This is a genomic window from uncultured Erythrobacter sp. (assembly GCF_947499705.1).
In the GTDB taxonomy this organism is placed as follows: Bacteria; Pseudomonadota; Alphaproteobacteria; order Sphingomonadales; family Sphingomonadaceae; genus Erythrobacter.
The window spans coordinates 448,636-503,328 of the sequence record NZ_CANMPJ010000002.1 but is presented as its reverse complement, the minus strand read 5'-3'; the positions used below and the strand labels follow the sequence as shown (position 1 = coordinate 503,328).

The window sequence follows — 54,693 nt, the reverse complement described above, 5'->3', positions numbered from 1 at the left end:
ACCGCTCCTGCGGCCGCAACCCAAACCCGCTTTCTTGACAGCGAAGGCGAGCGGCTGCCCCGTGACAAGCGTATAACGTCGGGCCTTAGCGTCGGCGTCCCTGGTAACATCGCGCTCGCAGCTGAAGCGCATGCTCGCTACGGCAAGCTGCCTTGGTCGCAGCTGTTCCAGCCCGCAATCAAGCTCGCCGAAGACGGCTTCGTGATGAACCGCCGGCTGAACGAGTCGCTGACCAGCCGTAAAGAACGCGCCGGCAAAACCGAGCAAGCTCGCCGCGTCTTCTTTGGCCCTGGTGGAGAAGCCAAACCAGTCGGAACGCTGATACGCAATCCTGATCTCGCCGAGGTTCTGGAGGACATCGCCGTCACCGGTCCGGAAGCGATGTATCAGAACAACGCAGCAGACATCGCCGAGTATATCGCGACGGAGACCCCGCAAGACGGCACGATGACCACTGCGGACATCAATGCCTACAAAGCGAAAGAGCGCGATCCAGTCTGCGCGAAGTATCGCACTTACAAAGTGTGCGGTATGGGCCCGCCTTCCTCTGGCGGAGTTGCGGTGGCGCAGATGCTGGGCCAGCTTGAGCGGTTCGACCTCGCCGCGCTCGGCCCGGACAGCGCGGAATTCTGGCACCTTTTTCTGGAATCGCAGCGCGTCGCCTATGCCGACCGCGAGCTGTACATTGGCGACGCGGACTTCGTGTCGGTGCCTGTTTCCGGTCTGGTTGACCCCGATTACATAGCCAGCCGCAGCGCGTTGATCGATCCAGCCAAGGCGCTGGCAGAAGCGAAGCCCGGCACACCTCCGGGCGCACCGCTCGCCCGCGCCGATGGCGACGAACCGATGGAAAACGGCACCACCCATTTCTCGGTGGTCGATGGTGACGGCAATGCAATCAGCTACACGTCCACGATCGAAGGCGCGTTTGGGTCGGGCCTGTTCTTCGGTGGGTTCTACCTCAACAACGAACTGACCGACTTCAGCCTTTCGCCAGAGCGCGATGGCAAGCCGGTCGCCAACCGGGTTGAAGGCGGCAAGCGGCCACGCTCGTCGATGGCTCCAACCATCGTCTTCGATGCAAACGGTGACGTCGTACTGGTGATCGGCGCGGCTGGCGGACCGACGATCCCCGTGCAGGTCACTCGCTCGATCATCGGCGTGGTTGATTTCGGCATGACCGCGCAGGAAGCGCTCGGCCTTCCGCTTATCATGGCCTTTGGCCCATCAGTCGTGATCGAAAAGGGCACGGTGCTTGAGGGCATGGAAGATGATTTCAAGGCGCGAGGCCACCAACAGATCCGCGCCTTCGGGCCGCCGCTCAAAGCGAACGCGCTGCGCCGCAAGGATGATGGCAACTGGGAAGTCGCCACCGACCCGCGGATCGCGCCGAAACTTGTCTACGAGTAAGGCTCTGAAATTCCTGTCTTCAATCCTAATTGGTGCCGGATTGCTGTGGTAGCAGAACTTGCCGCTACGGCAATCAGTCCCTAATTCGGACGCATAGAGGAAACATATCCCGGTCGAGCCGCGCCGCAATGCAGGTGCCGGTTTGAGGGAGGAGGAGCCCGCCCAGGGCGCAGGAGTATGTCAGTGCATTCCCCAACCGTACCGCCCAGTGCGGCACCCGTCGTGAACCCGGCCGATGATCAGCATTTGCAGGATATCGACGCAGCCACCAATCTGGTCGAGCTTTTCCTCAAGCGTGCCGATGAAAAGGGTGACGCGCCGTTCCTTGGCCGCAAGCGTGATGGCGAATGGGTCACGCAAAGCTGGGCCGAAGTGGCGGATGACGTCTGCCTGCTCGCGGAAAGCCTGCGCAATATCGGCCTGAACGATGGCGACCGCGTCGCGCTGGTTTCCGAAAACCGCCCGGAATGGTGCATCGCCGACCTTGCCGTTATGGCTGCGGGCTGCATTTCGGTGCCGACCTACACGACCAACACCGAGCGCGATCACTGTCATATTTTGGACAATTCGGGCGCGCGCGCAGTTATCGTATCAAACGAGAAGCTACTCGGACCGCTCCACGGCGCGATCCAGTCGACCGGCATTGCCGAGCACGTGATCGGAATCGAAGACCTGCACCGCAAGCAGGCCAGCAGCTTCGAGTATCACGATTGGGGCAAGCTGATCGAAGGCGACGCTGCATCGGCGCGCAAGGCGGTCGACGAACGCATTGCCACGATCTCCCGCGAAGATACCGCTTGTCTGATCTACACCAGCGGTACCGGCGGCGCGCCGCGCGGCGTGAAGCAACACCACGGATCGATCCTCTGCAATGTCGCTGGCGCTGCTGAGATCCTGATCACCGACTTTGGCATTCAGGACGAACGCTTCCTGTCCTTCCTCCCTCTCAGCCATGCTTACGAACACACCGGCGGGCAATATCTGCCAATCGCGGTGGGCGCCGAAATCTTCTATTCAGAAGGTCTCGAGAAGCTCGCTTCGAATATCGAAGAAGTGCGCCCGACCATCATGGTGGTGGTTCCGCGCCTGTTCGAGGTGCTGCGCACGCGGATCATCAAGCAGATCGAGAAGCAAGGCAAAGTTGCCAACTTCATGCTCGATAAGGCGATCAAGATCGCCGACAATTCGACCGAGGGCAGAACCCGAAAACGCGACAAGCCGCTGGATTTCCTGGTCGAGAAGACGCTCCGCCCGAAAATCCGTCAGAAATTTGGCGGGCGGATCAAGGCGATGGTTTCTGGCGGCGCCCCGCTCAACCCCGATGTCGGCAATTTCTTCGAAGCGATGGGTCTCACCATGCTTCAGGGTTACGGCCAGACCGAGGCTGGTCCGGTGATGAGCTGTAACCGGCCCCAGGTCGGCCTAAAGATGGACACGGTCGGCCCGCCCATGCGCGGGGTCGAGATCAAGATCGCCGAGGATGGCGAGATCCTGTGCCGCGGCGAGCTGGTGATGCACGGATACTGGCAGAACGACGCCGAAACCGCGCGTACGATCCAGGATGGCTGGCTGCACACTGGCGATATCGGCCACTTGGACGACAAGGGCCGGATCGTGATCACCGACCGCAAGAAAGACATGATCGTCAACGACAAGGGCGACAATGTCGCGCCGCAAAAGATCGAAGGCATGCTGACATTGCAGCCGGAAATCGCGCAGGCGATGGTGAGCGGCGACAAGCGGCCTTACGTCGTGGGCCTGATTGTTCCAGACGCCGAATGGGCGCTAGAATGGGCGCGCGCGAACGACGAGAAATTCGACATGAAAGCGCTGCAAGACCTGCCGGCTTTCAAAAAAGCAGTACGTGCAGCCGTCGACCGGACGAACAAGGACCTATCGGTGGTCGAAAAAGTCCGCAAGTTCGAATTTGCGGATGAGGCCTTCGCGATTGACAATGAAGAGATGACGCCGAGCATGAAAATCAGGCGTCACAAGATCCGTGATCGGTATCAGGAGCGGATCGACGGGTTGTATTGAGGCGTGAGCAGTGCAGCGCTCACGGCGTTCACGAAGGCGTGGGGCGGAAGTTACCACGAGGCCAAACCCGTGACTGAGGCCGCCTTGGTAATGGCTGAACAAGAATTGGGCTCCGAGCTCCCGCGGTCATACAAGAGTGCAATCTTACGTGCCGGCCTCCCGAGTCCGACCATCGAGCTGCTCGATTTCATATGTGATCATGAGATCGATCTACCCGATCTAAGTGATTTTCATTCCCCTGAGGATATTGCCTCGTCCACGATCGACTGGCGAGAAATGGGCATGCCCGAACACTTGATCGCTTTCGCCAGCGACTGCTCTGGCAACCTATTTGCATTCCCGACATCGACGACTGGAAACCGCGACGAGGTCTGGTTCTTCGATCACGATTTTGGAACTTCAGACAAGCTCGCCGATAGCTTCGAGGACTGGTTGAACCTCTACAACAGCCTCAAGAACTGAGACTTAAGCCGCCTCAACATCCTCGACAAATTCCGGATAAAAGCTCGGCGCTCGCTCCGACCATCCCGGGGCGGTCGCTGCCGCTTCACTAAGCGATTGCAGCAGAACCTTGCGCTGCTGCGGGCGGATTTGCGGCAGGGCGGCGGCGGCGCAGAAGGCTGCGGGCAGGTATGGGCGCGCTTCGGCACCCAGCAGGCGCTCATAGAGAAAGCGGAAGGCCGAAAAGCTCTCGATCCGCTCCTGTTCAAGGTCGAATGTCACCATCCGCACCAGCTTGCCGATAAAGCGCTCGATCTCGCCGATTGTGCCCTCTTGCGGCACGATATCGCGCAGCGACTTCAGGTCCTGGTAGACGACATACTGCCGGCGGATCGCGGTGTTTTCGTGCTCGGTCCGACCCCACAGCTTGAACGCATCACAGCGCGCCAGCCCGATGTCGAGACTGCGCTTGATATAGCGCTGCTCGCACGGGGCGAACCCCGCAAATTCACGCATCTCGCTGATGGCCATCGTGGCTGTATTGGCAAGTGTCACGGTCGTCTCCCTGTTGGAAGACATTTGTCGGCTAACTTGGTTAATACGCGGTAAGCGTGGTTGGCTTTTTTGCGCTGCCACCCCGATCACGAAGCGACCGATCGTGACCTAGATTAAACCAGCAAGCGGGCTTGAGGGATCCGCATACTTCCGGCGACCCATGCGCCCTGCGAGATAGGCTTCACGGCCGCCTTCGACTGCGAGTTTCATGGCGCGGGCCATGCGGATGGGGTGCTTTGCCTCTGCTATGGCGGTGTTCATCAGGATACCGTCGCAGCCCAGCTCCATTCCGACTGCTGCGTCAGACGCTGTACCCACCCCAGCATCGACCAACACCGGGACATTGGCGCCTTCGACGATCAGCCGGATCGTGACCTGATTCTGGATACCCAGTCCGGAGCCGATCGGTGCGCCAAGCGGCATGATCGCGACGGCACCGGCATCTTCGAGCTGCTTCGCCGCAATGGGATCGTCGACGCAATATACCATCGGCAGAAATCCCTCTTTCGCGAGAGTCTCCGTTGCTTTCAATGTTTCGCGCATATCCGGATAAAGCGTGCGTGCTTCACCGAGCACTTCGAGCTTTACGAGGTCCCAGCCGCCCGCCTCGCGCGCCAATCTCAGGGTCCTCACGGCATCTTCACCTGTAAAGCATCCGGCGGTGTTGGGCAGATAGGTGGTTTTCTTGGGGTCGATGAAGTCGGTCAGCATCGGTGCTTTGGGATCACTGACATTGACCCTGCGTACAGCCACTGTGACGATTTCTGCGCCGCTCGCCTCAACCGCAGCAGCGTTCTCCTCGAAATCCTTGTATTTGCCGGTTCCGACTATCAGCCTCGACGTGAAGGTGCGACCAGCGACGGTCCATGTGTCTGGCGCGGCACCTTGATGGTCGCCGCCACCGACAAAATGGACGATTTCCAGCGTGTCGCCGGCGCCGAGTGCCGCTTGCTCCAGCGTCGAGCGCGGCACAATCTCGCCATTGCGTTCGACTGCGACTTTCTCGGGCGTGAGTTCAAGTTCGCGCACGAGATCGGCAATTGTTGCTGCCGGTGTCTGGCGCGATTCGCCGTTCAGGGTGATGGTCTTGGTATCGCTCATGGGGCTGGAAATAGGGCCATGGCGCGCGCGCGCAACCATGAGTTTCGAGGGGCCTGCTAGCGCGAAGCCTTCAGATTGAGCAGGTGGCCGAGAGAAACCAGTCCAACGCCGATCAGCGTAAGGACGAATTCAAACGTTCCGTGTGGGGCAGCCAAAGCCCCGCCCATAAAGGTCAGACCCATCATCGCAGTGACAAATGGAGCTCGGCGGCGGTGCTTGAGCGCCCCCCAGCCTATCGCAACCGCAGCGACGATCAGCGCAAGTGCCAGACCGAAACGGTGAATCTCCGGCGAAGCGAGGAAGTGTCCGCCCAGCCCAAGGGCCGAGACAATGAGGATCGTGACCAGGCAATGGAGCGCGCACAGACCAGCCAGCCCGATCCCGATGTGATCCAGGCGCCGCCGTACCGTTGAAGAATCATGTGTGTCTGCCATGGCGAGAATGCACATATGTAATGTTGTTACATTTCGCAAGTGTTGAGAGTATCAGGGCCCAACAAACTTGCGGTCGGCGCATCGCCGCTTGCGGCAATCGGACTTGCAACTCAGCTTCGTGCGGCACAATTAGGCGCAATAATGGCAACCACAGCCCCTACACCTTTATCGGATAGCACCCTGCTCCCGGCCAGTGCGACACCACTCGCACTCGCTCGGTGGCTCGAAGTGGTGGCATTCATGATCGTAATCATCGTGATGGTCGGTGGGATCACGCGGCTGACCGAAAGCGGTCTGTCGATCACTCAGTGGCAGCCTGTGACCGGCACTCTGCCACCTTTATCAGAGGCAGCTTGGGAAGCGGAGTTCGCCGAGTACCGCGCGACTCCTGAATATCGTTACGAGGCAAGCGTCGGCGGAATGACGCTGTCCGAGTTCAAGTTCATCTATTTCTGGGAGTGGTTTCACCGCTTTCTGGGACGAATAATCGGTCTCGCCTACGGGCTTCCCTTGCTTTGGTTCTGGATAAAGGGCGCAATTCCCATCGGCTACAAGCCGCGCCTGATTGCTTTGTTGGGGCTCGGCGCTCTGCAAGGGACGTTTGGCTGGTTGATGGTGCGCAGCGGATTGTCGGGACAGATGACCGATGTCAGCCATTTCTGGCTCTCGGTCCACTTGCTAACGGCGCTTTTCACGCTCGGCGGGTTGATCTGGACTGCATTGGACCTGAGGCGATTGGCGCGGGACCCAGCCTCGGGCGCCGCACCGCTTACGCTTGTTTCTGGCATCGTCGCTGGCGTCCTGTTCATTCAATTGCTGCTTGGAGCATGGGTTGCCGGTCTCAATGCGGGACACGCGGCCTATGACTGGCCTCTGATGAATGGAAGACTGGTTCCCGAAGTCGATTGGTCCGGTGGATTCTGGTGGACGCTGACTCATGATCCGTTCCTGCTGCATTTCCTGCACCGCTGGTGGGCATGGGTCGCGGTAGCGGCGCTGGTGTGGATATCGCGGCGGGTCCGCCAATTCGAGCGGCGCGCTTCAGTCGCCGTGCACAGCGCGTTTGGCCTCATGATCATTCTCGGGATTGCAACAGTGCTGAGCGGCGTTTCCCTATGGATCGCTGTCGCGCATCAACTCACCGGAGCACTGCTGGTTGCAAGTGTCGCGTGGGCCATGCACGCCGATGGCGTGAGGCAGGCTGCCGGACGCATTGCAAGGTAGGTGAACCATGAAAAAGGTCATCGCGGCGCTCGCCTGGTGCCCCTTCCCTGATCGCCCAACGGCCCGCGATGTGTCCGGGCTGCTCCTCGATGAACGCTTGATCGGGTGCGCCAATGTTATCGGCGACATCGAATCCATTTTCGAATGGGGCGGCGAACGCGGTAGCGGCACAGAAGTCGCAGTACTCTTCAAAACCAACGCTGGTATCGTTGACCGAATGGTCGAGCGTTTGGGCCAGCTTCACCCTTATGATACACCGGCAATTGTAGCTTGGCGCTGTGATGCTGCCCATCCAGCAACGCTCGCCTGGCTCGGCGTCATTGGGGCAAGGGAGCCATCATGAGGGGGATCACGCGTCGAGGCGCGTTGCGCGGCTGTGCGGCCGGAATGCTTGCAGGCTATTTTTCCGCCCCAGCGTTGCTGTCCGCAGCGCACGGTCTGGATATTCCATTGCGTCCGATGCGGCTGGTCCGCAGACTCGAACGCGGGATGCGGGATGGAGCGATCCTGGCAGTTGAGCGGGCTTGGCAGATTGAGTTCAAGCCTCAGGGCAGCGGTTTTGCAGTTCTTGGCCAGCAAGTGTCTGTTACTGTGGACGCGCCTCGGCAGCTCGCATCCATCGCAGAGATCGAGCGATCAAGATCGACTGCAGATATGTTTCCTATCTTACTGAGTGCGAACGGTGTCATCGCCGCCGCCGGACAATACACCAAACACCAGGACCTTGCCGCAGCAGTGCGGGAGGCCGAGACCATGATCGCAGACAGGCCGATCCCGGCGGCTGCGAAGTCTCAGCAAATGCTGTATCTTTCGCAGCTTCAACGCACTGGCACCACGTTTCTTAAGCAATTGCCGCGCGACCTGTTCTTCCCAGCGGGTGAAGGCATGCGTGCGGTTCGCTCGGTCGAACTGCCAGGCGGTATGTCGGGCGAGTTCGAGATCACTTACGATGCGCGCTCGAAACCCGGTCGAGGCTGGTTGGAATACGCTGTTCGCCGTGTCGTCACCCGGATCGGGCAGAGCCAGCGCCTCTCGCGCGAAGTCTGGTCAATGTCTTCGATCTGACCCTCAGGACGGCTGATTTATCAGCGCGGTATCATTTTACCTCCCCTGAAAGTCCCGCTTTTGCTTGACTTTCACGCCTTCGCCGCACAGATGCGCCGCACTTTCGTGTCTCGGTTACCCTTTTTCCGACTCGCGAGTTCAATCATCCAATTTGGGTCAAGGAAACAGCCATGAAGGCTCTGAGCAAACAGACCCGGTCGATTAAACCGGCCGAGGTCGAAAAGAACTGGCACCTGATCGATGCCGACGGCCTTGTGGTCGGTCGGCTCGCTTCAATCATCGCCAACATCCTGCGCGGCAAGCATAAGCCGAGCTACACGCCGCATGTCGATTGCGGCGATCACGTGATCGTGATCAACGCCGACAAGGTGAAATTCACCAGCAACAAGGCGAGCAAGAAGATCTATTACAAGCACACCGGCCACCCCGGTGGCATCAAGGAAACCACGCCAGAGAAGATCCTCGAAGGCCGTTTCCCTGAGCGCGTGCTTGAAAAAGCGGTTGAGCGCATGATCCCGCGCGGTCCGCTGGGCCGCGATCAGATGCGCGCTTTGCACCTCTATAATGGCACCGAGCATCCGCATGACGGGCAGAACCCGCAAGTGCTCGACGTCGCTTCCATGAATCGCAAGAACAAGGTCACCGGATAATGGCTGACGAAAAGAACAACGCAGAAACTGGGGTTGAAACTGGGGCCGAAACTGCAGCGGAAACCCCTGCAGCTACCGAAACAGCTGCGACCACCGAAACCGCGGCGGAAGCGGAAGCCAAACCTGCTGAGACCGTATCTGATCTCGCCGATCTGAAAGACATTGCCGGTGACGCACCAGCTGCGGATGCAGCCGAGATCGCCCAGAACCCAGCTGCTCCGCTACGTGAGCAAGAGCTCGACGGACAGGGCCGCGCTTACGCGACCGGTCGCCGTAAGGACGCCGTTGCTCGCGTCTGGCTCACACCAGGCACTGGCAAGATCACGATCAATGGCAAGGATCAGGAAGCGTATTTCGCACGTCCGACCCTGCGTCTGATCATCAACCAGCCGTTCGCGATCACCGATCGTGCCGGTCAGTATGATATCGTTGCAACTGTGCGCGGCGGCGGACTCTCCGGTCAGGCCGGCGCAGTCAAGCACGGCATCAGCCAGGCTCTGACCAAGTACGAGCCGGAACTGCGCGCGACCGTGAAGTCGGCTGGCTTCCTCACCCGCGACAGCCGCGTGGTTGAGCGTAAGAAGTATGGCCGCGCGAAAGCACGTCGTAGCTTCCAGTTCTCGAAGCGTTAATTCGCTGCGATCGCTTTGCGGTCACAACAAAAGGGCGACTTCCCATTGGGAGCCGCCCTTTTTGCGTTCAGTGGTCCGGTCGCCTCATTGGGCAGACCGGGACCTTGTCTACTTCTGAAGAAGCAATAGGCCCCACGATAGGCCCGTTCCCGCCAGGAACATCGGCCAGGACCAGTACATCTTATAGTCGATGACATCCATTGCATGGACCGCGAGCGCTCCACCATTGGACCCCTGCGAGCCTACGACCAGTGCAACACACCAGGTCAGGATCGCTCCAAAAAGAATTGCTTTAACCATGTCCACTCGCGCCTTCACCGGAAGGTTGCACACCCAAAAAAGCTAATTTTGCGACCGCTCACGTTGTTATGCAGGAGATCGCCTAAACGGATGTGCACAACAAATCGTTACCGACGATGCGATAAAAAAGGTTAAGCGCCCGGAGGGGACAATCACGGATGCCCGTCAGCGAAGCGGCGCAGCTCGACTTCGACCGCTCCGCCCGGCTCAATAGTGAGGGTCTGATACGAAGCGGGTTCCCCGTGCCGCAGCCTTGTCGACAAGGTGCCAGCGCCGATCATCCGAGCCGAATGATCGCCTCGAATGCGAACTTCGTCGAAGGGTCGGTGGACATGACCAGAGATCACGGCGTCTGCTCCGGCGGCGGCAATCGCGGCAAAAGCGCGGTCGCCGCCTATGGTCGGATTGCCTCGCTCATCATGCGGGCCCAGCAATGGGTGGTGCGCAGTGACAATCACAGTGCGCGGATCGTCCTTTAGCTTGGCCAATTGCTCAAGAGTTCTTCCAAGCGCGCTGCGCATCACCACCCCGTCAGACCAAGGAAAGCGCCGCTGCGCTCGGACCGTTGTCTTGAGCGGGACCAATACAACGTCTTCAGACGAGTAATCGCTCGCCACACGGTCTTTCAGGCGCCGGTAACGGCGATACGGATCGGTGAAGCGCTCGATTGGACTGTAATAGGGCATGTCATGATTACCAGGATCGAGCCAGATGGGGACACCCAGCGAGGCAAACCACTCAGCAGCCGCGGCATATTCGCTGTGCTTCGCGCGCTGCGTCAGATCTCCGGTGCAAACAACCGCATCAGGCCGTTCGCGCACAACCGCTTCTGCTACCGACGCCAGTGCAGCGCTGTCTTCGACACCGAAATGCACATCGCTGATATGGAATAGTCTGGTTGTCATTGTTTCCGTTCAAGAGCGGGAATAGCGGCGCACTGCAACGAATAAGTACGCTCTTGATGGCGCGGCACCCGCGATCCGCTCAAATCCGTCCAGTCAGTATCAGCCATGCAGCGAGAGCGTTCAGCCCGCTGTAGCCCGCGTAGGCCCATGCTAGCATCGGCCAGCCATTTGCAGCCAAGAGCGCAGCGGCGAGCAGCACAAGAAACTCTGCCACAAGCGACAGCCGGCCACCCAGTGAATGCACGAAGCCGGGCATCTGCCCGATCATGGGATGATCGCTGTCCAGAACCGCGCGATGCAGGGCGAAATTGCCCACGCCTAGGATCAGGATCACTGCAACTGCCAAATTCATGAATGACAGTATGGCGTAAACCCCGGTCGGGTGGAAACACCCTTTTGTCGGCGAAACTCCAACATCGGTCCCGATCCTGCCACGCCAATCGACGCCGATCCCCCCGCAATCGACCAGCGCGTGATCGACTCTCTTGGCGAACGTATAACCGATCTTGTCAGGACGGTTCTTCAGTCCCCCTTGGTTCGATCCCCCTTCGAACAGAAGCGTACTGGCAGGAGGAGAACACCCCATGAAAACTATCGTATTGGCCGCAGCAGCCCTCGGCCTCGTCGCCACCCCCGCTTTCGCTGGCCCAGCAAAAGGTGAAAGCACTTCGGTAAGCTTCGCCGGTCTCGATCTCGAAACGGCAGAGGGCCAGAAAATCCTTCAGGCCCGGATCGACTCCGCTGCTCGTTCAGTCTGTCAGGTCGATCGCATCCGCACCGGCACTCGGCTCAAATCATCTGAAGCGCGGGATTGCTACGCCAAGGCCCGTGCCAGCGCCAAGCGCCAGGTAGCCACAGCGATCGCCGATCAACAGTTCGGCGGCTGACGCACAACCAGCTTGCACCTCCCCCGGTGCACACATCGCGGCTCGGACCCAGCCAGTCCCGGGGTCCGGGCCGCACTCGTTTTGGATTTGTTGGAACTAGCGAGGAGCCGCGCGATCAGCGGCCAACCTCAACGGCCAGTCCCTCAACGACCGGCCATAGCCTTGACCTTGGAAAGATAGGTCCGTCCAATCCGCAGCGCGTCTCCATTCTGCAGCTCTGCCGACCACACGCCGAGCCCATCGTGCCGCAGCCCGCGGATATTGTCGCGCCGCAGGATGGTGGAGCGGTGGATGCGGATGAACTCTTCGGGATCAAGCCGTGCTTCAAGGCCTGCAATGGTCTGGAGCAAAAGATAGGAGCGCGACTGATCTCCCTCCCCGACATGCAAGCGCACATAGTCTCGCTCGGCATCGATCCGGTGAACCTCGCTCACCGCGATCCGGAGCAGTTCCGAGCGATGCGGCACCCACAGTTCTTCTAGCCACTCGCTGGCTTTTTCCTTGCGTGCCCCGCGCCGGGCAATCGCGCGCTCGATTGCGCGTTCAAGTCGGTCGGCTGAAACTGGCTTCAAGACATAGTCGATCGCTTCCAGATCGAAAGCCTCAACGGCAAAATGATCGTGAGCCGTCACGAAGATAACTGCTGGCGGATTCTCGGTTTCACCCAATTTGCGGGCAACACCAAGCCCGTCGACTTCGGGCATGGTCATGTCGAGCAACATCAGATCGGGATTGAGCTTGTCGGACAGTCGTAGGGCACCTGCGCCGTCGCTGGCGGTGCCAACGACATTGATCGCGTTGATCTCGGCGCAAATCACCTGAATCCGCTCCACGGCGAGCGGTTCATCGTCAACGATCAAGGTGCGCAGGGCGGCGGTCTCGGTTTCTGAATCAGCCATGTCGGGTCAACGGTATGCGGATTTCTGTCTGGTAGCCATCGGGAGTGGGCGCCGACGTTAGGCCGATATCCGGCCCAAAGCGCGCCTCGAGCCTATCGCGGACATTGGCAAGGCCAATGCCGAAACCGTGCCCAACCCCTTCAGGGACACCCGGTCCATCGTCACCAACCGTCACAACAAGCCGATCAAACTCTTCACGCGCAGCCACAGTAATCGTGATCTCACGAGTCACTGCCGAAACCGCGTATTTGACCGAGTTTTCAACCAAAGGCTGCAGTATCATGCCCGGAACCCGCGCATCGGCCAGGTCGGCTGGCAGGTCGAACACGCATTTGAGCCGCTCCGGAAAACGCACTGCTTCGATATCGAGATAGAGCTGCTGCAGGTCGAATTCGTCTTTCAGCGGCACATCCGAAGTTGGTTCGTCGGCCAGGCTGTGGCGATAGAATCGGCTGATTGTCTGGATCATCCGCTCTGCCCGATCCGCTTTGCCCGTCATCACCAGTGCGGAGAGCGAATTAAGCGTGTTGAACAGGAAATGCGGATTGACCTGATAGCGCAGGGATCGCAGCTCGGCCGCCTTCGCAGCAGACCTGAATTGCTCTTCGCGGCGCTCGGCCACGCGGGCCTGTGCAATAGCGGTAAGTGCGATAAACAAAGATGCCCAAGTCAGCAGGATATAGTAGCGGCTGAGCGCGGCATCGACGATCGGTAGCCACTTTTCGCCTTTATCGTCAGCGTCTTGGAGCGTCACGGTGACCATCGGGGTCCCTTCGAGCCCGTCATCATCGCCCTCAATCGTGCCGCCAGTGGTTTGTGGGATCTCGGCAAACAGGTTCCCGGCTTCGTCGCGGCGTAGATTGATGCCGCGTTCCGCCGCGAATTTCTTCTCCATCTTCATCTGGATCGGCGCAAACAGGACTTGGTTGACCTGAGCTATCAGCACGGCGCCCGGCAGCGCTGCAACCAGCGCCACAACCATCATGACCCAACGCTTGCGGGCCTCGAACAGGCGCAGAATGGCCCAGAGAACCAGGGTGACCAGAACGGCGACTGTGCAGACGGTAGCCCGCCGCCAAAGCAGATCGACGTCGAGATCCATCCCGACCAGAAAACCGCGCGCTGTGATCAAAATGAAATACACCGACCACAAACCCACCGCCGAAATCACGACGGTGCGCAGCGGCAAGCTCGACTGCGATTCTGTGTACAGTGCCTTATCCATGGACATGGGGCGCAATAGACCCTCCGCCTGTCCAGCGCCAAGTCCGCGCCGGTCGAATTATCGGTCTATGTCATACTTTGGTCGAAATGGGACGACCGTAGACCGTGCCGAATCGTCCTTTAATCCCGTGGCTTGATCATTTCTGAGGGCACAATCCACTCGGCAAATTGTTCTTCGGTCAGCAAACCGAGTTCGAGACCAGCCTCTTTCAGCGTGCTACCATCAGCGTGCGCTTTCTTCGCGATCTTTGCGGCATTGTCATAGCCGATATGCGGGTTGAGCGCGGTCACCAGCATCAGGCTTTCATTCATCAGTTTGTCGATGCGGTCGGTGTTCGCTTCGATTCCCACAACGCAGTTATCGGTGAAACTGCGCGACGAATCGGACAGCAATCGGATCGATTGCAGCACGCCGTAGATCATCACCGGCTTGAAGACGTTGAGTTCCAGATGCCCATGCGTGCCTGCCACACTCACAGTCGTGTGATTGCCGATTACCTGGGCGCAGACCATGGTCAGCGCCTCACACTGGGTCGGATTGACCTTGCCTGGCATGATCGAAGAGCCCGGCTCATTTGCCGGAAGTGCAATCTCACCCAGCCCCGAACGCGGACCGGAGCCGAGCAAACGGACGTCGTTCGCAATCTTCATCAGGCTGACCGCGACCGAATTCAGCGCGCCCGACAATTCGACCAGCGCATCATGCGCGGCAAGCGCTTCAAACTTGTTGGCGGCGGTGACGAAATCGTGGCCCGTGGCCTTGGCAACGTGCGCGGCGAACTTTTCCGCGAAGCCAGCCTTCGAATTGATCCCAGTGCCGACAGCAGTGCCGCCCTGCGCCAACTCCAGCACTCGCGGCAGAGCATTTTCGAGCCGGGCAATCCCGTACTCCACCTGCTTGGCGTAGCCGGAGAATTCCTGACCCAGTGTCAGAGGGGTCGCGTCCTGCAAATGCGTTCGACCAATCTTCACGATGTCTGCAAAGGCGTTTGCCTTCGAATCGAGCGCGCCATGAAGATGCGTCAGCGCCGGGATCAGCTGCTCAATCGTCTCGCTCGCCGCAGCGATATGCATCGCGGTTGGAAAGGTGTCGTTGGAGCTCTGGCCCATATTGCAGTGATCATTCGGATGCACCGGGTCTTTGCCGCCGTGCTGTCCGGTCAGGATCTGATTCGCCCGGCTGGCGATCACCTCATTGGCATTCATATTCGACTGGGTGCCTGAACCGGTCTGCCACACACTCAGCGGAAACTGGCTGGCAAGCGTACCGTCGATCACTTCGGCTGCAGCTTGGACGATGGCATCACCCAGCTTCGCATCGAGCACGCCGAGTTCCATATTCGCTCTCGCCGACGACTGCTTTTGAATTCCAAGCGCCTTTACCAACGGCACTGGCATCGTTTCGGTGCCAATCGCAAAGTTCGCAAGACTACGCTGAGTCTGGGCACCCCAATGTGCGTCCGCCGGTACCGCAACCTCACCTAGCGAATCGGTTTCGACCCTAACTGTGCCCGTAGCGCCAAAAATCTTGCCGTCGTTTTGAATGTCACTCATCGAAGCGTTCCTTGTCCCGGTCGATTGCGGGGTCCCATAAGCACTGCGGATCGGACACGTCAAAGCTCTTGGAACCGAACGCCGCGATGTATAGGAAGGGTTGACGTACTGTATTGCCCATCTAATACAGTTATTCGGAGTGCAAATGACCAATATCGCCGCATCTTTTGACACCGCTGCCGCACGCAAGGCTATGATCGATAGCCAGCTGCGCACTAGCGGTGTGAACGAAGAATTCGTGCTCGGCCGAATGATTGCCGTGCCGCGCGAAGAGTTCCTGCCAGAGGGAAAGGCTGAAATCGCCTATATCGACCGCGCAATTCCGCTCGGCGATGGTGGCTATCTCGCCTCGCCCCTGTTCTACGGAAAATTGCTGATCGAAGCCTCGCCCATGCCCGATGACCGTGTGCTCGTCGTCGAAGGCGGAACCGGATACCTCGCTGAACTACTGCGCCCGCTCGTCGCGCATGTCGACACTGTGAGCGCCAAGGATGCTGCCTCCGATTTCACAACCGACAAGTCATATTCGCTCGTCTTGGTCGACGGTGCCATCGAACAGCTTCCCGGTGGTCTCGCAGACTGCATCGAAGATGATGGCCGGATCGTTTCCGGTCTGCTGTTGCGCGAAGTCACCCGCCTTGCATCGGGTCGCAAGATCGCTGGCAAAGTATCGCTGCTACCCGTCGAAGATCTCGGAATTCCGGTGCTTGACGCGTTCGCCAAACCGAAAAGCTGGTCTTTCTCGTGAGTTCTGCCAGCCACCTGCGAAAGTTGGCACTTGGCGCCGCGGGCTCAGCGCTAGTTTTGGGCGCCCCCGCGCAGGCTGACACGCTGCGTGAAGCGCTGGTTGAAGCTTACAACACCAATCCCACGCTCGAAGGGGCGCGTGCGAACCAGCGCGCAACCGATGAAGACGTGCCGATCCAGCGTGCGCCGGGATTGCCTGGTGCAACTGTCACAGCGACTCATATCGAATTCCTTCAGCAATCGGCGAACTCTTTCACTGCTCCAACTCGGAATTTGGGCGTGAACGCTTTGCTTCAGGTGCCAATTTATTCCGGCGGCGCAGTCAAAAACGGGATCAAAGCGGCAAAGGAGCGCGTGAGCGCAGGTCAGGCCGATCTCCGCGCCACCGAAAGTGCGATCTTCAGCCAAACAGTCGCCGCCTATATGGATGTGCTCCGCACCGAGGCTCTCGCCGGCCTTGCCGCCAACCAGGTCGATGTCTTGCGGGTCAATCTCGAAGCGACAAGCGACCGTTTCGAAATCGGTGATCTGACACGGACCGACGTCGCCCAATCGCAGTCGCGCTTGGCGGTAGCTGAAGGCGATCTTCAAACCGCCTATGGCAATCTGATCGCGGCGCGAAACACCTACATTCAGCTGGTTGGCAAGGCGCCGGAGAATCTCGAGGCTCCGCCGCCACTCCCCGGACTACCTGGCACTGTCGATTCGGCTGTGGTCACAGCGCTCGAAAACAATCCTGATCTGATCGCCGCAAAGGAACGCGCGGAAGCCGCCGGTTTCGACACCAAGGTCGCAGGTGCAGGACGGCTCCCGACAGTCGGGCTGTTTGCGAATTACGACTATTCCGATTTCTTCGGCACACTTGGCGGACCGATTGCGGCCGATTTTGTCCAAGCTGAAAGAACCGCCAATGCCGGCGTGCGGATAACCATCCCGCTGTTTCAGGGAGGCTTACCTGCTGCTCGCCAGAGGCAGGCAGGTGCGAGAGAAACCGCCGCGCTTGAACAGGTCATCGCGACCGAGCGCGACATCATCTCGCAAACCCGATCAGCCTATTCGAGCTGGGAAGCGGCCAATGCCGTGATTGCCAGCTCGAAAGTGGCGGTCGAATCGGCGGAAGTGAGCCTCGAAGGCGTGCGCGCTGAAAATTCGATTGGCAATCGCACCATTCTCGATGTGCTCAATGCCGAGCAGGAACTGCTGCAAGCGCGCGCTCAATTGGTGACAGCACGGCGCAACGCTTACGTGGCTGGTTTCACCTTGCTTGCCGCCATGGGCCGCGCCGAAGCCCGCGATCTAAATCTTGATACGGGCGGCCCGCTTTACGACCCGCAGGTCAATTATGATCGGGTCCGCCGTCGTCTTTGGGATTGGGACCGCGATCCCACACCTGCTCCAAATTCAACCAGAACCGTTGACATTCCGGCCCCTGACGCAACAATTGGCCCGAAACTTGAGCCGAACGGTTAACCATCGTATCGGCCTGATTCAGGGCGAAAACGATCAAGGCAGGCAATGGCGCAGGACAACGAAGCATCCGTCGAAGAGATTCTTGAGTCGATCAAGAAAGTGATCGCGCGCGACAACCGCGACGGCGCTCTAGAAGCTCGTCGTCGGCGCGAAGCGGATGCGGACGAAGCTGCAGACCGCGTGATGGCTGCCCAGCAAGACGTTGATGAGCCAACGGCCACCGATGAAGGCGAAGAAGTGCTCGACCTATCGGAAATGGAATTTGCCGCCGGGGTCGATGATGATGGCGACGCCTGGGTCGAGGACAACACCACCAGCGACGATGAACCGCTGATCGCCGACGAAGTGCGCGGCGCGATGCAGGAAAACCTTGCTGCGCTCGCCATGCTTTCCGAACCCGGCGCCAAACCGCAGATCGTGCGTTCGGGCGAAACGTCGCTTGAAGGACTGACCCGCGAGCTGCTTCGCCCGATGCTCGCGGAGTGGCTCGATAAGAATCTGCCGGGAATGGTGGAGAAGCTGGTTCAAGCAGAAATCGCGCGGATCGCAGGCAAGAAGGGCTGAATTCGCCCTACCGTCAGACTTTGTAGCGCCGGTTTTGCTGGCGACTCTTCTGCTCTCGGTCTAGTCCGCATGCTCATGAAGAGAATGCCCATGATCGGCGCGGCAATCGCATGCGCCTCGCTCATTTCATCGCCACTGGCGGCTGACGACCACACTGCGACCACTCCACCGGAAATTCCCGGTGTCTCGACCAAGCCTTTGTCAGCGGAGGATCTGGTCACCGTGCCGCGGCTCGGCGGGCCAACGGTGACGCCTTATGGTCGCTATGCTGTCTATTCGGTCACTGAAACCGATGCCGAAACATATGACCGGGCCGGGCAGCACTACCTGCTTGATCTGGCCCAGCCGGGCGCGCAGCCCGTTGCGCTGGACCTTGGTCTCGATGCATATTCGCTGACATTCGGTCCTGACAATTTCCTGTATTTCCTGAGTTTCGAGCATACCGACAACGAAGCAGAGGAACGTGCGCGGGTGTGGCGCGTCGCTCTTGAAGGCAATGGCAACGTGACCGGGCCTATTCCGGTCGCTGATATTCCCGGCACCGACATTGCCGGGTTCAAACTCGCACCCAGCGGCGACAAGATCGCTTTGTGGTCGGAAGTTTCACGCGATTGTCAGCGTTTCGGTTGCGAAGGTGATGGCACGGCGCACCTTCCAGGTCCTGGCAATGGGCGGCTCTACGAAGGCGATGGCGGTTTCTTCCGCCATTGGGACCAATGGTCAACGCCGGGGACGTACAACCGAGTGTTCGTGTTTGGGATGGAGAATGGTGAAACGATTGGCGCCGGAGTGCCGGTCGACGGGCTCGATCCAACTACCGGCGTTCGTGGCAACACCCCGACCATGCCTGTCGGTGGCGGTGAAGACATCGCCTGGGCACCTGACGGATCGGGCGTCTATTTCGTCGCACGCCAAGCGGGCAAAACCGAACCGTTCTCGACCGACACCGACATCTATTACTCCGATCTGTCAGGCTCAGCGCCGCGCGAACTGACTGCCGCGAACGAAGCTGTCGACACTGCGCCGATGCCGTCACCCGACGGCAAATACCTTGCCTATCTTGCAATGGCGCGGCCCGGATACGAATCCGACAGGTTGGTGGTGCAATTACGCGACGTCGCGACCGGCGAGACACGGGCGCTTACTCAAGATGTCGACCTTTCGTTTGGCAGCATCAGCTGGAGCACAGACGGACGCCACCTGCTCGCCACCGCAGCCGATGTGCTCGACACGCCGGTTTTCCGAATCGATCCGCGCACAGGCGACACAACCAAGCTCGACCTGATCGCGGGCAATGAAGCGCATATCGGCAATCTAGTGAACTTGCCGGGAGACCGCCTGCTGTTCACCCGCGATTCGATTGGCTTGCCGAACGAACTCTACCTTTCGACCGGCTTCAAACAGGCCAGACCGCTCACTGACGTCGCGACAAGTCTCATGGGCGAAAAGGCATCGACCGTCACAACCCGGTTCAGCTTTGCTGGCGCCGAAGGTGACACCGTCTGGGGTCAGATTACCCGATTGGAGGAGCAGGAAGGGCCGATCCCGGCGATCCTCTACATTCATGGTGGCCCGCAGGGTTCATTCGCCGATCGCTGGTCATCCCGCTGGAATCCGCGCGTTTTGGCGAGCCAGGGTTATGCCGTGATCTCGGTCGATTTCCACGGCAGCACGGGATACGGGCAGGCCTTCACCGATGCGATCAACCGCGATTGGGGCGGCAAGCCGCTAGTGGACCTGCAAAAAGGTCTCGCAGCAGCCTTGGAACTCGATCCGCAGATCGATGGCGATCGCGCCTGCGCCATGGGTGCAAGCTATGGCGGCTACATGGTCAACTGGATCGCCGGGAAATGGCCGGACCGCTTCGATTGCCTCGTGCAGCATGACGGCCTGTTCGACATGCGCAGCTTCTACTATTCGACCGAGGAATTGTGGTTCCCGCGTTGGGATTTCGGCGGTTCCTACAGCGAAGCGCGCGAAACCTACGAGCGCTGGAACCCGGTCAACCATGTCGACAAATGGCAAACGCCGATGCTGGTGATCACCGGTGAGAAGGATTTCCGCGTCCCTTACTCGCAAGGCCTGCAGAGCTTCACCGCGCTCCAAGAACGCGAGATCCCGTCACAGCTGCTAGTGTTCCCGGACGAGAATCACTGGGTGCTGGGCGCAAAGAACTCGCTGCAATGGCATGAAACGGTGTTCGGCTGGCTCGATCGACACCTCAAATCGGGCGAAGCGGCGGAATGAGCGATCAGGACCTGCTGGCGGCAAAAACCGCGCTGGCAAAAAAGTATGGCGGAGCAAAGCAAGGCGACGGGATCGAGCGTCAGATATTCCTGTGCGCGCTTTCGGAAAAGCAGAAATGCTGCTCGCGTGCGGAAGGTGAAATCGCCTGGCAGTTCCTCAAGGATTGCCTGAAAGAACGCGGCTTGATCGGCCCAAAACGCACCGCAGATCATCCTCGCGGGCCGGGCGGTGGAATCCAGCGGACCAAGGCCGATTGTCTGCAAATCTGCGGCGCGGGGCCGATCGCCGTCGTGTGGCCGGAAGGCACCTGGTACCACTCATGCAGCCCCGATGTACTCGAACGGATTATCGAAGAGCATCTGGTGGGCGGTGTGCCGGTCGAAGAGTATCGGCTTACAGCCCCGGAAAAGCGCGATTCCTAATCGTCTTCGGGACGTGACCAGAGTTCGTCGCGGCTGGGCAATTTGTTGTCGACCGATTCGTCATGCCCGGTGCCGTTCGAAAGGAATGCGAGGCCCATCAACCCGCCCCCGAGCAGCATCGTGAACGAAATACCTAGCGCGACAGCGATGTAGAAATGCACCGAAATGGCGCCGTTGAAGGCATAAAGCAGACCTAAAGCCAGCAGCACGGTCGCAACCGTCACCCACATCAACAATTTCATGATCTGGCGATAGCGCGCCCACGCATAGGCGGCGTTTTCGGGATCATCCAGAGGCGATTTGCTGACCATGGTCATCTAATGGGCCGCGCGACGAGGCTTTGCAACGACTTAGGGGCTGACTGGTTCAGTGACACTGCGGATTCGCTTTCTGGTCGGAAAAATGGCATTTTCTGTCTTCTGAAAGAGGAATCTCATCATGACCATTGCAAAGATCATCACCAATCGTGCGGCAGACGATGTGATTGCCTGCGATGTCACGACCCGTGTGTCTGATGCGGTCCAGATGCTTGCGGGCAAGCGGATCGGCGCTTTGCCGGTGCTTCGTGACGGCAAAATTGCCGGAATCGTGTCGGAACGTGACGTAATTTATCGGCTTGCCGAGAGCGGTGGAAGCTGTCTCGATCAACCGGTTGAAGCGATCATGACTTCGCCAGCGATCACTGTGGAGCCAAGCACCAAGATTGACGATGCGCTGGCCATGATGACCAAGCGCCGGTTCCGTCATTTCCCGGTGGTCGAGGATGGGACGCTGGTCGCATTCATTTCAATCGGCGATCTGGTGAAGAGCAAGATTGACGAGGTTGAGCACGAAGCCGAGGCGCTGCGCAGCTATATCCAGACCGCTTAAGCTTGAGTACGACTACGCCGCTTCCTAGATAGGACGGATCATGGCCGAAACACTCACGCTCACACCTGCCGCAGCAAAACGCATTGCGTTGATCGCGGAGAAGCAGACCAAGCCCGCAATTCTGCGGCTCTCGGTCGAAGGTGGCGGCTGCTCGGGCTTCCAGTACAAGTTCGACCTGGCTGAAGCGCCGGACGGTGAGGATTTGGTGAGCGAAACTGACGGTGTCAAACTCGTCGTTGACCCAATCAGCCTCGATCTCGTCGGCGGCAGTGTGGTCGATTTTGTCGAGTCGCTCGGCGGTGCCGCGTTTCGGGTCGAGAACCCCAAGGCAGCCGCTGGCTGCGGTTGCGGCTCCAGCTTCGGCATTTGAATTAGACCCAGGCTATTTTGTCGGGCAGTAGAGCCGAATGAAGATCGCGACTTTCAACATCAACGGGGTCAAGGCGCGGCTGCCGCGCCTCAAGGAATGGCTCGCCGAAACACGCCCGTCCGTGGCCTGCCTGCAAGAGATCAAATCGCAGGACGATGGCTTCCCGGCGAGCGAGCTTGAGGCACTGGGCTATCATGTCCTCACGCACGGCCAGAAGGCGTTCAACGGTGTGGCGATCCTGACAGACAAGGAAGCGGGCTACGACGCGCCAAGTGAGGTTCAGCGCGGGCTGGGCATCAATGGTCCGAAAGAGGGCGAAGGCGAGCAAGCGCGCTATCTGGAAGTCGACATATCCAAGGATGGCGGCGATCCAACTCGGATAGTCTGCATCTACCTGCCGAACGGCAATCCGCATCCTGGGCCGAAATTCGACTACAAGCTCGGTTGGATGGAAAAGCTCCGCGCGCGGATGGCGGAAATCTGGGCTGAAGAAGTGCCAGCCGCTGTGCTTGGTGACTACAACGTCATTCCTGAGGATGATGACACATTCTCAGTGAAAGCCATGGCGTCCGACGCATTGATGCAGCCCGAATCGCGAGCGGCCTATGCGCGGTTGCTCGCAGATGGTTGGACCGATGCAATGCGCACTCTCAATCCTCGCGGCGGTGTTTGGACATATTGGGATTACCAAGCGGGCGCCTGGCAACGTGATCACGGGTTTCGGATCGACCATATCTTGCTTACGCCCGAGATGGCGGATCGATTGCAGGCTGTGGGAGTTGATCGAGAGCATCGAGGCCGCGAGAAGGCCAGCGATCACGCCCCTGTGTGGGCGTCTTTGTCCGACTAGCGTCGGGCGCACGCCATCCGGCGAGCGATTTCCTTGCTCATGCGATCAAGGATCGCGTCGCTGCGGACGGCCGGGCGGCCTAGCGGCGGCTAGCGCCGCCGTTTGGTGCCCGGGTCACGGCAGTCAAAGGCCGACTGGCCGTCGCGGCCAATGCCGCGAAGCCAAGGCGGACGGATGTCCGCCGCCCGGCGTTTGAGGGCTATCTATAGAAGATATGCGTGTCGATCGTGGCAGTGCGCGTTTTGCGGTAGCTCCATTTCGGGCGGACATACTTCGCGTGGAAGTACACCGCTTCGCCGACTTGCGATTCCCACATGCCGTCATGGGCGATCCGCGCGATCGACTTTGCGCGATCCCAGGCTGCCGAGCTCGTCTTGATGCGCGGCATCCGGCCGTTTTTCACAAATGAGAATTGCGCGCGTTGGTAGACAACACCGCAATAGCTGGCAGGGAAGCGCCGGTCGTCAGCACGGTTGATGACAACATTGGCAACAGCCAGCTGCCCGTCGAGCGGCTCACCGCGCGCTTCGAAATAGACGGCACCGGCCAGACAACGCATCTGTTCGCTCATGTCGTCGCTCTGGTCGACGAGGCCGACCAATTCGCGCAGCGAACTGGCTTCGAAATTGCTGGTGGACTGCTCGGTCGGTTCAGGAAGCGGCTGAACCACTTCTTCGGATACGAAGACCGGCTGCTGCGGAACGATTTCGATAGCGGCCAGTGTCTCATCCTGCACATTGGAAGCGATGGCCGTGTCGGCCTCGACTTCTTGCGCGAACGCACCGGCGCCATCGGCGCTCGAAAAGCTCAAACTTGCGATCGCGACAACGGCGAAAGCGCTCATGGAATAAGTCTTACGACTCATAATCTCGTCAATTTATGCGGTGAGCGAGCTCAGACGCAGGCGTGAACCTGTTGCGGTATTCGCAGATTGTTATGATGGTTCGAGTGTTGCCTGCCGGCTGCCCCCCGTCTGCGTGCTAGCGAGTCGACTGTATTGTCGCACCCAACAGCCTGCGCACCTGGAAGCTGGCGAGGCAAATAGTCACAAATGATACCAAGTCAACTTATCGGGGCAGTTCCGCGACGAACCGTTCCACATCGTCGACGTCTACCTCCAAAATCCAGGTATCCGGGTCCTGAGAGCTGCGACGGTCGAGGTATTCTGAAAATTCAAACGGTTTTTCAGGGTCTTGTGCCTTCGCGCGCATGAATGATCGCGAACCGTCGAGCTGCGGCATTCTTTCGAAAAGCTCGGCATTCTGTCCGCGGCACATTGTAACAAGCAGGATTGTGCCTGCATCGCGCTCGCCCTTCGCAAGCACCATGCCCGATCCGCCCTGCGTCTCAGCGAGGCGAATCAAAGCTCCGACTTCCAGATGCGCGGGTAGCCGCGTTGTCATCAGTCGCCAGGACCCTTCGTGTAACCATCAAGGCTGGAGAGCGCGATCCGCGAGCGCATGAAGGTGCCCGTACCGCGCCCGATCTCGTCGCCTTCCGCATCAACCAGGCGTGATTCGGCGACGAATACCCGGCGCTTGCCGCTGACCCAGCGCCCTTCGGCCACGACCTCGCCAGCCCGCACCGGCTTGGTAAAATGCAGGTTGAAACTGGTGGTCAGCAGAAAGCGGTCGGTCGCAAGCGTATTGGCGGCGTAAAAAGCCGCATCGTCCAGCATTTTGAAATAGATCGTGCCATGCGCTGCGCCCGCCGCGTGATAGACTTCCTCATCGACCGTGAAGGTCAGCCGCGACATTCCTTCGTCAACAATTTCCATTCGCGACGCGAATTTGCCGTTGATCGGCGCAGAAGCATAGAGCCTCTCCAGCGCGCGGTAATGCAGTTCGGCACCGGCAGAGTTGGCCGGACCGGCTGTCGCCCCTTGATCGTCAGGCGGCATCACGCAGGAACTGATTGGTCAGCACCGAATAGAGCGCATCGCTGTCTGGCGCATCGAACAACATCTGAAGCATCGCTTCATCGCGGGTCGGACGCGAGATGGCTGCGAGCGCGTGGAGATGCGTCGCCCCAGCATCTTCCGGCGAAACGAGCCCGAATACGAGCGAAACCGGCATCGCATCGGCTGCCGCGAAATCGACCGGACGTTGCAGTTTGAGCAAGACGCCGGTCGGGCGCTTCACCTGGCTGCTGCGACAATGCGGAATCGCAACGCCTCGGCCGAAACCGGTGCTGCCTAGCGCTTCGCGCTGCTCCAATCCTTCGAGCAGGTCCGCTTCATCGAGTCCGTAAACCTCGGCGAAAATCTGGGAAATACGGCTGAGAACTTGCTGCTTGGTTTCACAATCAGCAAGATCGACCGCCTCAGGCAGCATTTTGAAATTGACGTTCATTGTAAATTCGAGATCCCGTAAACGAATTACATGTTCTCTCACGGCACAGCCGAAAGCGCCTGCGGGGTCCGCAGTGTCCCTTCCGTCTCCGTGAGCTGAACCTCTGTCGTTACCGACCGATTGTGGCGAAAAACTGTGCTTCGCGAGGTTCTATTGCGGTTCGACCCATCCGATCGACCCGTCTGCGCGGCGATAAACCATATTATGCCTGTCAGTTCCAGCATTTTTGAAAAACAGCGCTGGTGTATCGCGTAAATCGAGCATCATCACCGCGTCGGCAACACTGCTGGTCGGAATGTCCACGCTGGTCTCGGCAATCACTGGCGGTGCGTCGACAGTGACCTCTTCCGCCTCTTCGTCGACTGCGAAGATCGTATAAGCCGCTTCTTCCTCGGCACGGGCGTGTTGGGCCTGCTCGTGATGGTCTTTCAGCCGCCGTTTATAACGACGCAGCTGCTTCTCGATCTTGCCCGCCGCATCATCCAGCGCCACATGCGCATCGTGGGCATTGCCCTGCGCTTTCAGGATCAGGCCATGCTTCACATGTGTCACGATATCGCAGGTAAAGGTGCCCGCTCCGCCTTTGCCGAATGTCACATGCGAGGTGAGAGCGCGGTCGAAGTACTTCTCGACGATACCTTCCAGCCGATCCGTCGTATGCTCCTGCAACGCAGCGCCTGTTTCCACCTGATGTCCTGAAATGCGGATATCCATCGTCGCTCGGCCTCCTTCTCGAGTTTTGACCAATCCCGCACACGATGCCTTCGTGCGAGTTCAGCGGGCCCAGATCGCATCCTTGATCCCAGCCATGAATTCCTGATGCCGCGCGAGTTCATCAGCGCTCGCTGCATGCGGTCGCGGCTCGCGGCGAAGGCGCGCGGGGCTTCCGCCTCTTTCACTAACGGTTTCGGCAACACCTTCATCAATCGACGTCGTTACGCGTTCGGCAGCAAGCTCCAACCCGATCTGACGGCCACCGGTCAGCTCAACATAGACCTGCGCGAGTAATTCTGCGTCAAGCAGCGCGCCGTGTTTCACCCGGTGGCTGCGATCGACGCCGTAGCGTGTGCACAAGGCATCGAGTGAGAGCTTCGCGCCCGGATGCTTTTTCCGCGCAATCGCAACGGTATCGACCATCCGATCGAGGCTGATCGGTTCGCGCCCGATCCGCTCCAGTTCGGAATTGAGAAACCCGAAATCGAACCCGGCATTGTGCGCGACCAGGGGCACGTCGCCGAGAAATTCGAGCAGTTCGTCGACACCTTCGGCAAATTTGGGTTTGGTTTCGAGAAACGAAATCGAGAGCCCATGCACCGCTTCGGCAGCGGCGGGCATATCGCGTTCGGGATTGTAATAGGCGTGGAACGAATTGCCGGTTTCGACTCGCCCGACCATTTCGACACACCCGATTTCGACCATCCGGTCCCCTGTCTTGGGGTCTAGGCCGGTGGTTTCGGTGTCGAAAACGATTTCCCGCATTCTTGATACTATCGGCTCAACACTTGCGAAGCGCAAGAGGGGTTTATCGCGACAATAGAGCTAACTGGCAGTCGCTTTCATTTGCTCGATCAACGCGGCTACTTGAGCCTCGGTTTCCTCAAGTGTCGTGCCAGTGTCGATCACATGATCGGCACGCTTGCGCTTGTCGGCATCGGGGACCTGAAGGCCAAGGATGTGCTCGAATTTCTCTGCGGTCATGTCGGGCCGAGCGAGCACTCGCTCACGCTGCGTTTCGGGAGGAGCCGAAACCACTACCACAGCGTCGAACGCCTCGTGACCACCGTTTTCGAACAGTAGGGGGATGTCGAACACCAGCATCTCTGCCTCAGCGTTTTCCTCGTGGAACTGCAACCTTTTCAGACCGACGGCGGGATGAACGATGGATTCGAGCCGTTTGAGGGCGTCCTTGTCGCCGAAGACGAGCTTGCCGAGGGCATCGCGATCGACTCCGGCTTGGCCAGTTGATCCCGGGAATTCTGCTTCGATAGCAAGTAAGAGTTCACCGCCCGGTCCCTGCATTTTGCGAACTTCGGCATCGGCGTCGAATACGGGGATCCCGGCGCGCTCGAACATGGCGGCTACGGTTGATTTCCCCATGCCGATAGAGCCGGTCAGGCCGATCAGTTTGGGTTTGAGGGCAGACTCTTCGGTCATGCGCTGAGCTTCTCCATCAACTGATGATCGAGATCACGCGGCGGGGCCTCACCGAAGAACTTCTCGAACGCCGTCGCTGCCTGACCGATGAGCATCGACAGGCCGCCAATTGCGGCAAATCCTGCGCTTTTGGCGTTCGACAGAAATTTGGTCTCAATCGGGTCTGTGACGATATCGTAAGCGATGCTGCCCGGCGGTGCATGGCTCCAATCGAAAGCGAGTTCAGGCTGGCCGCGCATTCCTAAAGGCGACGCATTGATCACGAGGTCGAGACACCCTTCGCGATCGTCGAATTCGAAATGGGTCTCTTGCGCAAAGTGACTGAGCGGCGCGGCATAGTGTTCGCCATCGGGCACAAGCTCCTTGAGCAGTTTGCGGCTTTTGCCTTGATTCCGCGCTGCGAGGACAAGTGTGAAATTGTGCTGTGACAACGCGGTGATGATCGCCCGCGCTGCACCGCCATTGCCGATGATTCGAGCCATACGGAACAGGTGATCAGCGGCAAGTTTGTCCCGCAGAGGTTCAAGGAACCCCTCCGCATCGGTGTTCGCACCAATCAAGGTTCCACCTTCTCCTCGATAGACGGTGTTGACCGCGCCGATGGCCTTTGCCTGTGGTTCGATTTCGTCGAGCAGCGGGATTACGTCCTGCTTTAGCGGCATCGTGATATTGCACCCGCGCCAGCTCGAGTCTCCGCGGCGTTCAGAAATGTAGTCCGCAAGGTCTTCGCTCGCCACGCGGCGAGCCACGTATCGTGCCTCCAGACCAAGTTGCTCAAGCCAAAAGCCATGAATCAGCGGAGATTTCGACTGCGCAATGGGATCGCCGATTACCTCGGCATAGGGAAGCGAGCTGTCCTCGTTCATGTTTTCAGGACACCGTGTTCGCGCAACGCACCAAGAACCGGGAGCAGAGGCATGCCAAGCACGGTAAACTGATCGCCTTCGACTGCATCGAACAATTGCACGCCCATCGCTTCGATCCGGAAAACCCCAACGGTGTAGCCAACCTCGGGCCATTCGCGCTCGAGATAGTGCTCAATAAAGCCGTCTGACAGATCGCGAACCTGCAGCCGCGCAATATCGGCATTGCTCCATTCGCACACATCATCGCGAACCAACGCAGCGGCACTGTGCAATTCGATGGTCTTGCCGGAGAAATATCGCAGATGCTCAGCCGCATTCTCGCGAGAAGTGGGCTTGTCGAAGCGCTTTCCCTCAACGACTACAAGTGAATCGCTGCCGAGTATCAAGGTCTTGGGATGTACACGCGTTAGCGCCGCGGCCTTGGCGACACTCAACGCCTCGGCGATTTCGGGCGGTGACGCGCCGGTCAGGCCATCCTCAAGAGCGCGCTCGTCAATATCCGCCGGGATCGCTTCATACTCAACACCGGCGGCATCAAGCATCGCGCGGCGCGAAGCGGACTTCGACGCGAGGATTAGTTTCTCGGCGCTCATATCGGTTTCGCCACTCCGTCGACCGGTTTTTCGCGCCGTTTGCGCTCTTGCACCAGCCGAATGATCGCAGCGGCGCTTTCTTCAATAGAACGCCGAGTGACGTCGATCACCGGCCAGCCATTGTCGGCGAACATGCGGCGCGCAAACTGCAGCTCGGTCTTTACGCGCTCATTGTCGACATAGGACGTCTCCGTACCTTCATTGAGCGATAGCAGCCGGTTGCGCCGGATCTGGACCAGCCGCTCGGGCGCCGTGGTGAGGCCAACGACCAAAGGGTTGCGCAGACCGAACAGGCTCTTGGGTGGAGGGCTTTCGACCACCAGCGGAATATTGGCTGTCTTGTACCCGCGATTGGCAAGATAGATGCTGGTCGGTGTTTTGGAACTGCGCGACACGCCCGCGAGGACAATGTCGGCCTCCTCCCAATCCTCATGCGCGATCCCATCGTCATGGGCGATTGTGAACTGGATCGCATCGACGCGCCGAAAGTAGTCGGCGTCCATCGAGTGCTGCCGGCCAGGTCGGCCATGCGCTTCCTCGCCCAATTGCGCTTCAAGCGCCGCTGTCACCTGATCGAGCACTGGGACTGCAGGCAGGCCGAGATGACGGCAATGTTCTTCCAGCCTTGCCCGAGTCTCGGGATTCACCAGAGTGAAGAGAACCAGACCGGGATTGTCGGCGAGATCGGGAACAATGCGGTCGAGATGCTGGAGTGAGCGTACCATGGGCCAGAAGTGCCGACTGACATCCGGATCGTCGAACTGCGCCAACGCAGCCTTGGCAATCATCTCTAGCGTTTCGCCGGTAGAGTCCGAAACAAGGTGAAGATTCAGGCGTGTCATGAGGTGATTCGGCGCGACTTCTTCGGCTTGTGGACAGTCACAGGCATAAACCACGGGAGAGAACGGTCGACAAGCTGGGCATGCATTTTCATCCGCGTTCCGAGTCATTCAGGCGGGTTATTTCTCTACATGGGACAACAGATTTCGACAGGTTGGGGACAATGGGGATAGATTCCGATTGACCGCGTGATTACGCAGATTCGCACAGAGGTGTGGGGGTGTTCAGGTCGGGAGAATTCAGGCAGGAGCTGGGAATTCCCGCTTTCCACAGGGCCAACAGACTCCATCAAACCTTTTATAAAATATTAATATTTGATTAGAGGAACGCCATGCCTGGTCCGCTACTCGATTGCCTGAAGGGTGCCAAACCCGATATTGCTCCCGTCTGGCTCATGCGTCAGGCTGGGCGCTATCTGCCTGAATACCGTGAGTTAAGGGCCGACAAGGGCGGATTTCTGGAACTGGTCTATGACAGCGAAGCGGCTGCCGAGATCACAATCCAGCCGATCAGGCGATTTGGCTTCGACGGGGCAATCCTGTTCTCCGATATCCTGATCGTCCCGCATGCGATGGGACAGGGGCTGGAATTTCTTGCAGGGGAGGGTCCGAAGCTGAGCCCGACGCTGCTCGAGACAACGCTGGCGGACTTCACGCCCGCCTATGAGCGGTTCGATCCGATTTACGAAACCGTGCGGCTGACGCGTTCTCAGATCAGCGATGATGTGACGATGCTGGGCTTTGCAGGCTCGCCCTGGACGGTCGCAACCTACATGATTGCTGGCCAAGGGTCGAAGGATCAGGGGCCTGCCCGATTGCTCGCGTATCGCGATCCTGGCCTGATGCAGGCAATTGTCGACGCGATTATCGAAGTGTCGGTGACATACTTGCGTGGACAGATCGATGCAGGTGCGGAAGCAGTGCAATTGTTTGATAGCTGGGCGGGCAGTCTTGCTCCAGATGAGTTCGAACGCTGGGTCGTCGCGCCTAACGCGGCCATCACGGCGCAAATCAAGCAATCGCATCCGGACACGCCGGTCATCGGGTTTCCTAAGGGGGCAGGGGCCAAGCTGCCGGGATATGCCCGCGAAACGGGAGTTGATGCGATCGGGATGGATGAAACGCTGGATCCGGCCTGGGTCCATGCGAGTCTGCCGGATGGCATGCCGGTGCAAGGCAATCTCGATCCTTTGCTGGTCGAGGCCGGCGGACCGATGCTGGCGAAACGAGTTCGAGCCATTATCGATGCCTTTGAAGATCGGCCGCATGTGTTCAATCTTGGGCATGGAATTGGCCAATTCACGCCGATCGAGCATGTCGAACAATTGCTGGCGGCGCTGAGAGGATAGGTAGCGCGAATTATGGATGCTCTGCTTGCGATCAGTGATTGGCTGCGGATCGGCCATGTGATCTTCATGGTGTTCTGGCTTGCGGGGCTGTTCATGCTTCCGCGCCAGTGCATCTATATGCTCGATCATGCGCCAAGTTCCGAGGGGGAGGCCAAATGGGCGGATCGGATGGGCAAGCTGCGCAAGATCATTCTTACGCCCAGTCTGATCCTGGTATGGGTGTTCGGTCTCGCGATCGCTATTCCGGGTGGCTATTTCAGCGGGGCAGGGTGGCTCCACGCCAAACTTACCTTGGTGTTGATCCTGAGCGGCTATCACGGCTGGCTGGTGGCACAGACCAAGAAGATGGCGCGCGGTGAGCGACCGCTGTCAGAGAAGACCTTGCGCATGATCGGTGAAGTGCCCGGATTGCTGCTCGTGTTGATTGTCGCATTGGTCTATCTCAAACCGTTCTGAATTGGTTTTTACAGGACCTGGCAGATCACGCATTGACCTTCCCGCCAGCGACTCGTATTTTGCGATCCTCAAATCCGGTTTGACGGCGCAATTCCTGCCCCGTCTGTCTGCTTTCTCCAAGCCCAGCCTCTCTGACCATCATGGTCAAATATAGAGGGGCGCCTCGTCCAAAGAGGTACTGACCTGCCGGCCACTCCGACACTCACGGAATTAATTCACAATGCATCTTAAAGACCTCAAAGAAAAAACCCCGGCCGAACTGGTCAAAATGGCAGAAGAGCTGGGCGTCGAAGGCGCCTCGACCATGCGCCGCCAGGATCTGCTGTTCAGCATCCTGCGAGAGCTGGCCGAAGACGAAGAATATGAAGAAAAGATCATGGGGATCGGCACCATCGAGGTGCTGCAAGATGGTTTCGGCTTCCTGCGCTCGCCCGAGGCGAACTATCTCGCTGGGCCGGACGATATCTATGTCTCACCCAACCAGATCCGCAAATGGGGTCTGCGCACTGGCGACACGGTGGAAGGTGAAATTCGCGCTCCGAAGGATGGCGAGCGCTACTTTGCGCTGACGATGTTGACCACAGTCAACTTTGAAGATCCCGATGCGGTCCGGATGCGCACCAACTTCGACAACCTCACGCCGCTCTATCCAGATCAGAAGCTGAATCTCGATACGCTTGATCCGACTGTAAAGGACAAGTCTGCGCGGGTGATCGATATCATCTCGCCGCAGGGCAAAGGCCAGCGTGCACTGATCGTCGCGCCGCCGCGCACTGGTAAGACGGTGCTGCTGCAGAACATCGCCAAGGCGATTACCGACAACCATCCCGAGGTGTTCCTGCTGGTTCTTCTGGTGGATGAGCGACCCGAGGAAGTCACCGATATGCAGCGCAGCGTCAAGGGCGAGGTGATCTCCTCAACCTTTGACGAGCCAGCCAATCGTCACGTTCAAGTTGCTGAAATGGTGATTGAAAAGGCAAAACGTCTGGTCGAGCACAAGAATGATGTGGTGATCCTGCTCGATTCGATCACCCGTCTTGGTCGTGCCTACAACACGGTTGTTCCGAGTTCGGGCAAGGTCCTCACCGGCGGTGTCGATGCCAACGCATTGCAACGTCCAAAGCGCTTCTTCGGCGCGGCACGTAACATTGAAGAGGGTGGTTCGCTGTCCATCATCGCGACCGCGCTGATCGATACAGGTAGCCGAATGGACGAAGTTATCTTCGAAGAGTTCAAGGGTACCGGCAACTCGGAAATTGTGCTCGATCGCAAGGTTTCCGACAAGCGCATCTTCCCCGCGCTCGATGTCGGCAAGTCCGGGACGCGTAAGGAAGAGCTTCTGGTCGAGAAGGACAAGCTCTCCAAGATGTGGGTCCTGCGCCGTATTCTCATGCAGATGGGCACCGTAGACGCGATGGAATTCCTGCTCGACAAGATGAAAGATTCGAAGACCAACGAAGACTTCTTCGACACCATGAACCAGTGATCCGATTGCCGAGCTCCGGAGGCCAGACGTCTCCGCAGCTTTGCGATTGGCATTCGGCGTGCCCGGGGTTAAGGCTCCGGGCAAATGCTTAGCCAATATCTCTACATCAGCACCGCTCCGAGCCTTTCGCGCGACGACGTGGAATCAATTCTCGCCACCAGCGCACGGAATAACCCGGCCAACGGAATAACCGGGTTGCTGCTCTATAACGGACGGAACTTCCTTCAGCTGCTTGAAGGGGAAGAGGGCGAGCTAAAGACGCTGATGCTGCGGATTGGAAACGACCCGCGCCATTCAGGAGTCTCATTGCTCTCCAGCAAGACCATTGAAGAGCGCACCTGCCCTGAGTGGGCGATGAAGCGCATGTTTATCGCGGAATCGGTCGATAGCCGCAGGGATACGCTGGAATCGGAGCTTCCCGAGGGACTGGATTCCGAGACCCGCAAGATGATTGTGAATTTTGCGGTGTTGAATTAGCTGGGGCTAGCCTGACTGAGCTTTTTCGAGCTGTGCAGCCATCATTTCCCACACCTTGTTCACCGCTTTGAGCGGCCTCACCATCACTTTGAAATCGGTGATCAACCCATCATCATCAAAGGTGATCATGTCGATCCCATTGACGTGGATTCCATCCATCTCCGTGGTGAATTCCAAAACGGCGGCGTTCTCTCCCACAACTTCGCGGACGTAACGAAAACTTTCATTGCCGAGCGTTTGCCCCGCTGCACTCAGGTAGGCGACGACGATTGCTTGGCCAACCTGAGGCGTGTGAACCACAGGAGAATGGAACACGGCATCTTTGTGCATGATAGATCTGAGTTCGTCAGTTTTACTGCCGTTGCTGGCGACTTGGTACCAGCGGGCGAGGACATCTTCTATCTTCATTTCAATGCCTTACGATAGGTTTTCGGCAAAGAAGGCCGATGTGCGGCTATCGGCCAATTGCGCGGCGTCTTCGTCGCGGCGCTTACCGACTTCGGTGGCAAATCCATGGTCCAGACCTTCGTAGTCAAACAGCGTAACCTTGGGATGATCGTCAAGGCCTGCATGCATTGTTGCTTGGGTGTCTTTGTCGACGAACCCATCTTCGGTCGGAATGTGCAGGACGACCGGATGGGCGATGGCATGCTTCTCGCCAAGCAGCCCGTCGATCCCGACGCCATAATAGCCAACCGATGCGTCGATATCCGTGCGTGCAGCGGTCATGAAGGCGAGCCTGCCTCCAAGGCAATATCCGACGCATCCAACCTTGGCGACGCCGAGCTCGCGGCGGATGTGATGAATTGTCGCCTCGATATCGCGAATACCGATGTCTTGATCAAACTGCCCCATGAATTCAAGTGCTTGCTGGAACTCCGGTTCGATATCGGGATTGAGTTGGATACCGGGCTTTATCCGCCAGAACAGGTCGGGCGCGACTGCAAGGTATCCCTCTGCGGCGAGGTTGTCGCACTTCTGCCGAATGCCGGGATTCACCCCAAAAATCTCCTGAATCACGATGATTGCGGCTTTGGGAGAGCCGTGCGGATGAGCCACATAGGCTGAAAAGCTGGCGTCACCCTCAAGGGTTGGGATCGAGACGGTTTCGGTCATCGCATTGCGCTCCTGGGGTCGTGATAGGTGTTGGAAGACATCTATCCATTGCTTTGGTCTCGTTCCACACCCAAATGGTAGGAGGACCATGCTACGCGATGCAGGACGAGAGGAAACGCCATGAAGATCAACGTTGAAATCGAATGCACGCCTGAAGAAGCGCGTACCTTCATGGGTCTGCCCGATGTGAGCCAGGCAAACAGCGTCTATGTCGACAATATTGCGAAGGCGATGAAGGGCGTGAACAGCCCCGATCAACTCCAAGAATACGCGCAGGCACTTGCGCCGATGGGGCAGGTCGGTTTGAAACTGTTCCAGAGCTTTGTTGAAGGCGGAATGCGGGCCAGCTCGCCACGCTCGAATAGCGACAGCGATAAATCGTCTGATTGATCGATCCCGCGCCGATTGATCTGACGGGGCCAGAAATGACCCAAGCCACCATTTTTGCGATTTCAAGCGGCGCGCCACCTGCTGCAATCGCTGTGATTCGCATTTCGGGTCCGAAGGCGGGTGCGGCGCTGAACGAGCTTTGCGGTCGCGAGTTTGAGCCACGCCGAGCATCACTTTCCAAATTGATAGACGAGAATGGTGCCTTGCTTGATGAGGCGCTGGTCCTGTGGTTCCCCGGACCGCATACGGCGACAGGCGAAGATCTTGCGGAATTGCACTGCCACGGGGGTAGGGCGGTTATCGCGGCGATTGAGCGTGCCTTGAGTGCCATTGATGGCTTGAAGGGCGCCGAACCCGGCGAATTCACACGCCGTGCGTTTGCCAATGGTCGGATCGACTTGGCGGAAGCAGAGGGTTTGGCCGATCTCCTCTCGGCGGAAACTGAGCTGCAGAGAGCCGCCGCAGTGGCGAGCGCTTCTGGCACCCTCTCTTTGAAGTTTGAAAGTTGGAGATCGGAAGTTCTGCGTCTCTCGGCCCAGGTTGAGGCGGCGCTCGACTTTTCCGATGAGGATGATGTTTCCGAGCTCCCCGAGGGTTTCACGTGGAACATTGAACGCCTGGAAGAAGAGATATCAAGTTGGCTTAATCGACCGCGGTCAGAAAAGCTGGGGGAGGGCTTTCGTGTGGTCTTGGCGGGGCCTCCGAATTCGGGGAAATCCACTCTATTCAATGCCTTGGTTGAGAGTGAAGCGGCAATCACGTCTCCGATTGCTGGTACAACTCGGGATGTTATTGAGCGTTCGGTTGCCATAAAGGGTGTGCCGTTTTCGTTCGTTGATACGGCAGGATTACGCGACAGCGCGGCTGAAGACATCGAGGCAATGGGTATCGACCGCGCAAAGGGAGAATTGGCGAAGGCTGATCTGGTTCTGTGGCTGGGCGACGAAGGGCAGGGTCTGGTTGGGGCGTGGGAGATTGCCCCGCGCCGTGATGCGGGTGACTACGTTGCAAAGTCTGAGCCCGTCGCTGTGCTGTCGGCAAGGACCGGCGAAGGCATAGCTGATTTGAAGTCACGATTGCTGGATGCTGCACGCGATGCGTTGCCCAAACCCGGTGAAGCAGCGTTGAATTCTCGGCAGCATTCGCGTTTGGCTGAAGTCGCTGAAGCGCTGTCTGCGGCAAAAACTCTGACGGATCTGCTGCTCATCGGAGAAGAGTTGCGCCGGGGCAGATTGGCTTTCGATCGGCTAATTGGGCGAGCGACAACCGAAGACATGCTCGATGCACTATTTGGACGCTTCTGCATCGGCAAATAGCGGTGAACGGTCGTCGATGATGTTTCACGTGGAACACTCAAACTCTTCACGGCGGAATCAGCTTTGACGGGAAGGGCGCGAGTCCCTATTTGGCGCGCCATGCACAGCTTCGATGTTCTTGTGATTGGTGGCGGGCACGCCGGTGTTGAGGCAGCCTGCGCAGCGGCTCGTATGGGTGCTCGCACAGGACTGGTGAGCTTCGACCTCGACGCTGTTGGAGCGATGAGCTGCAATCCTGCAATCGGTGGGCTGGGTAAGGGGCATCTCGTTCGCGAAGTCGATGCGCTAGACGGTGTCCTTGGTCGTGCCGCCGATGCCGGCGCAATCCACTATCGGATGCTCAACCGTTCCAAGGGTAGCGCTGTCTGGGGTCCTCGTGTTCAGGCTGACCGTGTGTTGTTCAAGGCGTCTGTGCAGCAACAGGTGAGGGCGCAGAAGAACCTGACGCTCATTGAGGGCGAGGCTGCTGCCCTGTTGCTCGATGGTGAGGTTGTTGCTGGCCTGGAGCTTGCGGATGGCACGGCTCTCTCCGCTTCGCGCGTGATCCTCTGCACCGGCACATTTCTTGGTGGCGTGCTGTTTCGCGGGGAAGAGCGCTTTGAGGGTGGTCGGATCGGTGAAAACGCTGCGAAGCGCTTGGCAGAACAGCTGCGAGGCGCTGAATTGCCGATGGCTCGACTCAAAACCGGAACTCCACCAAGGCTTGATGGGGGTACGATTGATTGGGCCGTTTTGCCCGAGCAGCATTCCGATAACGAAGCATGGACGATGTCGCCTCTTACTGGAAAGCGAGCCAATCCGCAGGTGTTCTGTGCAATCACGCGAACGACCCACGCGGCCCATGATGCCATTCGGGCGAACTTGCATCGCTCGCCGCTATTTTCCGGGGCGATCGACGCTGCTGGGCCACGCTATTGCCCCTCGATTGAAGACAAGATCCACCGCTTTGGTGATCGCGACGGACATCAGGTTTTCCTGGAGCCGGAGGGGCTGACTACGCATCTGGTCTATCCCAACGGCATCAGCACATCGCTGCCGGTCGATGTCCAGGTGGAAATGCTCCACGCGATGCCCGGTCTTGGGCACGTCAATGTGGTCGAGCCTGGCTATGCGGTCGAGTACGACCACATCGATCCCCGCGCGCTGACGCCTGATTTGCAGGTGCGGGCAATCCCCGGACTGTATTGCGCTGGGCAGATCAACGGCACGACGGGCTATGAGGAAGCGGCTGCGCAGGGCCTTGTTGCAGGTCTGGAGGCGGCAGCTGCGGCCTTAGGAACCGAGGCACCTCAGCTTGATCGAGCCAACTCTTACATCGCGGTGATGATCGATGATCTCACACTGCAGGGTGTGAGTGAGCCTTATCGCATGCTGACCTCGAGGGCGGAGTATCGTCTGCGGTTGCGAGCCAATAACGCATCAACTCGGCTGACGCCGCTTGGCTTGGATGCTGGATGCATTGGAGACGCTCGCCGGCATTGGTTCGAAAAGCGCGAAGTCGATCGCGAGGAACTGACATCCGCATTCGCTCGAAGAGTTCACTCCCGCGAGTTGGGTGATCAAGGGTTGCCAATCCGCCGTGATGGCGGGGAAAAGGCGTTGAGCGAGTGGCTACGCCATGATGGTGTCGAACTTGCCGATCTCAAGCCATGGTTAGACGGGCTTGATGCTCTCGACCCTCTGCTCGCAGAGGAAATGGTCGAGGACTCGTCCTATGAGCCCTATCTGGCGCGCCAGGAGGCAGAACTGCGTGACCTGCGTGCGAGCGAAGAATTGCCTCTTCCGAGCGACTTTCCTTATGATGCTGTACCTGGCCTTTCGAACGAGATGGTTGAAAGGTTGAGTGCGGCTGCGCCAACCACTCTGGCTGCCGCTGGCCGGGTCCCGGGTATCACACCTGCCGCGCTTTCAGCTTTGCTGGTTCACGCGCGCCGCCGTCAGACCATAGGGCAGCGCGCCGCGTGAGTGATCGGAACTTGATCGAAACCGAAGAGCAGGCGCGCGCCTATGTCGAGGGTTGGGCAGATCAGGCAGCGATGGATCGGTTAGAGACTTTTGCGACGCTGCTCCTTGCAGAGAACCAAAAGCAGAATCTCATCAGCAAGCCTTCCCAAGCGCAGATTTGGCAGCGTCATATTGCCGACAGTGCGCAATTGCTTGAGCATGTTCCACGTGGAACACCTGCCAATACGTCGGGGCCCTGGCTGGACCTCGGAACAGGCGCGGGCTTCCCGGGCATTGTGATCGCAATCTTGCGCCCTGACATTCCGACAGTTTTGTTGGAATCTCGCGCGCGACGGGTAGAGTTCCTCCAACACAGTGTCGATCAGCTCGGTCTTAACAACTGCCGCGTTATTGGCGAGCGGCTCGAGAAGGTGAAGCCCTTCGAAAGTTGGGTCATTTCGGCACGCGCCTTTGCTCCACTGGAAAAGCTCCTCCGTTTATCCGCACCCTTCTCCACAAAGGAGACGCGCTACGTCTTGCCCAAGGGGCGCTCGGCAAAGCACGAGTGGAAACAGCTAAAACCGTCGATTCGGACAATGTTCCACGTGGAACAGTCGCTCACTGACGACGAAGCGGGCATCATCGTGCGTGCCTGATGCGGCAAAAGGCGCTATTATGCGCCGAGAAGGGAAAGCCTGAGATGCTGACAATCGCCATTGCGAACCAGAAGGGCGGGGTGGGTAAGACCACGACGGCGATCAATATCGCTACCGCGATGGCTGCCACTGGCTGGAAAACCTTGTTGATCGACCTCGATCCGCAGGGAAACGCTTCGACCGGCATGGGCGTAGGGGCGGAATCCCGAGGTCTTTCGAGCTATGATGTCCTTGTTGACGAGACGCCGCTCGCCAATGCCATCGTTGAAACCAGTATCCCTGGCCTCGACATCGTGCCAGCGACACAGGATCTCAGCGGCGCAGAGGTGGAGTTGGTTTCGGTCGAAGAGCGCACCGAACGCCTTCACTCGGCGCTAGCGAACCACACAGGCCATGAAATCTGCTTTATCGATTGCCCGCCGTCGCTTGGATTGCTGACTCTGAATGCACTTTGTGCGGCGGATACGCTGCTGGTGCCGCTGCAATGCGAGTTTTTCGCGCTCGAAGGGCTTAGCCAGCTGCTTCAGACCGTTGAGCGGGTGCAGCAGCGTTTCAACACTTCGCTGGACATCATTGGTGTCGCGCTGACGATGTTTGATCGCCGCAATCGCCTAACTGACCAGGTCGCTGACGATGTGCGCGATTGTTTGGGAAATCTGGTCTTCGAAACCGTAATCCCGCGCAATGTGCGGCTCTCCGAGGCCCCTAGCCATGGCTTACCGGCCCTCGTCTATGACCATTCCTGTGTAGGAAGCCGCGCCTACATCTCACTCGCGAGAGAATTGATCGGTCGTTTCCCTCCTGAAAGACAAGCAGCATGAGCAAGAGCCCGACAGATCCGATTCGTTTTTCCGTACCCCAGCGCAGCCCGGCGGATCGAAAGAAGAAGCTTGGCAAAGGACTTGGCGCTTTAATGGGTGAGACGAAGCGTGAAGAACCGCTAGTGCAGGGCGAGGATGCAGGCGCGGCCACCTCTAGTGGCGCGTCGCCGAGCGATTCGCCCCTTAAGACGATCTCCATTGCGTCCATTGAGCCGCTACCGGGCAATCCTCGTAAGCATTTCGATGAGGCGGCGCTTGATGAACTGGCCGCTTCGATCGCGACCCGCGGTGTGATTCAGCCAATTATCGTCCGGCCAAAGGGTAATGGCCGATTTCAGCTTGTCGCAGGTGAGCGGCGTTGGCGGGCGGCGCAGAAGGCGCGGCTGCACAATATTCCGGCTCTGGTCCGCGAGCTCAACGACCGTGAGGTCATGGCGCTTGCCTTGATCGAAAACCTTCAGCGTGAAGACCTCAACCCGGTAGAAGAAGCCAGGGCATATCAAAGGCTTAGCGATGACGAAGGGATGACGCAGGCAGAAATCGCCCGCATGGTCGAAAAATCCCGTAGCCACGTCGCCAACATACAGCGTCTGTTGAATTTGCCCGAGAAAGTGCTTGATCTGGTCGAGGCGGGGCGGCTCTCAATGGGCCATGCGCGGGCGCTAATCGGTCAGGACGATGCCACGTCGCTCGCCCAGCGTGCGGTCAACGACAATCTCTCTGTCCGTGAAATCGAAAAGCTCGTCCGACAGGTCGCCAAAAAGGTGATGGGCGGTGTGAATGGCAAGGCCGATCCCGCGCGCAGCGCAGAAGAAAATGCCGACATTGCAGCGGTTCAGCGGCACTTGGAGGATTTTCTTGGTCTCAAAGTGCAGATCAAGGCGGACGCTGATCCGCGCTCGGGAGCCATCACAATCCGCTATGGCACACTCGACCAGCTCGATCTCGTCTGCCAGCGCCTTACAGGCGGCGATATTTAGTCCAAATTAAGCACGGGTGGTGACGCGAAATTCCCGATCTTTCGGGGGTTTCCCTCTGCGCTTGCCCTGATTCCTTACCGAGCCGGTAACCATACTCAAAAACGAACCTTGAACTCGGTGATCATACTTAGATCGAGCGATCGGGCAGTTGTGTCCGAATCGACAGGCGTTTCTCGCAGACCACATTGAGGGCGCCTGCATCGGGTTTAAAGAAGACCACGCTTGGAAGGACCAATAATGACCAAGACTTTTCGTATCGGCGTCGCCGCCATCGCTACCTTCGCCGCCATGGGCACCGCTGCTCAGGCTCAAGATTCTGCGACGGCTGATGCTTCGGCTGAAGTTCTCGACGCTCTCGTGCTGACCAATAACGGCGCACTTGATTTTGGTGCCATGGTTGTCAGCGGCGCTGGCACTGTCACTCTCGACTCTGCAAACTCGCTGACCTGCACCGATCCAGACATCGTTTGCTCGGGCACGACTTCGGTCGCTGCTTTCGACGTTGCAGGCACCGCAAACCGCGATGTCACGATCAACCTGCCAGCTGGCACGGTGAACCTGCGTCACCCTAGCTACAACGTTGCAACCAGCACCGGTGAGCACACCATCGAACTCGACGGATTCACCTCGAGCGACAACAACGCTGTTTCGGGTGATCCGGAAGTCAGCCTCGACGGAACAGGCAATGCGACCTTCACCGTTGGTGGCACCATCACTATCGACGGCAGCGAAGAAGCTGGCCTGTTCGAAGGCACCTTCGACGTTTCGGTCGAATATTCGTAAGAATTGCACTTCTGCCTGAAGGCAGAGGACAATCTTCACAAGCGTTGAGCCGCGTCCCCAACAGGGCGCGGCTCTTCGCATTTTCGCAGTTGGCGTCGCGAGGTGAACCCCGCAGATGTTTAATCCATCTTAACCCTCTTTGCTTACCAAGCTCCGTGAAAACACGCGGTTTGGTGCGTTTGCGCGAGCCGTAACCAGACGGGGGCCACCTTCATAATGCCATTCAAATCTCTTCGAAAATTGAGCCGTAGCGCTGCAATCATTGCCGCGATGGCGACGACGGCAATCGCTACGCCCGTAAGCGCGCAGGGCGATCTGCTGGTCGCGCCGACACGCGTTATTCTTGATGGCAGCCGCGGAACTGAAGTGATTCTCAGCAATATCGGGTCTGAAGAGGCGACGTATCGGATCGGTCTCGAGTTACGCCGCATGCTTGAGAATGGCCGGCTGGTTCCGGTCGAAAAGACCGACGCGAACAACACTGAAGAGGCCGCGCTCGGCATGATCCGCTACGCGCCTCGCCGGATCACCTTGCCGCCGGGCCAACCGCAAGCAGTACGCCTCGCTGCCCGTCCAGGCGCGGATCTCCCCGATGGCGAGTACCGCGTGCATATGTCGTTCAAGGCAATTCCGAAACCGCGCTCGGTTACCGATGAGCAGCAATCGTCGGAAGGCGTCTCGATCCAGTTGATTCCGATCTATGGTGTGACGATTCCGATCATCGTGCGCCACGGCCGGGTCGAAGCTCAGGTAGCAATCACTCAGCCGCGCATCGTCCAGGGCGAAAAGGGCCCTGAACTGGCGATCGATATCAGCCGCACAGGTGACAGTTCGACTTTCGGAGAGCTGCGCGTGACAAAGTCCGGCGTTGAAGATCCGCTGGTGCTGCTTCGCGGCGTCGCGATCTATCCTGAGATCGGGAAGCGCGAAGTGCGCATCCAGCTGACTCAGGAACAGGCTGCACGTTTCAACGGCCAGCTGCGTTTCGAGTATCGCGACATGCCTGAAGCTGGCGGCGCGGTGATCGCAGCTGTCGACGCGTTTGTCGGCTAAAGCGAGCTGCCGGTGGCTCAGCCACCTGGCGCAACGATCATGTTCTTCTGCCGAAACCGAATCATGGGCGCTGCCGCGAATGTCGCGGTGGCGCTCAGCGCGTTCGGCCTTGGCGCAGCAACCCTTTCGAACCCGGTTCAGGCACAGGAGAGCTCGGCATCGACCGCTGGCTGGCAGGCCAATGACGATGATTTCTTGTTTCTTCAGCTCGTCGTCGGTTCCTACAAACTGAATTACGACGTTCGCGGCTATCAGACCGATCGCGGCGTTTGCCTCGATCTGGCCGACGTCATTCAGTCGCTCGACCTTCCTGTCCGCATCGACAAGAAGTCGCGCCGCGCAACTGGGTGGTTGTTCAGCGAGGATCAGAAATTCACGCTTGATCGCGACTCCAGTACAGTACAAAACGTGAACACAGGCAGCGCTCCGCTCAAAAGCGACATTTACGATACGCCTGAAGGGTGGTGTGTGAATGTGGAGGCTCTGTCGAGCTGGTTCGATATCGAGTTCAAGCCAGATCTCTTCAATGCGGTTGTCAGGCTCGAATCCGATCGCGAGCTGCCATTTATTCAGGCCATTGAGCGCAGAAGTCGCGCGGCACGACTGCGGGGCAAGCCCAAGCAGTTTGATCTTTCGAAGTTTCCGAACAAGGAAATGGAATACCGGCCCTGGCGCACTCCCTCGCTCGATGTGGTCGCACAGGCGGGCTATCAGGCTGGAAATGCGGTCGGTTCGCGAGATGGTGCGACGGGTCGGCTAGAACTGTACGCTGCGGGTGAGGCGCTCGGCGCGAGTTACACCGCGCGATTGGCGACCGATGATCAGTTGGGTCCGCAAACTGTCCGTCTGCGCGCCTATCGTAATGATCCCGAAGGCAACCTGCTTGGTCCGCTCAAAGCGACACAGGTGGCCGCAGGTGACGTCGAGACGCTAGCCGGACGGCTGACGGGGCAAACGGCCATCGGTCGGGGCGCTTTTGTCAGCAACCGCCCACTCGGGCAGGCGTCGCGCTTCTCGGCAACGACCTTGCGCGGCATTCTGCCGGCAGGATGGGATGCGGAGCTGTATCGTAACGGCCAGCTGATCGCGTTCCAGGATGATCGCGGCGATGGTCGTTACGAATTCCTCGAAATCGACCTGTTCTTTGGTCGGAATGAGCTGGAAGTAGTCTTGTATGGACCCCAAGGGCAGATCCGGCGCGAGAAGACGTCAATCCCGGTCGGCTTCAACCAGATTGAGCCCGGGGAGACCTATTACTGGGCCGGTGTCGTCCAGAACGATCGCGATCTGATCGATCTAGGCAATGGGGTGCAGAACCAACCGCAGAAATGGCGCTGGGGTCTGGGCGTTGAACGCGGCTTGGATAAGCGAACCAGCGCCGCCATCGGCGTCCAGAACCTCTTTTTCGCCGGCGCCCGCCGCACTTATGCGGAGGGATCGGTTGCGCGCAGTTTCGGGCGATTGCAGCTCGAGCTGGCCGGTGCGCATGAGTTTGGCGCGGGCAGCGTTGCCGAGCTGAATACTGCTGGGCGCTTTGGGCGATTCAATTTCGGAACCAATACATTGGTCTCATTCGGGAATTTTACAAGCGAGTTCGCCAATGAAGAGCTCGACTTCCGCGCCGGCTTCAACGTCGATACGTCGCTCAAGCTCGGCCGGTTCGGATTGCCGATCCAGGCTGAGGCCACCCATTCCAAATTGAGCGATGGGTCGGAGGTGAACGAATTCCTGCTGACCACCTCGGTCAGTGCGGGGCGTGTGGCTGTGTCGGCGCAGCTCGATCACCAGCAGCAATCCGCAGGTGAGACGACAAGCGCGCGGAAGGACACGCGCTTGCGCCTGCTCGCGAACACTCGGCTCAAGGGTCTTCGGTTGCGCGGCAACGCGACATTCCTGCTGAATGGCAGGAACAAGGGGCTCGATACTGCGGATGTGCGGATCGATAAGGAACTCGATCGCGATTCCGATCTGCAGGGACAGCTGGAATATATGGCTCGCACCGATGAATTCCGTCTCGCAGCCGGATATTCTCGCCGCTTCGAGAAATTCTCACTGCGCGGAGATGCCTTTGTTACCTCGAGCGGGGGAGTTGGGGCCAACGTGCAGCTCGCCTTCAGCCTGGGACCAGACCCGGTAGATGGCGGGATCCGCGTTTCGCACAACAAGCTGGCCCGCAGTGGCCAGGCGGCAGTCACGGTGTTCCGGGACGATGATGGCGACGGCATTCGTGATCCGGGTGAGGAATATCTCAAGGACGTGCTGGTCGAGGCGGGGTTGCGCACGACCGATGCCTATACCGGAGAGAATGGCCGTGCGATCGTGGATGAACTTCGCCCGTTCCGCCCTGTCCTGGTCGGTGTGGACGAAACAACTCTGGGTGATCCATTCCTCGCTCCGAGCAACAAGGGCGTCGTTATCACTCCTCGTCCCGGCGTGATCGCACAGATCGAGCTTCCCATGTCGCCAACAGGCGAGATCGAAGGCCTTCTGCTGAATCCCTCGGGCTTGAAACAACCGGGGGTGAAGCTCGAACTGCTCAATGCCAGAGGCGCTGTCGTGGCCGATACGATCAGCGAGTTTGACGGTTTCTTCCTGCTGCAGAAGGTGCCCTATGGCGAATACCGCCTGAGGATCGCTGAGGATGCGGCGCGTAAACTGGCCGTCAGTCAGGAATTGACCAGCGAGAAACTGGTGAACGGACTGCGCGTGAACCGCAAACAAGACATCGTCCGTCTCGGTTCGATCAAACTGCGTTCGGCGGATCCCGAACCGGAATCCGCCGACACGACAGTGATCGCCGCTGGCCCCACGGCTTCACCGGGGAACGATGGTGCGCTTGGAAGTCCGCCGCTGCCTTAGGGCAAGACGGCCAAGGCTCGATCAGTTCTTGATCATTTTGACCGGGCGCGGTGCCGGTGCAGGACGCGGGACCTGCTTGATCATCTTGGGCGAAGGTACTGGTGGAATGTAGCGGCTACCGGGGATGCGTTCCTCGCGAATCGTCTCTCGCACGATTACGCGCTGGCGCACTTCGGTCTGGACCGGCACCCACACAACCTGTGGTTGCTGGCAGCCACACGCTGCAGAATAGCCATACTGACCGGTATAGGCCGGAGCATAGCCGGGATAGCCATAGCCGCCCGCAGGATACGGGATGGTACGCGCAGCGCCCGGCTGGCCATATTGCGAAATGTAACCGTCGAGTGCGGCTTCACAATCGTAGCGGTCGTTCTTCTTCCCGCCGCCGATCAGATTGCCGAGCAGCAAACCGGCAAGCCCGCCAGTGCCAGCGCCGATCAGTGTCCCAGCCAAGCGTTCGCCGTCAGCCACTCGATTGCCGATGATCCCGCCAGCAACTGCACCTAGCAGTCCGCCGATGATTCCGCCCTTTTCCTTTTCACTGCGGCCACTGGTGCGCCGGCGGCATTCCTGCAGCCATTGTTCGCGTTCGAACACGACTGGAGCATGTCCGACCGGACCGCCCGGATAGGGTGCGTAATGCTGCGGATAGGCCTGTTGCGGCGCATAACGCTCACGTTGCACATTGCCGGGATAGGGGACCGAACGCTCAATGCGGCGAGTGCGAGTGATCGTCTCGACACCGTCGGGGCCAACAATGGTCTCTTCTTCGTAGCCCAGCGGACGTGCTGTAGGAGCAACTGGAACCGGCGGAACCGTACGAACCTCGGTCGCGCCGACTTGCGAAGGCACGGGCAGAGGCGGCAGTTCGGCTTGAGCCATCGCAGGCGCGGCCATTGAAAGCGCAGGAAGCGCTACCGCAAGACCAGTAATGGCGCGGAGCGAAGAGCGAAGTGTCGGCATGGAATTCCCCCGGACTTGGACAGGTAGCAGCGCTCGAATCGCACCGCAGGTTGCACATTTCGTTAGCTAAATGTTTACCACTTTGCCGTGCGCCCGACCAAGGTACGCCTTGGCCCTGTCTCGTTTCGGGGCGTTTGCTGGTGTGAATATGTGCGCGTCAGATGCGGTCTGAGAGCAACCGCGCCAGTTTCTCGAGCCCGCGCGCATCACCTTCCGTAAAGCGCGATGGGCTAGCGCTGTCGAGATCGATCACCGCTATCACTTCGCCCTTACGCACCACCGGCACGACGACTTCCGATCGGCTCGCCGCGTCACAGGCGATGTGGCCAGGAAATGCATGGACGTCCTCGACCAATTGCGTCTCGCCCGATTGTGCCGCTGCTCCGCAGACGCCTGCGCCGACAGGGATTCGGATACAGGCAGGCCGTCCGACGAAGGGTCCGAGCACAAGTTCCGGCGCGCCATCGGCATTATCGCCCATGCGATAAAAGCCCGCCCAATTGAGGTCTGGCACAAATTCCCAGATCAGTGCGGCGACATTGGCCATATTGGCAACCGGGTCCGGCTCACCTGATGTCAGTGCGTCGGCCGCTTCGAAAAGCTGGCGGTGACGTTCGGCGGTGTCGAGGCCCGGATCGGGTTGGAAATCGTACATTCGCAAGTCCTTGGAGCGATCGCCCGGTTGCCGCAAGCACCCGCGCGCATTATCGCCTTCACATGGCCATTCTTCGCAAACTCGCAATCGCTCTTGTCGTTTTGATCCTGATCGCAGGGATCGCGATCTACTTCCTTTCCCGCGGCGACACCGCCGAACTGTCGGTCGATGAAGTTGCCGGAACAGAACCGACGCTCGAAGCGCCCGCAGCGGAGAGCTTCCCCACCGTGCAGATCGCCAAGCCAGTTGGATGGAAAGAAGGCGAACTGCCGGAGCCAGCAGATGGCCTGGTGGTCAATCGCTTTGCTGAGGGGCTTGAGCACCCCAGAGTGCTATACGCTCTGCCGAACGGCGATGTTCTCGTCACTCTGACCCGCGCGCCCAAAGCCGAAGATGATGGCGACAGCGGGATTATGGCGACAATCCGTGGCTGGGTTGCATCCTATCTCTTCTCCGAAGCTGGAGCATCCGGTGACTCGCCTAATCAGATTGTGCTGCTGCGCGACGCGGATGGAGACGGCGTTGCAGAGACACAGAAGATCATTCGCGAAGAGGGGCTCGATTCTCCCTCGGGTATGAGCTGGCATGACGGCACGCTCTATGTTGCCAACCACAACGCCGTGCTCGCGTTTGACTACGCGCTTGGCGCTGATGCTGTAACAGGTGAGCCGCGCAAACTGATGGATCTTGCACCAGGCGGCGGGCACTGGATGCGAAACATGGAGATCCACCCCGATGGTGACCGGCTGTTCGTGGCAGTCGGATCAGTCAGCAATATCGGCGAAAGCGGAATGGAGGTCGAAGAAGGCCGCGCGATGATCTGGGAATATGGTCTCGAGACCAATCGCCAGCGCAAATTCGGAGTCGGACTGCGCAACCCCAACGGCATGGATTTCAGTCCCTGGAGCGGCGAATTGTGGACCACCGTGAACGAGCGCGACATGCTCGGGTCGGACCTCGTCCCCGATTACCTCACTAATGTACCGGTTGGCGCGCAGTACGGCTGGCCGTGGTTGTATTTCAAAGACAACATCGATCGCCGGGTCGAAGCGCCCATGCCGGCTTACATGATGGAGTATACGCGCAACCCAGAGTTCGCTCTGGGGCCGCATGTTGCGGCACTGGGTCTTGTCTTCACTGCGGAAGGTCACCGTATGGGCGATGGCATGGCGAGCGGCGCCTTCATCGCGCGCCACGGATCATGGAACCGCAAGCCGCCATCGGGATACGATGTCGTCTATGTCGAGTTCGACGAACGCGGAAATCCGATTGGTAAGCCGCAGCCTGTTCTGACTGGCTTCCTCAATGACGATGGCACCACCAAGGGTCGTCCGACCTGGGTCGAATGGGGCGGCGACGGATCATTGCTGGTCTCGGATGACACGGCTGGTATCATCTGGCGCGCAGTCGCTCCGGATTCAGAGCCGGGCGCCGGTATCGAGCGGATTTCCGGAGAGCGTTTGCCTCCGCCGCGCGAATTGCAGGATCCGCGCGCGACTTTCGAAGAGGATTACCTTCGCACCCAAGCAGGCCAGTCGAACTGAGTTAAGGCGCTTTGCCCGCGCGTCCGGCAAGTTCGGCTGCGTATTGGTACGCCGTGCGGCCGGAGCGATTGCGGCGTGCAATGGTCCAGGCAAGCGCTTCTTCTTCGTTGATTTCGAGTCCAAGCGGGTCCGTGTAAGCTCGCAGAATCTCCAGATAAGTTGCGCGGTCACACGGGTGAAAGCCCAGCGTAAGGCCGAAGCGATCGGCGAGGGCCAGCGCATCGTCCCGCTCATCGCGTTCATGTAGCGCGGCGCTTTCATCCGGATCGCGCTGGACGATAGCGCGGCGGTTCGAAGTGACTGCTACCCGGATACGTGAAGGGCGCGGCATCACGCCGCCATCGAGCAGGCTGCGAAGCGCGAGCACGTCCTGAGCCTGATCCGCGCCGAATCCGAGATCGTCTATGAACAACAAAAAGGCGCGGTGTTGATCGGACAGCTGCTCGATCAGAGCGGGAAAACTGCCAAGCGTCCCGGGAGCGAGCTGGACCAGTGCGATGGCTCCCGGGTCAGTTGACTGGATATTGGCGACGACCGAGCGGACCAAGGCCGATTTGCCCATGCCTCGTGCGCCCCATAACAGCATGTCATGCGCTGCTGTGCCGCTAGCCAGACGGCTTAGGTTCTCACGAACTGCTGCCTTCTGCTCGTCGATCCCCCTCAACGTCACGAGCGGCAAAGTATCGGGCTCCGACACTGCACGCGCGGCTTCTCTATCCCAGATATAGGCGGGCGCACCGGCCCAATCGGTCGGCGGCGTGACGGCAGGCGCAATCCTCTCCAGCGCGTCGGCAATCCGTTCGAGCGGCTCTCTCGGAGTGCTCATAGTCGCGCCGCGCAACCTTGCACGGTCAGCCTGCGAGCTTTTCGGCTGGCAGCGCGTAGAGCAAGCCGGCTCCGGCGGTTGCGCCCGCTTTCAAACCAAGTGCTTCGGGCACAATCCGATCGAGGAAGAAACGCACCGTCACCGGCTTGGTCTCTGCCAGCGAGGGCGCAGCGCCACTCGCGACAGCTTCCGCCTGCTTCATCAGCTGCCAACCGGCGACCGCCACCGCCGCCATCGTGCAGAAAGGCACACTACCGGCAAGACGATCATCCAGGCTTGCTTCGTCGCGCATCCAGCGCGCGATGTTGGCGCAGTCGGTAGCGAGCGACGCCAATCCTGCTTCGTCCGAAGCATCGCGCGCGATCTCTTCGAACAGTGCGACCATCGCTTCACCGCCATCAAGGCCAAGTTTGCGGGTGACGAGGTCAGCGGCCTGAATGCCGTTGGTGCCTTCGTAAATCGGGGCGATCTTGGAATCGCGCCAATGCTGCGCTGCGCCGGTTTCTTCGACGAAGCCCATTCCGCCATGGACCTGAATACCGATCCCAGCCACTTCTACGCCCGCATCTGTGCCCCATGCTTTGACCATGGGGACGAGGATGTCGGCGCGGTTCTGTGCATCGGAATCGCCGATTGTCCCGCGATCGACCTGCCCAGCGCAGTAATAAAGCAGCGCGCGAACACCTTCGGTCAGCGCCTTCATGCGCAGGATCATCCGCCGCACGTCCGGGTGCTCGATGATCGCGACCGGGTTCTTGTCCGGTGAGCCTGCGCGCGCCGATTGTACGCGGTCCATGGCATAGGCCAGCGCCTGCTGCGTCGCACGTTCGGCAATCTGGTTGCCCTGGTTGCCGACATTGATCCGCGCGTTGTTCATCATCGTGAACATGGCCATGAGCCCGCGATTGGGCTCGCCGACGATCTCGCCAATGCATTCGCCGTTGTCGCCATAGGACATGACGCAAGTCGGGGAGGCGTTGATACCGAGCTTATGCTCGAGGCTAACGCAGCGCAGATCATTGCGATTGCCCAGCGATCCGTCTTCGTTGACGTGGTACTTGGGGACGAGGAAGAGCGAGATACCGCGTGAACCTTCAGGAGCATCGGGTAGCCGCGCCAACACAAGGTGGATGATGTTGTTGGCCAGCTCGTGCTCGCCCCAGGTGATGTAGATCTTCTGACCCGTGATCAGATATTTACCCGCATGTTCTCCATCCTCGATGGGTACGGCGGTTGAGCGTAGCGCGCCCACATCGCTGCCGGCGGCCGGCTCGGTCAGGTTCATCGTGCCAGACCATTTGCCGCTTACGAGATCGGGCAGGTATTTCGCTTGCTGATCCTTGCTCCCGTGATGCTCAAGCGCTTCGATCGCGCCAACCGATAGCATTGGCAGCAGATTGAACGCCATGTTCGCTGCGCCGAGGTTTTCGAGCACGTTGCACGACAGCGTGAAGGGCAGGCCCTGACCGCCGAACTCTTCCGGCGAGGCAATCGCGTTCCAGCCCTGTTCGACATAGGAATCGTAGGCTTCCTTGAACCCATCCGGCAGTCGGACCACGCCGTTTTCCAGCTTTGCGCCTTCGAGATCACCAGTGCGGTTGAGCGGGGCGAACTCGCCAGCAGCGAACTGGCCCACGCCTTCGACGATGGCTTCGACAAGGTCGGGCTCGGCATGCGCGAACTTTTCGGAGGCTGCGAGTTCCTCGATCCCGGCATTTACGCGGATGGCGAGCAGCTGGTCTTGGGTGGGCGGCGTGTAGGGTGTCACGGTGGGATTGTGTCCTCTGAATGGGTTCGCGAATGCGCGGGAGTTACGTGTGCCCCTTGGCACCGGTTGCGCAAGAATATAGCGCGTGCGCCATGAGCGGCAAGAACGTTACGGAAGTGGTGCAAGCAGATGCCGAAGGAATCGCCCGCGCGGCGCGAATCCTGAAGGAGGGTGGGCTGGTCGCAGTGCCGACCGAGACGGTCTACGGTCTTGCGGCGCGGGCTGATTCTGCCGAGGCTGTGGCCAAGATCTATGCCGCAAAAGGCCGCCCGGATTTCAACCCGTTGATCGTGCATGTTCGCGATTTGAAGCATGCTCAGAAATTGGCGCAATTCGACGATCGTGCGCGTGATTTGGCGGAAAGGTTCTGGCCCGGACCGCTGACCTTAGTCCTTCCACTGCGCGAGGATGCGGATGTGGCTGGAGCCGTCACGGCTGGTTTGCCGACCATTGCTTTGCGTCAGCCGGCGCATAAGGTGATGCGCGCAGTGCTTGAGACGACCGGGCTGGCGCTTGCTGCACCTTCGGCCAATCGCAGCGAGGAAATCAGCCCGACGTGCACCGATCATGTCATGGCGTCGCTGGGCGGTGCGTGTCCTCTCGTCGTTGACGGTGGACCGAGCGAAGAAGGAGTGGAATCGACGATTGTGGCCCTGCGTGCGGGTGGCGGTTGGTCGTTGCTCCGCCCCGGTCCGATCACGATAGAGACGCTGGATCGTATCCTCGGCTCTGAGTCTGCGCCAGAGAGCCTCAGGGTTGAAGCGCCCGGCCAGCTCGCACGGCACTACTCACCCGGAAAGCCAATGCGCATAAGTGCGCCAGCGGGTGAAGCGGACGAGTTCTTCATCGGCTTTGGCGTAATAGAGGGCGATTGCAATCTGTCAGCCGATGGCGATCTGATCGAAGCCGCCGCGCGACTATACGATTGCCTGCATCAGGCGGCTGCTTCGGAAAAGCCGCGCATCGCCGTGGCACCGATCCCGTATGGCGAGGTTGGCCGGGCGATCAACGATCGCCTGCGCCGCGCCGCGACGCCGACAGACTAATCGTCGCTCGGTTCGGCCGGGATCGTCGGAAGCAATTCCTGCATTTCGGCATAGGTTTCGCGCGCATCTTGGCATGCGCCGCGATCGCCGTCCTCGCAATCGTCACTTTGCTTCTGATAGCGGCGCTCGAGCTTTCCGAGACGCTCCTCGCGTTTGCGAATTTCGCGTCCGCGCTTCTCGTCGGCTTCGGACTGGCTGGTCGTGGCGAGGTCGACCGCTTTGCTGCCGACACGGACGGGTGCCGTCACGACGTTAGCAGCCGTGCGGACCAGGCATCCGGATAGAGCGAGGCTGGCTGTAAGGGCGACTAAGGGGGCAGCGATCCGCATGCCCCCTTGTCGCGCGCCAAAGTTACGAACGCAAGCGCGGGGCGTTACGGATCATTCCGCTGCCGCAGTATCGTCTCCGTCCGTCTCATCCGTGGCAGCGGTGGCGGCCGCTGGCTCACAAACGAGCGATCCCGACCCGGCGGCATCGATGGAACAGGTCGCATTGCCAGTTACACGAATGTCACCGGATCCAGCGATGCTGGCATTGACGGTGCCATCCGATGCCAGCTCAATATCGCCTGAGCCAGCGATTGAGATGTCGACCTTTTCAGCCTTCAAATCGGCGAACCTTGCATTGCCGGAACCTGCGATCGAGATTTCAAGGCTATCCGCAGTCCCTGATGTCGTGACATCTCCATTTCCGGCGATGCTCACCTCAAGGCTATCGGCATCGATGCTCGCAATTTTCACGTCACCGGATCCAGCGATGCCAATCTCAGCATCGGCAGCCATCGTATCGGCTTCGATTGCGCCGCTGCCTGCAATGCCAAGCTCGCGCGGCGCGGGCATGGTTACGCGGATGGTCGCCTTGCCGGAGCCGTCGAAGATATCGGTGTCGCGGCCAATCTCCAGCGTCTCACCGTCGCGGTCGAACCGTACGGCCGCGACTGCATCGGGATCCCCATCGATCGTCACCGCGAAATCGCTTCCTTGGGAGATCACCACGGAATCGGGCCCGGCCAGCTCAATACCGACCGGGGGATCGCCGCCCATATCGAGCTCTGCGAGCGGGACGCCTTCGAACGAAGACATGTCGAAATTCATGTTGCAGCCGCCGAGCGTTGTGCCGAGCGCCAAGGCGACCGCGGGGGCCACGTTCCGAAAGAAACTGTTCGTCATACTACTTCTCCACCTGACCAAGCGATGTGCTACCGTATTGGTGATATAATACACCACTTCTGTCCGCGCAAGGTGCCAGGGTTCTGCTCGCAGGGCGCTGTATGCTGATCGTCGAATCAAAAAGGGCCGCCCAAACGGGCGACCCTTGAAATTGGCAACTGAAACGAGGCGACTTAGCTGTCGTCTTCGTCGTTGTTGTAATACTGCGGAGCGTGCTCGCGCAGCACGTCGAGAATTTTCTCGAGCGCGGTTGGTTCGTCGGTCTCTTCCATCGCCGCGAGTTCGCGGGCGAGGCGGCTTGAGGCTGCTTCGAAAATCTGACGTTCCGAATAGCTCTGCTCAGGCTGATCGTCCGGACGGAACAGGTCGCGCGTCACTTCGGCAATCGAGACCAGCTCGCCCGAGTTGATCTTCGCTTCGTATTCCTGCGCGCGGCGTGACCACATGGTGCGCTTCACCTTGGGCTTGCCTTTGAGCGTTTCCATCGCGTCTTTGAGCGTTTTGTCCGATGACAGCTTGCGCATGCCGATCGATTCAACCTTGTTCATCGGAACACGCAGCGTCATGCGCTCTTTTTCAAACCGCAGGACGTACAGCTCCAGCTGCATTCCGGCGATTTCTTCGTTCTGCAGTTCGATCACCCGGCCAACGCCGTGTTTGGGGTAAACGACATAGTCTCCGACCGTAAAGGCGGGCGCGTTGCTAGCCATGCGAGTTCCTTTCATGCGGCTTTCTGGCACCGAACTTGGGACGTCTTTTCCTGCGGGCTCGCGTCACCTCGAAAGAGAGCGAGCACCGTGTTGTAACCGTCCGAATATGTCGCTGCTGGACTAAAGCCTTTCTGGTTTATTCGTCGCCTGCACCGGGTCCGACCGGCGCGGTTGATCCATTATATAACATATTCGCAACAAAATTGCGAGTCGCTGTGTGTTATCGATGAATGGAGCGAAATTTGCGTTTCGAACACGAACGCAAATTGGGGCGATTCGGTTAGTCGCCTTCGCCGGGTTCGGCGCTGAAATACTTCTCGAATTTGCCCTCTTCGCCCTTATGGTCGTCGGCATCTGCCGGCGGCTCTTTCTGGCTGGTGATGTTGGGCCATTCGGCAGAGAACTTGGTGTTGAGCTCCAGCCATTTTTCAAGACCGTCTTCAGTATCAGGCAGAATCGCTTCGGCCGGGCATTCCGGTTCGCACACGCCGCAATCGATGCATTCGCTGGGATTGATCACCAGCATGTTCTCGCCCTCATAGAAACAATCCACCGGGCACACCTCGACACAGTCGGTGTATTTGCATTTGATGCAGTCATCGGTGACGACGTAAGTCATTGGGCGTCTTTCAATTCAACTCTGTGCACTTGACGGCTGCTATGGC

Annotated in this window: 63 protein-coding genes (1 of these 63 only partly in view); 32 read left to right on the top strand and 31 right to left on the bottom strand. The window is 59.1% G+C overall.

All coding sequences use genetic code 11. The annotated features are described in order from the left end of the window. The 3 genes from ggt to Q0837_RS15320 all read left to right on the top strand — a co-directional run. Window positions 1-1,410, top strand: partial view of a gamma-glutamyltransferase gene (gene ggt / locus Q0837_RS15330; RefSeq protein ID WP_298470835.1) — the 3' portion only. Its footprint begins 309 nt before the window's first position; 1,410 of the gene's 1,719 nt are visible here — the last part of the coding sequence; the start codon falls outside the window, past its left edge; it ends in the stop codon at window positions 1,408-1,410. Between the two features lie 183 nt (window positions 1,411-1,593). After that, window positions 1,594-3,447, top strand: a complete 1,854-nt coding sequence (locus Q0837_RS15325) for a long-chain fatty acid--CoA ligase (protein ID WP_298471791.1) — start codon at window positions 1,594-1,596, stop codon at window positions 3,445-3,447. Window positions 3,448-3,450: 3 nt separating this feature from the next. Further along, window positions 3,451-3,909, top strand: a complete 459-nt coding sequence (locus tag Q0837_RS15320) for an SMI1/KNR4 family protein (protein WP_366519687.1) — start codon at window positions 3,451-3,453, stop codon at window positions 3,907-3,909. A gap of 3 nt (window positions 3,910-3,912) precedes the next feature. Here the strand turns inward: Q0837_RS15320 and Q0837_RS15315 are convergent, their stop codons facing one another. From Q0837_RS15315 to Q0837_RS15305, 3 genes are all read right to left on the bottom strand, one after another. Then, entirely contained in the window at window positions 3,913-4,419 is a 507-nt protein-coding gene (locus tag Q0837_RS15315; protein WP_298471788.1) for a hypothetical protein, read from the bottom strand. 132 nt (window positions 4,420-4,551) lie between these two features. Continuing rightward, window positions 4,552-5,544 carry a sulfur carrier protein ThiS gene (gene thiS, locus Q0837_RS15310; protein WP_298470832.1) on the bottom strand — a complete coding sequence of 331 codons (993 nt, stop codon included), beginning with the start codon at window positions 5,542-5,544 and terminating at the stop codon, window positions 4,552-4,554. 56 nt (window positions 5,545-5,600) lie between these two features. After that, window positions 5,601-5,978, bottom strand: coding sequence for a MerC domain-containing protein (locus Q0837_RS15305; protein WP_298470830.1), 378 nt, complete (start codon window positions 5,976-5,978; stop codon window positions 5,601-5,603). 141 nt (window positions 5,979-6,119) lie between these two features. Between Q0837_RS15305 and Q0837_RS15300 the strand changes: the two genes are divergently transcribed. The 5 genes from Q0837_RS15300 (at window position 6,120) to rpsI (ending at window position 9,549) form a co-directional block, all read left to right on the top strand. Next, a complete protein-coding gene (locus Q0837_RS15300) occupies window positions 6,120-7,202 on the top strand; it encodes a COX15/CtaA family protein (protein ID WP_298470829.1) in 1,083 nt (360 codons plus the stop codon). A gap of 7 nt (window positions 7,203-7,209) precedes the next feature. Next, the gene (cutA, locus tag Q0837_RS15295) at window positions 7,210-7,545 is read left to right on the top strand and encodes a divalent-cation tolerance protein CutA (protein ID WP_298470828.1); all 336 of its coding nucleotides are present in this window, start codon (window positions 7,210-7,212) and stop codon (window positions 7,543-7,545) included. After that, window positions 7,542-8,267, top strand: a complete 726-nt coding sequence (locus Q0837_RS15290; RefSeq protein ID WP_298470826.1) for a hypothetical protein — start codon at window positions 7,542-7,544, stop codon at window positions 8,265-8,267. The genes cutA and Q0837_RS15290 overlap by 4 nt, the downstream gene beginning before the upstream one ends. 170 nt (window positions 8,268-8,437) lie before the next feature. Beyond that, window positions 8,438-8,917 carry a 50S ribosomal protein L13 gene (rplM, locus tag Q0837_RS15285; protein ID WP_298470824.1) on the top strand — a complete coding sequence of 160 codons (480 nt, stop codon included), beginning with the start codon at window positions 8,438-8,440 and terminating at the stop codon, window positions 8,915-8,917. Next, window positions 8,917-9,549: a 30S ribosomal protein S9 gene (rpsI, locus tag Q0837_RS15280; protein WP_298470822.1), complete on the top strand. Its 633-nt coding sequence runs from the start codon at window positions 8,917-8,919 to the stop codon at window positions 9,547-9,549. The genes rplM and rpsI overlap by 1 nt, the downstream gene beginning before the upstream one ends. A 108-nt stretch (window positions 9,550-9,657) precedes the next feature. Here rpsI and Q0837_RS15275 read toward each other — a convergent pair whose 3' ends face one another. The 3 genes from Q0837_RS15275 to Q0837_RS15265 form a co-directional block, all read right to left on the bottom strand. After that, a complete protein-coding gene (locus Q0837_RS15275; protein ID WP_298470820.1) occupies window positions 9,658-9,849 on the bottom strand; it encodes a hypothetical protein in 192 nt (63 codons plus the stop codon). A 152-nt stretch (window positions 9,850-10,001) separates the two neighbouring features. Beyond that, window positions 10,002-10,754, bottom strand: coding sequence for a metallophosphoesterase (locus tag Q0837_RS15270; protein WP_298470819.1), 753 nt, complete (start codon window positions 10,752-10,754; stop codon window positions 10,002-10,004). A 79-nt stretch (window positions 10,755-10,833) separates the two neighbouring features. After that, entirely contained in the window at window positions 10,834-11,340 is a 507-nt protein-coding gene (locus Q0837_RS15265; protein ID WP_298470818.1) for a hypothetical protein, read from the bottom strand. Here Q0837_RS15265 and Q0837_RS15260 point away from each other — a divergent pair. Then, on the top strand, window positions 11,339-11,641 hold the full coding sequence (locus Q0837_RS15260; RefSeq protein ID WP_298470816.1) for a UrcA family protein: 303 nt from the start codon (window positions 11,339-11,341) through the stop codon (window positions 11,639-11,641). The genes Q0837_RS15265 and Q0837_RS15260 overlap by 2 nt on opposite strands. Window positions 11,642-11,784: 143 nt before the next feature. Here Q0837_RS15260 and Q0837_RS15255 read toward each other — a convergent pair whose 3' ends face one another. The 4 genes from Q0837_RS15255 to Q0837_RS15240 form a co-directional block, all read right to left on the bottom strand. Continuing rightward, window positions 11,785-12,540, bottom strand: a complete 756-nt coding sequence (locus tag Q0837_RS15255) for a LytTR family DNA-binding domain-containing protein (RefSeq protein ID WP_298470815.1) — start codon at window positions 12,538-12,540, stop codon at window positions 11,785-11,787. Continuing rightward, window positions 12,533-13,765 (bottom strand): sensor histidine kinase, encoded by a 1,233-nt coding sequence (locus Q0837_RS15250; protein WP_298470813.1) that lies wholly within the window; start codon window positions 13,763-13,765, stop codon window positions 12,533-12,535. The genes Q0837_RS15255 and Q0837_RS15250 overlap by 8 nt, the downstream gene beginning before the upstream one ends. 119 nt (window positions 13,766-13,884) lie before the next feature. Continuing rightward, window positions 13,885-15,318 carry a class II fumarate hydratase gene (gene fumC, locus Q0837_RS15245; RefSeq protein WP_298470812.1) on the bottom strand — a complete coding sequence of 478 codons (1,434 nt, stop codon included), beginning with the start codon at window positions 15,316-15,318 and terminating at the stop codon, window positions 13,885-13,887. After that, window positions 15,311-15,439, bottom strand: a complete 129-nt coding sequence (locus Q0837_RS15240; RefSeq protein ID WP_298470810.1) for a hypothetical protein — start codon at window positions 15,437-15,439, stop codon at window positions 15,311-15,313. Before Q0837_RS15240 ends, fumC begins: the two co-directional genes overlap by 8 nt. Before the next feature lie 24 nt (window positions 15,440-15,463). On the opposite strand from Q0837_RS15240, the gene Q0837_RS15235 reads away from it, so the two are divergent. The 5 genes from Q0837_RS15235 to Q0837_RS15215 all read left to right on the top strand — a co-directional run bounded on the left by Q0837_RS15235 (window position 15,464) and on the right by Q0837_RS15215 (window position 20,768). Further along, entirely contained in the window at window positions 15,464-16,066 is a 603-nt protein-coding gene (locus Q0837_RS15235; protein ID WP_298470807.1) for a protein-L-isoaspartate O-methyltransferase, read from the top strand. A gap of 56 nt (window positions 16,067-16,122) precedes the next feature. Then, the gene (locus tag Q0837_RS15230; protein ID WP_298470805.1) at window positions 16,123-17,535 is read left to right on the top strand and encodes a TolC family outer membrane protein; all 1,413 of its coding nucleotides are present in this window, start codon (window positions 16,123-16,125) and stop codon (window positions 17,533-17,535) included. Between the two features lie 45 nt (window positions 17,536-17,580). Beyond that, entirely contained in the window at window positions 17,581-18,099 is a 519-nt protein-coding gene (locus Q0837_RS15225; RefSeq protein ID WP_298470804.1) for a DUF2497 domain-containing protein, read from the top strand. A 75-nt stretch (window positions 18,100-18,174) separates the two neighbouring features. After that, window positions 18,175-20,346 (top strand): S9 family peptidase, encoded by a 2,172-nt coding sequence (locus tag Q0837_RS15220; protein ID WP_298470803.1) that lies wholly within the window; start codon window positions 18,175-18,177, stop codon window positions 20,344-20,346. After that, window positions 20,343-20,768: a (2Fe-2S) ferredoxin domain-containing protein gene (locus Q0837_RS15215; RefSeq protein ID WP_298470801.1), complete on the top strand. Its 426-nt coding sequence runs from the start codon at window positions 20,343-20,345 to the stop codon at window positions 20,766-20,768. Before Q0837_RS15220 ends, Q0837_RS15215 begins: the two co-directional genes overlap by 4 nt. Here the strand turns inward: Q0837_RS15215 and Q0837_RS15210 are convergent. Then, a complete protein-coding gene (locus Q0837_RS15210; RefSeq protein ID WP_298470800.1) occupies window positions 20,765-21,079 on the bottom strand; it encodes a hypothetical protein in 315 nt (104 codons plus the stop codon). The genes Q0837_RS15215 and Q0837_RS15210 overlap by 4 nt on opposite strands. 127 nt (window positions 21,080-21,206) lie before the next feature. Here Q0837_RS15210 and Q0837_RS15205 point away from each other — a divergent pair, with 127 nt between their 5' ends. Genes Q0837_RS15205 through xth form a run of 3 tightly spaced genes read left to right on the top strand, consistent with a single transcriptional unit; the run spans window position 21,207 to window position 22,858 of the window. After that, window positions 21,207-21,638 carry a CBS domain-containing protein gene (locus Q0837_RS15205; protein ID WP_298470798.1) on the top strand — a complete coding sequence of 144 codons (432 nt, stop codon included), beginning with the start codon at window positions 21,207-21,209 and terminating at the stop codon, window positions 21,636-21,638. Between the two features lie 40 nt (window positions 21,639-21,678). Next, window positions 21,679-22,008 carry an iron-sulfur cluster assembly accessory protein gene (locus Q0837_RS15200; protein ID WP_298470796.1) on the top strand — a complete coding sequence of 110 codons (330 nt, stop codon included), beginning with the start codon at window positions 21,679-21,681 and terminating at the stop codon, window positions 22,006-22,008. 37 nt (window positions 22,009-22,045) lie between these two features. Next, a complete protein-coding gene (xth, locus tag Q0837_RS15195) occupies window positions 22,046-22,858 on the top strand; it encodes an exodeoxyribonuclease III (protein ID WP_298470794.1) in 813 nt (270 codons plus the stop codon). Between the two features lie 199 nt (window positions 22,859-23,057). On the opposite strand, the gene Q0837_RS15190 is transcribed toward xth, so the two are convergent. The 10 genes from Q0837_RS15190 to Q0837_RS15145 all read right to left on the bottom strand — a co-directional run bounded on the left by Q0837_RS15190 (window position 23,058) and on the right by Q0837_RS15145 (window position 29,664). Then, window positions 23,058-23,702, bottom strand: a complete 645-nt coding sequence (locus tag Q0837_RS15190; protein WP_298470792.1) for a cell wall hydrolase — start codon at window positions 23,700-23,702, stop codon at window positions 23,058-23,060. Between the two features lie 223 nt (window positions 23,703-23,925). Continuing rightward, the gene (locus Q0837_RS15185) at window positions 23,926-24,261 is read right to left on the bottom strand and encodes a DUF1491 family protein (protein WP_298470790.1); all 336 of its coding nucleotides are present in this window, start codon (window positions 24,259-24,261) and stop codon (window positions 23,926-23,928) included. Continuing rightward, the gene (locus tag Q0837_RS15180; RefSeq protein ID WP_298470788.1) at window positions 24,261-24,758 is read right to left on the bottom strand and encodes a PaaI family thioesterase; all 498 of its coding nucleotides are present in this window, start codon (window positions 24,756-24,758) and stop codon (window positions 24,261-24,263) included. The genes Q0837_RS15185 and Q0837_RS15180 overlap by 1 nt, the downstream gene beginning before the upstream one ends. After that, window positions 24,748-25,209, bottom strand: coding sequence for a PTS sugar transporter subunit IIA (locus tag Q0837_RS15175; RefSeq protein WP_298470786.1), 462 nt, complete (start codon window positions 25,207-25,209; stop codon window positions 24,748-24,750). The genes Q0837_RS15180 and Q0837_RS15175 overlap by 11 nt, the downstream gene beginning before the upstream one ends. Window positions 25,210-25,359: 150 nt before the next feature. Then, complete coding sequence (raiA, locus tag Q0837_RS15170) at window positions 25,360-25,923, bottom strand: ribosome-associated translation inhibitor RaiA (protein ID WP_298470784.1); 564 nt, start codon at window positions 25,921-25,923, stop codon at window positions 25,360-25,362. Between the two features lie 60 nt (window positions 25,924-25,983). After that, window positions 25,984-26,688 carry a DNA polymerase III subunit epsilon gene (gene dnaQ / locus Q0837_RS15165; protein WP_298470783.1) on the bottom strand — a complete coding sequence of 235 codons (705 nt, stop codon included), beginning with the start codon at window positions 26,686-26,688 and terminating at the stop codon, window positions 25,984-25,986. 60 nt (window positions 26,689-26,748) lie between these two features. Continuing rightward, window positions 26,749-27,363: a dephospho-CoA kinase gene (gene coaE, locus Q0837_RS15160; RefSeq protein WP_298470781.1), complete on the bottom strand. Its 615-nt coding sequence runs from the start codon at window positions 27,361-27,363 to the stop codon at window positions 26,749-26,751. Further along, window positions 27,360-28,229 (bottom strand): shikimate dehydrogenase, encoded by an 870-nt coding sequence (aroE, locus tag Q0837_RS15155; protein WP_298470779.1) that lies wholly within the window; start codon window positions 28,227-28,229, stop codon window positions 27,360-27,362. The genes coaE and aroE overlap by 4 nt, the downstream gene beginning before the upstream one ends. Further along, entirely contained in the window at window positions 28,226-28,822 is a 597-nt protein-coding gene (locus Q0837_RS15150; protein ID WP_298470777.1) for a Maf family protein, read from the bottom strand. The genes aroE and Q0837_RS15150 overlap by 4 nt, the downstream gene beginning before the upstream one ends. Continuing rightward, entirely contained in the window at window positions 28,819-29,664 is an 846-nt protein-coding gene (locus Q0837_RS15145) for a pyruvate, water dikinase regulatory protein (protein WP_298470775.1), read from the bottom strand. Before Q0837_RS15145 ends, Q0837_RS15150 begins: the two co-directional genes overlap by 4 nt. A gap of 329 nt (window positions 29,665-29,993) precedes the next feature. On the opposite strand from Q0837_RS15145, the gene hemE reads away from it, so the two are divergent. From hemE to Q0837_RS15125, 4 genes are all read left to right on the top strand, one after another. Next, window positions 29,994-31,010 (top strand): uroporphyrinogen decarboxylase, encoded by a 1,017-nt coding sequence (gene hemE, locus Q0837_RS15140; protein ID WP_298470773.1) that lies wholly within the window; start codon window positions 29,994-29,996, stop codon window positions 31,008-31,010. Between the two features lie 12 nt (window positions 31,011-31,022). Beyond that, window positions 31,023-31,466, top strand: coding sequence for a CopD family protein (locus tag Q0837_RS15135; RefSeq protein ID WP_298470771.1), 444 nt, complete (start codon window positions 31,023-31,025; stop codon window positions 31,464-31,466). Window positions 31,467-31,686: 220 nt separating this feature from the next. Further along, window positions 31,687-32,952 carry a transcription termination factor Rho gene (gene rho, locus Q0837_RS15130; protein WP_298470770.1) on the top strand — a complete coding sequence of 422 codons (1,266 nt, stop codon included), beginning with the start codon at window positions 31,687-31,689 and terminating at the stop codon, window positions 32,950-32,952. Between the two features lie 84 nt (window positions 32,953-33,036). Then, a complete protein-coding gene (locus Q0837_RS15125) occupies window positions 33,037-33,429 on the top strand; it encodes a BLUF domain-containing protein (protein WP_298470768.1) in 393 nt (130 codons plus the stop codon). Between the two features lie 6 nt (window positions 33,430-33,435). Here the strand turns inward: Q0837_RS15125 and Q0837_RS15120 are convergent, their stop codons facing one another. Then, complete coding sequence (locus tag Q0837_RS15120) at window positions 33,436-33,837, bottom strand: nuclear transport factor 2 family protein (protein ID WP_298470766.1); 402 nt, start codon at window positions 33,835-33,837, stop codon at window positions 33,436-33,438. Window positions 33,838-33,846: 9 nt separating this feature from the next. Next, window positions 33,847-34,545, bottom strand: a complete 699-nt coding sequence (locus Q0837_RS15115) for a dienelactone hydrolase family protein (protein WP_298470764.1) — start codon at window positions 34,543-34,545, stop codon at window positions 33,847-33,849. 120 nt (window positions 34,546-34,665) lie between these two features. On the opposite strand from Q0837_RS15115, the gene Q0837_RS15110 reads away from it, so the two are divergent. From Q0837_RS15110 to Q0837_RS15070, 9 genes are all read left to right on the top strand, one after another. Beyond that, window positions 34,666-34,935 (top strand): DUF6489 family protein, encoded by a 270-nt coding sequence (locus Q0837_RS15110; protein ID WP_298470762.1) that lies wholly within the window; start codon window positions 34,666-34,668, stop codon window positions 34,933-34,935. 35 nt (window positions 34,936-34,970) lie between these two features. Continuing rightward, complete coding sequence (mnmE, locus tag Q0837_RS15105) at window positions 34,971-36,251, top strand: tRNA uridine-5-carboxymethylaminomethyl(34) synthesis GTPase MnmE (RefSeq protein ID WP_298470760.1); 1,281 nt, start codon at window positions 34,971-34,973, stop codon at window positions 36,249-36,251. 99 nt (window positions 36,252-36,350) lie between these two features. Then, the gene (gene mnmG, locus Q0837_RS15100) at window positions 36,351-38,216 is read left to right on the top strand and encodes a tRNA uridine-5-carboxymethylaminomethyl(34) synthesis enzyme MnmG (protein ID WP_298470758.1); all 1,866 of its coding nucleotides are present in this window, start codon (window positions 36,351-36,353) and stop codon (window positions 38,214-38,216) included. A gap of 11 nt (window positions 38,217-38,227) precedes the next feature. Continuing rightward, entirely contained in the window at window positions 38,228-38,851 is a 624-nt protein-coding gene (gene rsmG / locus Q0837_RS15095) for a 16S rRNA (guanine(527)-N(7))-methyltransferase RsmG (RefSeq protein ID WP_298470756.1), read from the top strand. 44 nt (window positions 38,852-38,895) lie between these two features. Next, on the top strand, window positions 38,896-39,672 hold the full coding sequence (locus Q0837_RS15090; RefSeq protein ID WP_298470754.1) for a ParA family protein: 777 nt from the start codon (window positions 38,896-38,898) through the stop codon (window positions 39,670-39,672). Continuing rightward, entirely contained in the window at window positions 39,669-40,652 is a 984-nt protein-coding gene (locus Q0837_RS15085) for a ParB/RepB/Spo0J family partition protein (RefSeq protein ID WP_298470752.1), read from the top strand. The genes Q0837_RS15090 and Q0837_RS15085 overlap by 4 nt, the downstream gene beginning before the upstream one ends. Before the next feature lie 237 nt (window positions 40,653-40,889). Next, entirely contained in the window at window positions 40,890-41,435 is a 546-nt protein-coding gene (locus Q0837_RS15080; RefSeq protein WP_298470750.1) for a DUF4402 domain-containing protein, read from the top strand. Window positions 41,436-41,651: 216 nt separating this feature from the next. Beyond that, on the top strand, window positions 41,652-42,488 hold the full coding sequence (locus tag Q0837_RS15075; protein ID WP_298470749.1) for a molecular chaperone: 837 nt from the start codon (window positions 41,652-41,654) through the stop codon (window positions 42,486-42,488). 63 nt (window positions 42,489-42,551) lie between these two features. Beyond that, window positions 42,552-45,347, top strand: coding sequence for a carboxypeptidase-like regulatory domain-containing protein (locus Q0837_RS15070; protein ID WP_298470748.1), 2,796 nt, complete (start codon window positions 42,552-42,554; stop codon window positions 45,345-45,347). 21 nt (window positions 45,348-45,368) lie between these two features. On the opposite strand, the gene Q0837_RS15065 is transcribed toward Q0837_RS15070, so the two are convergent. Beyond that, window positions 45,369-46,310, bottom strand: coding sequence for a glycine zipper 2TM domain-containing protein (locus Q0837_RS15065; RefSeq protein ID WP_298470747.1), 942 nt, complete (start codon window positions 46,308-46,310; stop codon window positions 45,369-45,371). Window positions 46,311-46,467: 157 nt separating this feature from the next. Next, window positions 46,468-46,965 (bottom strand): GAF domain-containing protein, encoded by a 498-nt coding sequence (locus tag Q0837_RS15060; RefSeq protein ID WP_298470746.1) that lies wholly within the window; start codon window positions 46,963-46,965, stop codon window positions 46,468-46,470. A 62-nt stretch (window positions 46,966-47,027) separates the two neighbouring features. Here Q0837_RS15060 and Q0837_RS15055 point away from each other — a divergent pair, with 62 nt between their 5' ends. After that, on the top strand, window positions 47,028-48,509 hold the full coding sequence (locus Q0837_RS15055) for a sorbosone dehydrogenase family protein (RefSeq protein WP_298470744.1): 1,482 nt from the start codon (window positions 47,028-47,030) through the stop codon (window positions 48,507-48,509). A gap of 1 nt (window position 48,510) precedes the next feature. Here the strand turns inward: Q0837_RS15055 and Q0837_RS15050 are convergent, their stop codons facing one another. Both Q0837_RS15050 and Q0837_RS15045 read right to left on the bottom strand, forming a co-directional pair. After that, window positions 48,511-49,335, bottom strand: coding sequence for a DUF815 domain-containing protein (locus Q0837_RS15050; RefSeq protein WP_298470743.1), 825 nt, complete (start codon window positions 49,333-49,335; stop codon window positions 48,511-48,513). A 25-nt stretch (window positions 49,336-49,360) separates the two neighbouring features. Next, entirely contained in the window at window positions 49,361-51,103 is a 1,743-nt protein-coding gene (locus tag Q0837_RS15045) for an acyl-CoA dehydrogenase (protein ID WP_298470742.1), read from the bottom strand. A gap of 92 nt (window positions 51,104-51,195) precedes the next feature. Here Q0837_RS15045 and Q0837_RS15040 point away from each other — a divergent pair, with 92 nt between their 5' ends. Beyond that, the gene (locus tag Q0837_RS15040) at window positions 51,196-52,149 is read left to right on the top strand and encodes an L-threonylcarbamoyladenylate synthase (RefSeq protein ID WP_298470741.1); all 954 of its coding nucleotides are present in this window, start codon (window positions 51,196-51,198) and stop codon (window positions 52,147-52,149) included. Here the strand turns inward: Q0837_RS15040 and Q0837_RS15035 are convergent. The 4 genes from Q0837_RS15035 to fdxA all read right to left on the bottom strand — a co-directional run bounded on the left by Q0837_RS15035 (window position 52,146) and on the right by fdxA (window position 54,647). After that, on the bottom strand, window positions 52,146-52,478 hold the full coding sequence (locus Q0837_RS15035) for a hypothetical protein (RefSeq protein WP_298470740.1): 333 nt from the start codon (window positions 52,476-52,478) through the stop codon (window positions 52,146-52,148). The two genes, Q0837_RS15040 and Q0837_RS15035, sit on opposite strands and share 4 nt — an antisense overlap. Window positions 52,479-52,529: 51 nt before the next feature. Beyond that, a complete protein-coding gene (locus Q0837_RS15030) occupies window positions 52,530-53,294 on the bottom strand; it encodes a head GIN domain-containing protein (protein ID WP_298470738.1) in 765 nt (254 codons plus the stop codon). Window positions 53,295-53,491: 197 nt separating this feature from the next. After that, window positions 53,492-54,028, bottom strand: coding sequence for a CarD family transcriptional regulator (locus tag Q0837_RS15025; RefSeq protein WP_298470736.1), 537 nt, complete (start codon window positions 54,026-54,028; stop codon window positions 53,492-53,494). Window positions 54,029-54,308: 280 nt separating this feature from the next. Then, complete coding sequence (gene fdxA / locus Q0837_RS15020; RefSeq protein WP_298470734.1) at window positions 54,309-54,647, bottom strand: ferredoxin FdxA; 339 nt, start codon at window positions 54,645-54,647, stop codon at window positions 54,309-54,311. Window positions 54,648-54,693 lie beyond the last annotated feature (46 nt).

Coding starts and splice junctions, on each gene's coding strand:
- Q0837_RS15255 (WP_298470815.1), bottom strand. CDS start 12,540: ATGGCTGATTCAGAAACCGAGACCGCCGCCCTGCGCACCTTGATCGTT.
- dnaQ (WP_298470783.1), bottom strand. CDS start 26,688: ATGCGGGAAATCGTTTTCGACACCGAAACCACCGGCCTAGACCCCAAG.
- thiS (WP_298470832.1), bottom strand. CDS start 5,544: ATGAGCGATACCAAGACCATCACCCTGAACGGCGAATCGCGCCAGACA.
- Q0837_RS15040 (WP_298470741.1), top strand. CDS start 51,196: ATGAGCGGCAAGAACGTTACGGAAGTGGTGCAAGCAGATGCCGAAGGA.
- coaE (WP_298470781.1), bottom strand. CDS start 27,363: ATGACCGAAGAGTCTGCCCTCAAACCCAAACTGATCGGCCTGACCGGC.
- Q0837_RS15070 (WP_298470748.1), top strand. CDS start 42,552: ATGGGCGCTGCCGCGAATGTCGCGGTGGCGCTCAGCGCGTTCGGCCTT.
- Q0837_RS15180 (WP_298470788.1), bottom strand. CDS start 24,758: ATGCCGCCTGACGATCAAGGGGCGACAGCCGGTCCGGCCAACTCTGCC.
- Q0837_RS15265 (WP_298470818.1), bottom strand. CDS start 11,340: ATGGGGTGTTCTCCTCCTGCCAGTACGCTTCTGTTCGAAGGGGGATCG.
- Q0837_RS15270 (WP_298470819.1), bottom strand. CDS start 10,754: ATGACAACCAGACTATTCCATATCAGCGATGTGCATTTCGGTGTCGAA.
- Q0837_RS15300 (WP_298470829.1), top strand. CDS start 6,120: ATGGCAACCACAGCCCCTACACCTTTATCGGATAGCACCCTGCTCCCG.
- Q0837_RS15275 (WP_298470820.1), bottom strand. CDS start 9,849: ATGGTTAAAGCAATTCTTTTTGGAGCGATCCTGACCTGGTGTGTTGCA.
- Q0837_RS15225 (WP_298470804.1), top strand. CDS start 17,581: ATGGCGCAGGACAACGAAGCATCCGTCGAAGAGATTCTTGAGTCGATC.
- Q0837_RS15210 (WP_298470800.1), bottom strand. CDS start 21,079: ATGGTCAGCAAATCGCCTCTGGATGATCCCGAAAACGCCGCCTATGCG.
- raiA (WP_298470784.1), bottom strand. CDS start 25,923: ATGGATATCCGCATTTCAGGACATCAGGTGGAAACAGGCGCTGCGTTG.
- Q0837_RS15250 (WP_298470813.1), bottom strand. CDS start 13,765: ATGGATAAGGCACTGTACACAGAATCGCAGTCGAGCTTGCCGCTGCGC.
- Q0837_RS15025 (WP_298470736.1), bottom strand. CDS start 54,028: ATGGCTAGCAACGCGCCCGCCTTTACGGTCGGAGACTATGTCGTTTAC.
- Q0837_RS15315 (WP_298471788.1), bottom strand. CDS start 4,419: ATGGCCATCAGCGAGATGCGTGAATTTGCGGGGTTCGCCCCGTGCGAG.
- Q0837_RS15090 (WP_298470754.1), top strand. CDS start 38,896: ATGCTGACAATCGCCATTGCGAACCAGAAGGGCGGGGTGGGTAAGACC.
- fdxA (WP_298470734.1), bottom strand. CDS start 54,647: ATGACTTACGTCGTCACCGATGACTGCATCAAATGCAAATACACCGAC.
- Q0837_RS15145 (WP_298470775.1), bottom strand. CDS start 29,664: ATGACACGCCTGAATCTTCACCTTGTTTCGGACTCTACCGGCGAAACG.
- Q0837_RS15065 (WP_298470747.1), bottom strand. CDS start 46,310: ATGCCGACACTTCGCTCTTCGCTCCGCGCCATTACTGGTCTTGCGGTA.
- aroE (WP_298470779.1), bottom strand. CDS start 28,229: ATGAACGAGGACAGCTCGCTTCCCTATGCCGAGGTAATCGGCGATCCC.
- Q0837_RS15260 (WP_298470816.1), top strand. CDS start 11,339: ATGAAAACTATCGTATTGGCCGCAGCAGCCCTCGGCCTCGTCGCCACC.
- Q0837_RS15305 (WP_298470830.1), bottom strand. CDS start 5,978: ATGGCAGACACACATGATTCTTCAACGGTACGGCGGCGCCTGGATCAC.
- rpsI (WP_298470822.1), top strand. CDS start 8,917: ATGGCTGACGAAAAGAACAACGCAGAAACTGGGGTTGAAACTGGGGCC.
- hemE (WP_298470773.1), top strand. CDS start 29,994: ATGCCTGGTCCGCTACTCGATTGCCTGAAGGGTGCCAAACCCGATATT.
- Q0837_RS15135 (WP_298470771.1), top strand. CDS start 31,023: ATGGATGCTCTGCTTGCGATCAGTGATTGGCTGCGGATCGGCCATGTG.
- Q0837_RS15185 (WP_298470790.1), bottom strand. CDS start 24,261: ATGACAACGCGGCTACCCGCGCATCTGGAAGTCGGAGCTTTGATTCGC.
- Q0837_RS15150 (WP_298470777.1), bottom strand. CDS start 28,822: ATGAGCGCCGAGAAACTAATCCTCGCGTCGAAGTCCGCTTCGCGCCGC.
- Q0837_RS15190 (WP_298470792.1), bottom strand. CDS start 23,702: ATGAGCGCTTTCGCCGTTGTCGCGATCGCAAGTTTGAGCTTTTCGAGC.
- Q0837_RS15220 (WP_298470803.1), top strand. CDS start 18,175: ATGAAGAGAATGCCCATGATCGGCGCGGCAATCGCATGCGCCTCGCTC.
- Q0837_RS15050 (WP_298470743.1), bottom strand. CDS start 49,335: ATGAGCACTCCGAGAGAGCCGCTCGAACGGATTGCCGACGCGCTGGAG.
- Q0837_RS15075 (WP_298470749.1), top strand. CDS start 41,652: ATGCCATTCAAATCTCTTCGAAAATTGAGCCGTAGCGCTGCAATCATT.
- Q0837_RS15290 (WP_298470826.1), top strand. CDS start 7,542: ATGAGGGGGATCACGCGTCGAGGCGCGTTGCGCGGCTGTGCGGCCGGA.
- Q0837_RS15205 (WP_298470798.1), top strand. CDS start 21,207: ATGACCATTGCAAAGATCATCACCAATCGTGCGGCAGACGATGTGATT.
- Q0837_RS15125 (WP_298470768.1), top strand. CDS start 33,037: ATGCTTAGCCAATATCTCTACATCAGCACCGCTCCGAGCCTTTCGCGC.
- xth (WP_298470794.1), top strand. CDS start 22,046: ATGAAGATCGCGACTTTCAACATCAACGGGGTCAAGGCGCGGCTGCCG.
- Q0837_RS15240 (WP_298470810.1), bottom strand. CDS start 15,439: ATGGGCAATACAGTACGTCAACCCTTCCTATACATCGCGGCGTTCGGT.
- Q0837_RS15115 (WP_298470764.1), bottom strand. CDS start 34,545: ATGACCGAAACCGTCTCGATCCCAACCCTTGAGGGTGACGCCAGCTTT.
- Q0837_RS15085 (WP_298470752.1), top strand. CDS start 39,669: ATGAGCAAGAGCCCGACAGATCCGATTCGTTTTTCCGTACCCCAGCGC.
- rho (WP_298470770.1), top strand. CDS start 31,687: ATGCATCTTAAAGACCTCAAAGAAAAAACCCCGGCCGAACTGGTCAAA.
- Q0837_RS15080 (WP_298470750.1), top strand. CDS start 40,890: ATGACCAAGACTTTTCGTATCGGCGTCGCCGCCATCGCTACCTTCGCC.
- fumC (WP_298470812.1), bottom strand. CDS start 15,318: ATGAGTGACATTCAAAACGACGGCAAGATTTTTGGCGCTACGGGCACA.
- Q0837_RS15235 (WP_298470807.1), top strand. CDS start 15,464: ATGACCAATATCGCCGCATCTTTTGACACCGCTGCCGCACGCAAGGCT.
- Q0837_RS15175 (WP_298470786.1), bottom strand. CDS start 25,209: ATGAACGTCAATTTCAAAATGCTGCCTGAGGCGGTCGATCTTGCTGAT.
- cutA (WP_298470828.1), top strand. CDS start 7,210: ATGAAAAAGGTCATCGCGGCGCTCGCCTGGTGCCCCTTCCCTGATCGC.
- Q0837_RS15110 (WP_298470762.1), top strand. CDS start 34,666: ATGAAGATCAACGTTGAAATCGAATGCACGCCTGAAGAAGCGCGTACC.
- Q0837_RS15060 (WP_298470746.1), bottom strand. CDS start 46,965: ATGTACGATTTCCAACCCGATCCGGGCCTCGACACCGCCGAACGTCAC.
- mnmG (WP_298470758.1), top strand. CDS start 36,351: ATGCACAGCTTCGATGTTCTTGTGATTGGTGGCGGGCACGCCGGTGTT.
- Q0837_RS15055 (WP_298470744.1), top strand. CDS start 47,028: ATGGCCATTCTTCGCAAACTCGCAATCGCTCTTGTCGTTTTGATCCTG.
- mnmE (WP_298470760.1), top strand. CDS start 34,971: ATGACCCAAGCCACCATTTTTGCGATTTCAAGCGGCGCGCCACCTGCT.
- Q0837_RS15200 (WP_298470796.1), top strand. CDS start 21,679: ATGGCCGAAACACTCACGCTCACACCTGCCGCAGCAAAACGCATTGCG.
- Q0837_RS15215 (WP_298470801.1), top strand. CDS start 20,343: ATGAGCGATCAGGACCTGCTGGCGGCAAAAACCGCGCTGGCAAAAAAG.
- Q0837_RS15120 (WP_298470766.1), bottom strand. CDS start 33,837: ATGAAGATAGAAGATGTCCTCGCCCGCTGGTACCAAGTCGCCAGCAAC.
- rplM (WP_298470824.1), top strand. CDS start 8,438: ATGAAGGCTCTGAGCAAACAGACCCGGTCGATTAAACCGGCCGAGGTC.
- Q0837_RS15035 (WP_298470740.1), bottom strand. CDS start 52,478: ATGCGGATCGCTGCCCCCTTAGTCGCCCTTACAGCCAGCCTCGCTCTA.